Source organism: Runella sp., assembly GCF_965279615.1.
GTDB lineage: Bacteria > Bacteroidota > Bacteroidia > Cytophagales > Spirosomataceae > Runella.
In genome coordinates this window covers 1,845,357-1,903,027 of sequence record NZ_OZ257252.1, presented here as the reverse complement: position 1 = coordinate 1,903,027, position 57,671 = coordinate 1,845,357, and the positions used below count along the sequence as shown (strand labels likewise).

Sequence of the window (57,671 nt, the reverse complement as noted above, 5' to 3'; positions counted from 1 at the left end):
ATCCTTACCGAGGCCGAAGAAACGCCTGATTTTAACTTTGAGAACAGCCCCATTTCGGATGTATTTGCCAAACTGAAAACCGCCTACGGAGTAGATATTGTGTATGATGCCGATGTCATGAAGCATTGCTCGGTCACTGCCCCTTTGGGAAATGAATCATTATTTGTAAAGCTGAATATCATTTGTAAAACGATTGGCGCACGCTATGAGATCGTCGAAACCAAAGTTGTGGTTTCGAGCCGTGGCTGCCAATAATTAGTTCTGAACACTCTAAACCCTACTCTATGTCCCCATAACTACCTATTCTACAAAAAGTCGGCGATGTATTGACCGGTACCGACGCTCAGATCCTCTTCTTATTTATTTACCGAAGCTGCTCGAAAAAAGAGCAATAAGAGGTGATATAAATCAATATACCTAAACCAAAACCAATCAAAAATGATGGAATGTTTATCCAAAAAGCGCAAACTGTTGCTTATAGCTATGCGAATCACTTGTTTACAATTGTTGATCAGCGTTGTGCTCAGCGGTTTAGCCATCGCGCATGAGGGGCTTGCTCAGGAAGCCCTCAACCGAAATGTGAGCATACAGATCGAAAATAAATCGCTCAAAGCGGCGTTAGGAATGCTCGAAAAATCAGCAAATGTGAAGTTTACTTATCTGCCGCAATTGGTGACAAAAAACGATAAAGTAACCCTCACGGCCAACAACCAACCGCTATCGGTGGTGCTTGAAAAATTGCTCAAACCATTGAATATGTCGTATGAGGCTTCGGGGGAGTACATTATCCTGACCAAAGCCGACATTCAAACGCTGGAAAAAATAGGCTTTGTCCCCAATCAAGTAATCGATCAGAATGTGAAAGGACGCGTGACGGATGACAAAGGAGAAGGACTTCCGGGTGTAAGTGTGCTGGTCAAAGGCACGCAACGCGGAGCTACTACTAATACGAACGGTGAATTTTCGTTGATTGTACCGGATGAAAAGGCTGTATTGATTTTCAGTTATGTAGGTTATACACCGCAGGAAGTGATCGTGGGCAGCCAAAGTGTTTTTAATGTGTCATTAAAAGCTGACTTAAAAACACTTAACGAAGTAGTGGTAGTTGGGTACGGTGTACAAAAGAAAGCCAATTTGACGGGTGCGGTTGATATGGTTACCAGCGAGGTATTTGAAAACCGTTCCATTACGAACCTTAACCAAGGACTTCAAGGGGTTTTGCCTAACCTTAACATTAAAATGGGCGATGGTAAACCAAATCAGGCCCCCAGTTTCAACATCAGGGGAACTACTTCCATTGGACAGGGCGGGAGCGCGTTGGTCTTGATCGACAACGTAGAAGGTGATCCAAGTTTGTTGAATCCGAACGATATCGCCACCATTACTTTATTGAAAGATGCAGCTTCTGCTTCGATCTACGGTGCGCGCGGGGTATTTGGCGTGGTGCTTATCACTACAAAAAACCCAACGGCCGGCAAAACGACGGTGACGTATTCGACCAATTATTCGTTCAAAAAGCCCATTGCAAAGCCTGAATTGGTTACTGATGGATACACTTGGGCGTCGATGTTTGCGGAGTCATTTGTCAATTTTGGCGGAACCTTTCCCCAAAATGCCAACAAAACACTCAAATTCTCACAGGCTTATTTGAACGAAATTAAAAGAAGATCGGAAGTGGGAGGATTGCCGGAGGTTGAAGTTGATCCCGTGACCGGTGAATATGTTTATTACGGAAATACCGCGTATTATGATCTGTTGTATAAAGATCATAACACTTCCAACGAACACAATATTAACATTTCCGGGAGCAGCGATAAAGCCAGCTATCTGATCACCGGGCGTTACTTCGGGCAGGAGGGTTTATTTCGCTATAATTCAGACGATTATCGGGTATTTAACTTTACCGCGAAAGGTTCGATCCAATTGTTTCCCTGGCTGAAAGTCAATAACATGTCGCAATATTCTGACATGAAATACCACAATCCATCCAACGTAGGTGAAGGCGGAGGCGTTTGGCGGAATATTGCCGATGAAGGTCACCCGTTGTCTCCTTTGTTGAATCCGGACGGAACGCTTTCTGCCTCGGCGGCCTATACCGTTGGTGACTTTTATTACGGTAAAAACGGAATAGACAACAACAAAAAGGTTTTCAGAAATACCTCAGGATTTGTAGCACAGTTTTTCAAGGATAAGTTGAGAGTCAAAGGTGACTTTACAATTCAAAACACCGACAACAACGACCGAGCCAAAGCTGTTCCGGTGCCTTACAGCATTAAACCCGGCGTGATCGCGTACGTTGGAACGACGACCAATTACATCAATGATGTGTATCGGGAAACCGCTTACATGACGACCAACTTTTATACGGAGTATGAAAATACGTTTAAAGAGAATCATTACCTGAAATTGTTGGTGGGGTATAACTACGAGCAGTCTAACTATAAGCGACTTTCGGCACAGCGCAACGGTCTTATCTTTGAAGATGCAAACGATATCAACTTAGCACTGGGACAAGCCATTACTACTTCGGGCGGCTGGGAAAGATGGAAAATACAGGGCGGTTTTACAAGACTTAACTACTCGTACAAAGACCGTTATTTGTTTGAGATCAATGGCCGTTATGATGGTTCTTCAAAATTCCCTTCCAATCAGCGTTTTGGATTCTTCCCGTCTTATTCAATCGGTTGGAGACTTTCAAAAGAGCCTTTCTGGAAAGTGCCTGAGCAGGTGATCTCCGATTTGAAATTCAGAGCCTCCTACGGTTCCTTAGGAAACGGAAATATTGGCTCTTATGCTTATCTGGAGCAATTCGGTATTTCTCAATCATCGCTCATTCTGAATGGCCAGAAGCCGCAGCAAACAAGCAGACCGACGGTGTTGCCCGAAGGACTTACCTGGGAAACAGCCACAACCAAAAACGTTGGTATTGACCTGTCAATGCTTTCAAATCGATTGACGTTTGTGGCAGATGCGTATATCCGTACAACAACCGATATGTTTACCGTGGGTTTAACGCTTCCTGCCGTTTTCGGAGCCACCGCCCCGAAAGGAAACTATGCTGACTTGGAAACCAAAGGTTGGGAAACAATGCTTTCGTACCGCGATAAATTTTCGTTGGGGTCAAAACCGTTCAATTTTGACATACGTTTGACGCTTTCTGATTACAAAGCGGTCATTACAAAATACAATAACCCTCAAAAACAATTGAGCGATTATTATGAAGGACAGGTACTGGGCGAAATTTGGGGCTACCAAACCGATGGTTTCTTTAAATCGGCCGATGATGTGAAAAACAGCGCAAGCCAGAATTTGTTCAGAACGGCTTCCAGCGGATTGTGGTTTCCCGGAGATATCAAGTTTAAAGATGCAAACGGTGACGGGGCCATCACACCCGGTAACGGCAGAGTCGGTGATTCAGGCGACCGTGGTATTATCGGAAATTCAACGCCTCGCTATACCTATGGCGTGATGTTGGGCGCGGATTGGCACAATTTCTTCTTCTCGGCGTTTTTTCAAGGTGTGGGCAAGCAACAATGGTATCCAAGCGGCGAAGCAAGCCTTTTCTGGGGGCAATACAATCGTCCTTATGGCGGGATTCCTAAAAGCCAATTGGGCAATATCTGGACCGAACAAAACCCCGATGCCTATTTCCCAAGATATGTATCACGTTTAGCAAGTAATGCCAACGGTACATTGATCGCGGCACAAACAAGATACCTTCAAAATGTAGCCTATTTGCGATTGAAGAATATTCAGTTGGGCTATAATTTACCACGTAAAATTGCTTCGAAGATCGGCTCATCAGCGGCCAGAGTGTACCTGTCGGCAGAGAATATTTGGTCTTTATCGCCTCTGTACAAACACACGCGTGATTTTGACGTAGAGAATGCCGTTGCTTCTGATCAGGTATTTAACCCCAATGGGAATTCCGGCGATGCCTACAATTATCCACTGATGAAAAGTGTAACCGCCGGTTTGTCTATCACATTCTAATCACTCAAAAAGTACGATTATGAAACTGAAATATATTTGCATTTTATTAACCGCCATCTTTTTGGTTGGTTGTAATTTGGAGGAGCTTCCCGAAGCTACCACCTCAAAAGGCCCCATATTTGGCAGCGAAAGTGGCTTACAGCTCTATACCAATTCGTTTTACAATATGTTTAACGGAAAGAATCTCCACAGAGCGGATGCCATGTCGGATTATTTGGCGCGCAAAGATACGCCTGCCTTTATCACCGAAGGAAACTATAGCGCTCAGGTAAGTACCGGTTGGAGTTGGACCGATCTCCGGAATATCAATTATTTTCTGGTGAACTGTAACGACCCCAAAGTGCCGGTGGCTGTTCGAAAAAACTACATCGGTATTGCCAAATTTTTCAGAGCCTGGTTTTATTTCGATAAAGTAAAACGCTTCGGCGATGTACCTTGGATCGGAAAACCATTGGATGTAACCGACACCGAATTATTGTACAAAGCCCGTGAACCCCGTACCATGATCATGGACTCGGTGTTGGCAGATTTGGATTATGCCTGTCAAAACATAATTACCACAAGTGAAGCTTCACGCAGCTTGGTGACCAAATACGTAGCGTACGCCTTCAAAGCAAGAGTAGCATTACACGAAGGTACATTCCGTAAATATCATACCAATCTCGGACTACAGGCTTCGGCGGATGGCTTATTGAATCAAGCTGCGGTAGCGGCTAAAAAAGTGATCGATGAAGCAGGTTATAAACTGTATGACGGCGCGGGAGTAGATAAATCGTATCGTCAGGTATTCATAAACCCTTTACCGATTGCGACCGAAGTAATGCTTTCGGCAGTATGCGATCTGGCATTGAATAACCTAAACGATGCCAACTGGTATTGGACCAGCGGTACGTACGGCGATAAAGCAAGTTTTATCCGGACTTTTATAAATACCTACCTGAATATTGACGGCACTCCGTATACCAACGACCCCGCCTACAAAACGATGTTATTTAAAGATGAGGTAAAAAATCGCGATAAAAGACTTGCACAAACCGTTCGCGCCGGAGATTATAAGCGAATAAATGCGGGTGTTTTAGTGCCTTCACCGCCGCTTTTTTCGTACACTTTTACGGGTTACCAACCCATCAAATGGGCATTGGATGATATGTATTACGATACTCGGGATTTGAACATCAATTCAGTTACCATCTTCCGTTATGCAGAAGTTCTGTTAGCTTATGCCGAAGCAAAGGCCGAATTGGGAACACTCACGGACGCCGATTGGGCATTGACCGTTGGAGCATTGCGGAAACGTGCCGGAATCACGGGTGGCCTGACTGCCAAGCCAACGGTGGTTGATACCTATCTGCAATCAAAATATTTCCCGGCCATTACCAGTCCCGTCATTCTGGAAGTTCGTCGTGAAAGGGGCATCGAATTGTGTTTGGAAGGCTTCCGCTTTGATGACATCGTTCGTTGGAAAAGAGGTGAGTTGATGCAAATGGAGTGGAACGGAATGTACGTTCCGGAATTGAATAAACCATTGGATCTGAACGAAGATGGCGTGCCGGATGTGGCTTTCTACAAAGTATTGCCGACCAAAGTTGCCGGAGTTACGTACGTGGAGGTTTCTCCTTCCATTGCCGGAAAGCCAAATTCACAACTCATCTCCGGTGAAAATTCCGGTGAGTTGACATGGTTGAATAATATTCCAAGAAAATGGGCCGAAAGAAATTATTACTATCCTATTCCGACGGGAGATATCATTACCAATCCTAAATTGGTACAAAACCCCGGTTGGTAGTTTACTTTAACCATTTCCAACAATCTATAAAGCAGTTCGGCCGGTGGCCGGGCTGCTTTGTGTTTTAGGGCCGGAACAACAGTAATAAAATTCTCTTTTTTACTTTACTTATTTGTCAAAAAGCTTGCAGCGATTTGCTTAATTGCGGGCATAAATACCAAATTATAGTCTTTTACTTATTCAAATCAATGAAAACCATCAAAGGACCTGCCATATTTTTGGCGCAATTCATGGGCGACGAAGCCCCGTTTAATTCGTTGGACACCATCGCCGCTTATATGGCGGATCTGGGCTATAAAGGCATTCAGATCCCGACGTGGGACCCGCGCTGCATTGACCTTAAAACAGCGGCTGAGTCTAAAACCTACTGCGACGAATACAAAGGAAAACTGGCAGACATCGGCGTAGAGGTTACCGAACTTTCTTCGCACCTGCAAGGGCAACTCGTAGCCGTACACCCTGCTTATGACCCTATGTTTGACGGTTTTGCCGTACCCGAAGTACGCAACAATCCTGCCGCACGTACCGAATGGGCGGTGCAGCAATTGCTGTGGGCAGCTAAGGCTTCACAAAACTTAGGGCTGAAATCACACGTAACTTTCTCCGGTGCGCTGTTGTGGCCATTTTTATATCCTTGGCCTCAACGTCCTGCCGGCTTGGTTGAAACAGGTTTTAAAGAACTTGGCAAACGCTGGACGCCGATCTTGAATGCTTTCGACGAAGCGGGCGTCAATGTAGGTTATGAACTTCACCCCGGCGAAGATCTTCACGACGGAATTACGTTTGAAATGTTTTTGGAAGCGGTGGGCAACCACCCTCGCGCAGGGATCAACTACGATCCAAGCCACTTTGTATTGCAGCAGTTGGATTACCTCCAATTCATTGATTTTTACCACGAGCGCATTTTTGCGTACCACGTCAAAGACGCTGAGTTTAACCCAACGGGTAAGCAAGGTGTGTACAGCGGCTTCCAAGGTTGGGCCGACCGCGCCGGTCGCTTCCGTTCATTGGGCGATGGACAGGTAGATTTTAGCGGTATTTTCTCTAAATTGTCGCAATTCAACTATGATGGTTGGGCAGTATTGGAATGGGAATGTTGCATTAAATCGCCCGTACAGGGTGCTGCCGAAGGAGCGCCGTTCATTGCAGATCATATCATTCAGGTAACGGAAAAAGCATTTGACGATTTTGCAGGAACGGGTGCTGATGAAGCATTCAACCGTAAAGTGCTTGGTTTGTAAGTTAGCGTTTTCGTGGTTTTGAGAAACCACGTCTTTCGGTTTTAAGAAACCGAAAGCACACTACCGAAAGCACCCAAACGTGAAGTCAGGTTCTCAAACCTGACGGTGAGGTTTCTCAAAACCGAACGTATCAATAAGTATAATACGCAATAAAAAAAGCGTCGGACGGTTCCAAACCGTTCGACGCTTTTTTGTACCTATACTAAACAATTAATTTCTTGGAGGACCGCCGGGAGCTCCGGGGCCACCCGGACGGGCGCCGTTTGGCCGACCGGGATGTGATTCGCCGCGGTGGCAGGTAGTGCAACCGATGCGCGGCTTACGTTCTTTGGTCGAATACGAAGGCATTGTTGCGATCAGGTCATCGTTGATCTTTCCAACCATGGCCACCATATCACGGGCAATAGCGTGGTCATTTTTTGATTCTGATGCCCAATCTTTCACGTCGTGGCAGTGATTACAGCTTACGCCCAATGCTTTGCTCCAACCATTCTCCATGATTCCGATCACCTGCTCGGCAGGGCGCCCTTTGAAGATCTTAATGTTTTTGAATACATCTTCTGCGTTTGCCTTTTCTTTTCCGGCAATGGCTTCTTTTACCATTTTAGCGTACTTGGCGCGATCAGCGGCAAGGCTGTCTTCCCGTGGGTCGGCAGACTTGGTTGAGACGGGCGAAGGGGTAAGTGCTACTAACGACACTACAGCCGTTATTGCAAAAAGCGCAGTAATCCATTTTTTCATGCTACAAAGGGAGGTTAAATAGTTATAAAAGCAAACTTAGGAAAAAAGTAAAAAGGTGCAAGATATTAACCGAAAATAACCTTTAAAAAAGCCCTGCTAGCGCTTCTTAGCGGGCTTACCGGTGCCGAGCCAAAACAAACCATCAATGACCAGTTGATTTTGTGTATCGCTTTCGAACGTGAAAGAAAGTTCTTTGTCGGTTTTGTTGGCGTAATCAATGTCATTGTGGCCCATGTTGATGTATAACATTTTATACTTTTTATTGGTCCAAACGACGGGGTAATAACCGTTGTGCCATATCTCATGCAGTTTGGGACCTGTACCAAGCGGAAAACTGGTGGAATCAATGGACGCCAGAATTTTAATATCGGGATTGAGACGTAGGTCTTTTTCCCAACGATACCACTCGTTGGGCGTTGTTTTGAAGGTTTGCGGTAAATGCTTCGTGGAAGGATGCTTACGGTCTTCTACCCGCAAAATTGCCGAAGTGGGTCGCCAAGTATTGCTTTTATATTGCCCGGCGCCAATGAATTGATTGTGATACCAATCCCAATTTTGAGGATATTGAGAAGGCGTGAGCGCAAAGGCCGCAAAATGAAATCCCATCCAGGCACCGCCGTTTTCCATGTATTTTTGGAAAGCTTCGCGTTGTTCGGGGGCTTCGGGGCGCGTGTCCAGAAAGATAACGACCTGATACTTTGAAAGAAAATCGGCGTTGAGGTTGCTCCAATTGTTGGTGGAATCGTACACAAAATGATATTGCTGAGCCGTTTTAGCAAACCAACCATTGGCTTCATGAACGTAACTGACGTGCGCTTTGTCGTTCTTGCCCGTATAAAATGCAATGGCTTTGAAGGCAGGTTTCGACTGCGCAAAACTTTCAGGAGAAAAACAGAGAACAAAAAGAAAACAGAGCGCTATTCGGCTCATTTTGAGGAAGGTATTCATGTGAAGGACAGCGTTTAGGCTCCAAATATACTAAATCCCCCTTCATACAAAAAGCTCCGCTGAGACGGAGCTTTTTGGAATTGAAAATTCATGAATTTAGATGTCTACTCTTCCCATCACCGGGTCGCTGAACGATGTTTTGCCCGTTTCCACTCTTCCCGCAAAACGTTGCTCGAAGGTATCAAATCCTTCGATTTTGACGCTGAAATCGTACCAACCAAAGCTGGCTTTGAGGTCAAGTATGACCGATAAAAGACTGCCTTTGTGCGTAGCAATGTCCAATATTTTGGTCTGACTACCGCTTTTATAAGCATTATCGATGATCTCTACTTTCAGTTTTTGCTTCGGATCAAGATTGCGCAATTTCAATTCCACATTTCCTGTCAATTGTTTTCCCTGCGGCGAGGAGCGTTGGTATTCGCATTGCGCAAGAAATTGCGGATCATTGGTATTGCCGATGTATTCGCGGAAAAAGCCGTTGGGTCCATACACACGAAGATGATATTGGTCGTTTTCAAAGTTTTGCAGTGGCCACGTATCGGTCAGGGTATCGCCTGCTGTCACGGCATACGACCATGCTTTCAGGTTTTCAAAGGCACCTTCTTTAGTACGGTATTTGTTCGGTGCGTAGATATTGAAAGGAGAGCCTGCCGCTTTTTTGCCAAAGACTTCATTCTTTGCGCTTAACTGAATTTGAAACGTTTTCCTGTCAGCACTCAATTTTCCTTCGGTATATAATTGATAAGGCAATGCCGAAGAAGGGCGAATCCCTTTTTCCTGCTGCGGCATGAGCGGAGAGGCGGCGGGATTTTTATTGATTTGCTCAATGTCGGTTGCGCTGAGTTGCTTGAAATTGGACGGCGCTTTTTTGAATTTTGCCTTATGAACACTTTGGATAAAACTGTCTTTAACCACCGGCGTAGGAAGCTTTATTTCTTCGCCGTTGTAAGGACGGAAGGTTGATGTCAGGTCACCGCAAACGGTACGCCGCCAAGCGCTGATGTTGGTTTCTTCGATTTTTTTGTTGGTTTTATGGCTCAAAAAGTGTTCCATAAATTGTAACACCGATGTATGGTCAAAAACCTGAGAATTGACATAACCACCTCGACTCCAAGGAGAAGCGATCAGTAAAGGCACTCGAAAGCCTAACCCGATAGAACCGGCGCGACCTTTGTTCTGTGGACTTGCCTCTTTACGTTTGTTTTCCTGCTCCATAGTAACATGCTCCACGCTCGGGTCGATGCCTTTGGAAACCAGACCTGTATCGGTACGATCGGGATGAGGAGCTACAAAAGGAGGAACGTGATCAAAATACCCATCGTTTTCATCATACGTAACCATAAAAATGGTTTTCTTCCAGACGTCAGGATTCTGGGTCAGGATGTCCATGATTTCCGAAATATACCATGCGCCGTACCAAGGTGCGCCCGGGTGATCGGAGAAATTTTCGGGAGCCACCACCCACGAAACAGTAGGTAATTTTCCTGTTTTTACATCTTCTCTGAATTGGTACAATACATCTCCTTTAGGAACGGAAACCTGCCGCTCAATATCGCCGTCTTTGTACGTATGTGTGGTGATCTCGTGGTAATGAGGGTCGTTGATATTGGTCGTGAATGCTTTTTGGTGCAGGTTTTTTTCGCGTTGTGAAAGTTTCTCAAAGTTTTCACGAGTTCCTCTCTCACTCTCTCTTTTTGCGAGTAATAACCCGTCCTGCTTTTGCTTCAGGGATTTTTGGGCAGCTTCGGTTTCTTTGCCCGTTGTAGGCATTGATTTGATCTTTTGTTCCAACTCCGCAATTTCGCCCGGCAAGGTCTTGAGTTGCGTGGCCAGAAATCGCTGAAATCCGGTAGAAAATCCTACGTTGTATTGGACAAACCATTCGATAGGGTTATCTGTAAAATTAGCAAGCCAAGCCTCTTCTTCTCCCGAAAAACCCATCGGCAAACTCAATTCATTCTGATAGATTCGCCACGAAATATTATTGTCCTCCAATCGCTCCGGAAACGTGATCCACTTGGCCGGGTCATCGTAATCCACATCTGAATTCCGAACGTTTGCTTTTGATTCAATGCTTGGTTTTTCGCGGATGGTTCCCGTCCAGAGATAAAGCCGATTGGGAGTGGTTCCGGTCAGCGAAGAACAAAAATGTTGATCGCAAACGGTGAAGGCATCGGCCAATGCATAATAAAAAGGAACATCTTCACGGTTATAATAGCCCATGGTGAGCGGCATGGGCGCGTATTCTTTATTGCCCGAGCGTTTTACGTCGAGCCAGCGGTCATACCGTCCGTCGTTGCGCGCATCCACCTGATTTTCCCACGAGTGCGGAAGGGCGCTCATCCAGGTAGCTTTGGTATCTTTTATGTCAAGCCGAAAAGGGGCGTAGGTTTCTCCTGCGGCATTTTTTTGGAGCCAAACCAAGTTTTTATTGGGTAACGTAATGGCGCGCGGATCGTTGTAACCACGCACTCCGCGAAGCGTTCCGAGGCAGTGATCAAAAGAGCGGTTTTCCTGCATCAATACTACGATGTGTTCGGCATCTAAATAGGTACTGCCTTGCACAGGGTTGATCTCCAGGGCTTTTTGAATGGAATCGGGCAACATGCCCCAAATACTGGCTCCACCGGAAAGGAGTGCTGCTTTTTTAAGAAAATCTCTTCTGTTGTCCATAGTCAATGAGAAAAGGCAGGTTGATAAGAATTTAGGTAAATATACTGCACAAAAGTATAAATATACTACACGTCGCGGGCTGAATCAGGCTATCAACCCCGTACAATTTAGAAGAAAAGAGGTAACTTCTTTAAAGACAATTAATTGCCGAAGAATTATGAAATTGTTATCGTTGAATATGTGTAGGGATGGGGTTTGCCTCCACCCAATTTGCGAAACCGGGCAATGGAAAAGGGCAGACGTAAAGCCTGCCCCTACAGATTTTATCCATTTATAATGAGATTTTAGAACCTATGCAGGGATGGGGTTTACCTCCACCCAATTTGCATTCCCCCTCCGTTTTAATCTTCTTCTTTGAGCAGGTTCCTGTATTGGAAATAATACAGCACCGAACTGGCGCTGAAACAAACCACCATCAAAATACGTGGCAGGTTCCAACTTTGGGTAAAACCGGCTATCAAAGTAATTAAAGCGGCTAATGCCATGCCGACAGTAGCTATTTTGGCCCAACGTCGACGCTTTTCTAAGTCCATTTATTGAACGCTGATTGTTAAGATTCTTAGGATAAATTAGGCAGGAAGTTCACAGTTTAATACTGCTTAACAATTGTCGGGTTAGTGATCAGGAAGCTGATGGCTAATTTATTGAACACTTTAGGTTTGTCAAGGTTTGACAAATGACCCGCTCCTTTGATAATCACTTTGCGAACATTCGGGATTTTTTCGGCCAATAGGGTTGCCATTCGATGAAAACTTTCTTCGTCTTTTTCGCCAACCAAAACGAGCGTTGGCGCGGTAATGGTTGATAGAAGGTCAATCGTACGTGGTGTACCAAACGTAGGGTCTATGCGAGGATTGATAAAATGATCACCGTGGTAATCGGCGATCATTTCACTAAGGTTAATGATCGTTTTGTCATCGGCGGCATAAAGGCGCATGAGTGGCGAACGCAGCCACACATTCTGCTGCTCGTCGTGCCAGCCCTGATGAGAAGCAAGGTCAATGATATTTTCAACAGCGGCACTTAATTGACGCGTGTAGTCTTTAAACCCGTCCAAATTGGTATCGGCAGTCACGATTTTCAGGACACGCTCCGGGTATTTTTCGGCAAAACTGAGTGCCACATTTCCCCCCAATGAAAGTCCTATCAGGTTTACTTTTTGGATGTTAAGATAGTCCAACAAGGCTTTCAGGTCTTCACAGGGATTATGCGGGTCACGGGCGCGTGCCGACTGTCCAAAACCCCGAATGTCGTAGCGGATTACTTTAAAACGGCGGGCAAATGCTTTCCATTGCGCATTCCACAAGCGAGTATCAAGGGCCATTTCGTGAATAAACACGACAGGCTCTCCTTTACCTTCCACTTCATAATACAGCTTTGTGTTCGCAACGGCTGCCAAGCCGGTCAATGTTTTTTGTGCCGAAACTTTCCCCGCCAACATTCCCCACAAACTCAAAAAAACGATAATCCGCATGAGACGAAAAAAATAGTTTAGGAATAGGTGTGATGATTGACTTTATCAATAGTCATCAAAATCATCACTGCCTCCGGTGCCGTAATAATCATCATCTTCAGTGCGGGTCTTTTTGCCGAGACCTTTGTAAAGTAATGCTTTTTTTAAGATAGAAATTTGGCCTGAATGGTATAGGTCGTGTTGCAGAATGCCGTGAAGCATGGTGTAATAATCGTACTCGCGCCCCGGAACGATCTCTTCCATGAACTCATCATCTTCGCGTTTTTCGAGCTCGGCAATCAATTCTTCCTGACTGAGACTCAACTCCATTTGGAGTGCTTCCCATTCAAATTCGTCAAAAACTAAAAAGGATTTCCAATCGCGGGCTTTGGTTACTTCGTATTCGCCGTCACCTTGCAGGCGTTTTACCACGAATATCCGCCAGGTAGTCATGTGATACACCAATTCCGCAATACTATGGGTATTGGGCATGATTTTCTGGGAGGCCATTTCCCACGAAACATCACTGAGTACCTCTACTACCGAAGGACCATGCCATGCTTCTTCGCTTTCGTATATGAGATTAAATTGATCAATAATTCGGAGTAATTCTTCTTTTTTGTCCATTGGGATATTTAAGCGAAGTTTTTTTGGTTGTTAGCAGCTTTTTAGTGAAATTATAAGAAATGCAAAGTTACTTAATACTCAGTACTAACAACTCATTGTCTTTCTTAAATTCTTGTATAATTATCGGTTTTTTCAACGTTCTATAATTGAACAAACAAGGTAAGCAGGATTGGAATAGAATGTAATGTGCTTTTAGTTAACGGTTTACCGGCCTTTTTTTGTCCTTATTAAAGCAGAATACAAAGCGAAACTTCCGGCAATTGCACTAAAAACCAAACCTAACGTGTACTTTTGCAGCGTTTTCAGCCGGCGGACAATAGGCGTAAGGCGATGCGTCCTATGGAGTCCGTTTCCAAAAATTGAACGTCAAACATCTTCATTTCATGTCGCGTAATTTAAAAATAGGAATATTCATTACGGTATCTGTAGTGTTCACTACATTTACTTTTTACTTTTGGCAAATGGCTCAAACGCCTAATTTTCAAGTAGATAAAGATAAGGATTTTGCATTGCTGATTCCTACGGGCGGCACTTATCAGTCAATACTTGATACGCTGAAAAAACACGAGGTTGTCAATGATGATATCTCCTTTCGGTTTTTGGCTAAACTTCTGAAACTGCCTGAACGTGTCAAGCCGGGGCGCTACGTGTTGCGCCGCGACATGGGAAATCTGGAAGCCATTAAAAAACTCAGAAACGGTACACAGGACGCTGTACGACTGACGTTTAACAACATTCGTCTTAAATCAGACCTGATCCAACGTATCGGTGGCAAGTTTGAATTTGGGGCGGATTCTCTCGGAAAACTGCTGAACGACCCGGAAGAGTGTCGCAAGTTCGGGTTTGATACCACCAACGTCGTCAGCATGTTTTTGCCCAATACCTACGAGATCTATTGGACCACCAAAGTGGATAAGTTTTTAGGGAGAATGCACGATGAGTACCAAAAATTTTGGACGCCCGCACGCATTGAAAAAGCCAAAGCGTTGGGCTACAGTAAAGCCGAAGTCTCAGTACTGGCGTCTATTGTAGATGCCGAAACCAATCGCAACGAAGAAATGCCGCGCATTGCAGGGGTGTACCTCAACCGGATCAATCAAAGCATGCCGCTGCAAGCCGACCCGACAGTGATCTTTGCATGGCGGGATTTTTCCATCAAACGCGTTACAAGTCGCTTGTCGGCGTTGAATTCTCCGTATAATACGTACCGAAATTTAGGTCTGCCTCCGGGACCTATCAACATACCGAGCACGGTGGCGATCGACGCCGTATTGAATGCTGAAAAACACAATTATGTTTATTTCTGCGTAAAAATTGATCCCGAAGGAAAGTTACTGGGGTATCATGATTTTGCCGTTACCTACGACGAACACCTCCTCAATGCCCGTATGTACCAAGAGGCATTGAATAAAATGAATATTAAATAAAGAAATCAGAAGCCGGAAGTGAGGAGCGAGGATTGTAGTTTTTTTGCTTCTCACTTCCGGCTCCTGACTTCTCACTCCTTCGAAAACATGTTTACCTACGAGCACAAAGGAATTCGGGTGCGTTACGCTGATACCGACCAAATGGGGTATGTTTATTACGGGAATTATGGGCGTTTTTATGAGATCGGTCGGGTAGAAGCACTACGCAGTATTGGGTTTTCATATAGAGATATGGAAGAATCGGGAACGATGATGCCCGTGTACGAAAATTACTCCCGCTACTTACAACCGGCGCGCTATGACGATGAATTGACCATCAAAGTAACCATTCCTGATCTGCCTACGGCAAGGGTGGTGTTTCGGTATGAAATTCGTAATCAGGAAGGTACAGTACTGAATACGGGTGAAACAACCCTTGTGTTTCTTAATCGGGAAACTAATCGCCCCACGCGCGCTCCGGGGTTTTTACTGGAAAAACTGAAACCGTATTTTAAATAACTACCCCTAAGCATTTATTTTAACTGCACGCAAAGCCGCAGAGTGGCAAAGAGGTTTTTACATCTCTGCCACTCTGCGGCTTTGCGTAAATAATTTTGCCGTACCGGTTAAGTCCCTATTATATCCCCGGAAAAGCCATCACTCTCGGAGGATATATCATTTTATGGGGTTCTTCTTTTCCCATTCCAAGTTTTTTTTCGGCTTCTTATTATTTAATCTCTTCTCTAAATCTATTTTCATTCGTGGCACGTATGTACTTGTGTATGAATAAAAGATAGTTAATTATTCGATTTGTACAAACAAAACCAAGAAAGCATGATAGAAAAGATTACTTCAGCGGCCCTCTTTATTCGGGCTTTGCATTCGGGTTAAGTTCTTAATTCGTCTTTTACAGGCACTCTTCCACACCCCTGTTTAAGCCTCATCTTATTTACTGTTAAAGTGCCATTCTCAGAAGCTGAGTGTTTTTCCACTTGCCCTTCTAAGGTATGGTTGTCTGACTATTGCCCTAACAAAAGGTTTTTGCCCCCAATTTTTCACATTTTAACTTTTTTACATCATGCGAATGTTTCCATTACATAGTGTCCAACGCAGGTTTGGATTGCTTTGTTGCGCTTTGCTGCTATCTGTTGGCAGCTACGCTTCCAGTCACCGGGAAGCCCCGCTTATTTCTCAGGACCCGTTGGCCGATAACACCGACGTGTATGCCTTCAAGAGTCCGGATGATCCTAACATGATCACCATCATTGCCAATTACATCCCGTTTGAATCGCCGGAAGGAGGTCCAAACTATTACAATTTTGGCGCGAACGTACGTTATGAGATTCACATCAAAAACAAAGCGACCACCGCAGGAGACGATATTACGTATCGTTTTACATTTTCCAACACCAACCAAGATGCTTCTACTTTTTTTAACATTCGCTTAGGCCAACAAAACCTAAAGACGACTTACAAATGTGAAAAAAGTATGGACGGTGGAAAAACGTTCGTAACCATTATTGCCAACGGTATGGTGCCGCCTGCCAACATTGGGCCGCGCTCTATCGAAGACAAGACCGTTGGTTTGGGAACGACCTACGACGCCTTGGTACAACAATCGATCATGTCGGCAAGCAGTGGCGAAAAAGTATTCTGCGGACCCGTGGATGACCCTTTCTTTGTGGATCTGGCCGGTGCGTTTGACGTAGGAAATTTCCGCCCTCAGGGAAATTCAACCAACCCGACCATTGATGGACTGAACCGTTTTAACGTACACACGATTGCCATCAAAGTTCCGGTAAATCTGTTGCAAAAAGACGGCAAAAGCGTGATGCAGGCCGCCAATATCCTTGATCCTGATTATGTGATCGGCGTATGGGCATCGGCAAGTCGTCAAATGATCCAGACATTGTATGGCGGTTCTGACGTAGGCTACGATGGAAAATACGTACAGGTTTCGCGTTTGGGAATGCCTTTGACCAACGAAGCCGTGATTCCCATTGGCATGAAAGACAAATGGAATGCTGCCTCACCTTACAATGGTGAAGACCTGCAATTTGCCAAGTATTTTACCAATCCTGAATTGGCGCTGTACATGGACGATGACCAATTTGGAAAAGCCGTTCCTTCACTAAATGCGTTGCGTATTCAGAAAGCCTCTTTAGGTTCGTTCGATTTCCGTAATGGCAAACCCGGTTTGTACGGTTTGAAAGGTAACGCTGCTCTTAACGGAACCGCTTTGTCGGAAGCCGCTTTCGGAAGCATTCTGTTGCCGGACGATAAAAGCCCTCGTGCGGTTGACTTGCTGCCTATTTTCTACACCGGCGTACCCAATTTAGCGCCTTATCAATTGGCTACAGGCAAAGCCGGCGGAAGCCCGTTGGCAGCGGGTAAGCCTTTCATTCATAACTTCTTACCTACTTTGGGTGATATGTTGCGTTTGAACATGGCGGTTCCTGCCACGCCTCGTAACCACCCTAAATTCAGTTCATTGGGATTGGTACAGGCGGCCGTTTTAGGATTGACTGACACGGAATACAATGGCTCAACAGCGTTACAATTCATTCCCAATATGGATGGTTTCCCTAACGGCCGTCGTCTGGAAGATGATGTAACTACCATTGAACTTCAGGCAGTGAGCGGGGTAGTGTTAGCGGCTGTCGGTTTGTGGTACGATGACTATAAACCCGGCGTAACGGCCAGCCCGGTAACGCCCAGACTCGGCAGTGTATTGGGCTTTACTTCAGGGCCAACCAAAAACGACATAGAATTGAAACCTATGTTCCCTTACGTTCAGAATCCTTGGAGAGGATTTGATTATCCTACAAAAGCACGATTCTAACATTCACCAATCACAACATTGAAAAAGATGAAAAAGATAAAAAATCTCATAGCTCCGGTGGTGGTGATGGCCTTGATTTGCCTGCAAACCTCCCAACTGTTTGCTTCTTCGCACCGGGAAGCACCTCTTATTTCCAACGATCCGTTGGCGGATAATACCGACTTATACGCTTTCAAAAGCCCGGTCAATGCCGAAAATATCGTGCTCATTGCCAATTATATTCCTTTTGAGCACCCCGCCGGCGGACCTAACTGGTATTCGTTTGGCGAGCGTATTCGCTACGAGATCCACGTAGATAACAACGCTTCCACTCCCGGTTCTGATATTATCTATCGTTTTACGTTTAGCCGCGTCAATCAAGATCCAACAACGTTCTTTTTGGTTCGTTTGGGCAAGGAAAACCTAAAAACGACCTACACCTGCGAACGCAGCATGGACGGCGGCAAATCGTTTGCGACGATTGTCATGAACGGAATTGTGCCGCCACCTAACATTGGGCCACGTTCTATTGAAAACAAAACCGTAGGCCTCGGCGCGGCTTCGTACGATGAGTTGGTAGAAAAAGCGATTTCAACCGCTACTACCGGCGAAAAAATATTCTGTGGACCTGTAGATGATCCTTTCTTTGTGGACTTGGGAGGCATTTTTGACGTGGGTAACGTTCGTCCAAGCAGCGGCAAAGACGGCGTGGCTAAATTCAACTGTCATTCTATCGTCATTGAAGTGCCCGTTGCAACATTGCAGAAAAGCAAAAAATCGGTGGCAATGGCCGCCAATATTCTTGATCCTGATTATGTAATTGGTGTATATGCTTCGGCGAGCCGTCAAATGATCAAAACGCTTTATTCGGGCGCCGATGTAGGTTATGATGGAAATTACGTACAGGTTTCGCGTTTGGGAATGCCTTTGACCAACGAAGCCGTGATTCCCATTGGCATGAAAGACAAATGGAATGCCACCAAGCCAAGCGATGACCTGCAATTTGCCAAGTATTTTACCAATCCTGAGTTGGCGCTTTACATGGACGATGACCAATTTGGAAAAGCCGTTCCCGGTTTGGCTGCATTGCGTATCCAAAAAGCTTCTTTGGGGTCGTTCGATTTCCGTAATGGCAAACCCGGTCTTTATGGTTTGAAAGGCAACGCGGCCCTTAACGGAACCGCTTTGTCGGAAGCCGCTTTCGGAAGTATTCTGTTGCCGGACGATAAAAGCCCCCGTGCGGTTGATCTGCTGCCTATTTTCTACACAGGTGTACCTAATTTGCCTCCGTATCAATTGGCAACGGGCAAAGCCGGAAACCCGCTGGCGGCCGGTAAGCCTTTCATTCATAACTTTTTACCAACATTAGGTGATTGGTTGAGATTGAACATGGCCGTACCTGCCACGCCTCGCAACGATCCTAAATTCAGTTCTTTAGGATTGGTTCAGGCAGCTGCTTTGGGCTTAACTGATCCAATGTACAATGGCTCAACAGCGTTACAATTCATTCCCAACATGGACGGTTTCCCTAACGGTCGTCGTCTGGAAGATGACGTAACTACCATTGAGCTTCAGGCTGTGGGTGGTGTCGTGTTGGCCGCTGTTGGTTTGTGGTACGATGATTTCAAGCCCGGTGTAACGGCCAGTCCGGTAACGCCTAACTTGGTAAGTGTATTATCGTTCAATGCGGGGGTAACTAAAAATGATACAACCTTCAAAATGATGTTCCCTTACGAACAAAATCCGTGGAGAGGTTTCCGTGGCAACAGCTACTCCGGACCGGCGCTTTCTGCGGCCCGTATAGCTTCTGCTCCGGTAGAAACCAAAATAGAAGGCCTAACCGTTCGCGTACTTGGAAATCCGGTATTGTCGGATGATGTATCGGTTGAGATCACCGGTGTTGACGGACAGGCTTTGCGTCTTGGTTTGACCAATAGCCAAGGACAGGTAGTTGGACAACAAAACGTCGGCAAAGCCGGTCGAATTGAGCGTCAAACGCTGCGTTTAGGTCGTCAGCCGGGCATCTATTTCCTTCAGGTATCGGCGGAAAATGAGCACCAAACGGTTAAGATCATTCGTAATTAAATCACAGACTTGGAAAGTTTGATTACCATAGAATTCAAACTTTCCAAGTCTAAAAAAACACCGGCAGGAGATGGAAGCGGTGGAAAGAAGAAGTGAACTGGCCATCTCTGCTTATTTTATACATTACTAATTATTCCCCCTCTTTAAAAATGAAAAAGATAACATTTATTCCAAAACGATCCTTACTGTTTTCCCTTGCCGTTTTGATGATTTTGACGCTTCAGATCGGTTGCACTGACAAAGGAAAAACAAGCAGTGAAACTACCGCTTCTGCTACGCCAACGATGGAAATTCCTTCTTTGTATGAACGGCGCGGTGAGTTGGCCAAAGCTGAAGAATGGCCTCGCACCAAAGAAAAAGTAGAAGAGTTGAAGAAACAGATCAAAAAAGACCCCAGCGATATCAAATCGCGTTTGCAGGTGGCTATGATCTATCTTTCTGAGGCACGCATCACCGGCGAACACCCTTATTATTACCCGGCCATTTTGACCATATTGGACGGTGTGTTGGCAATGGATTACAAAAACTTTGAGGCAACGACGTTCAAATCTTCGGTGAAAATGTCGCAACACCAATTTGCCGAAGCCAGAGAATTGGCTGAAAAAGCGCGTCAACTCAATCCAAACAATGCATACGTATACGGAGTATTGGTAGATGCCAACGTAGAACTCGGCAACTACGAAGAAGCCGTGGCAATGTCGGATAAAATGCAGCAACTCAAACCTTCTTTGGAGGCGTATTCACGGGCATCGTACCTGCGCGAGATTTATGGTCAATACCCAAGCTCCATTGAAGCCATGAAACTGGCGGTTGATGCAGGCTTGCCGGGTTCGGAGCCGCAGTGTTGGAGCAAAAATACGCTCGGGCAATTGTACGAAACAACCGGTAAATTGAAAGAAGCCGAACAACAATACAACGAAATTCTGGCGATGCGTCCCAGTTATGCGTTTGCGTTGAGAGGATTGGCCCGCGTACACAAAGCCCGTAAAGAATACGACAAAGCATTGGCCGTTTTAGACAAGGCCGCTAAGATCATGCCTGAGTTTTCGTTTCACGAAGAAATGGCCGAAATTTATGACCTTCAAGGGGATAAAGCAAAAGCAAAGGCCAAATACGCCGAAGTGGTGACCATGTTGGACGAAGATGCCAAGTCGGGTCATGCCGTGGATCTGGAGCTTTGCAAATTGTACACGCAAATGGGCGAGTTTGATTCGGCGCTGAAATATGGCATGAAAGAATACAAAAAACGCCCTAAAAACATTGACGTTAATCACGCATTGGCATGGGTGTATTTTAAACAAAATGATATTCAGAAAGCGCAGCAACACGTACAGATCGCCTTGCGTACGGGTAGCAAAGACCCTGAATTATTGCAAAAAGCAGGAGCCATTGAGATCGCTCTTGGAAATGCCGGTTCCGGAAATAAACTGATCGCCGAGGCCAAAAGAACCAATCCAAAGTTCACGCTTTAATATCCTGCCCGATGTCTCTTCGCTCGTTTGTTGCATTTTTATTGCTGGCCAATTACCTGCTGATCGCGGGGATAGGCGGCATCATGCAACCGTATGAGCGTCAATCTCTTTTTATAGTGCAAACCACCTACGAAGGGCAATCGTATCAGGAATGTCGGTATTTGCGCATGGATGGATTGGAGAATTTTCTGATCGAATCGCTCAGCGTTCGTGAGCAAAAAGACCAACGTCCCCTTGGTCATTCTATTCTTATTGAAATAAACGGGGTGGATATTCATTGTTTATTTTATACTGTTGCTCAGGCATCAACGCCTGATTTGCAATTCCATTCTTCTGCTAAGATTCATTATTTCCCTTCTTCTGTTTCGGAAGGAGTGGACAGAACTTTCAGTCCACCGCCTTGGGTAGCTTAGATCGTATATTATTTTTGCATTGAAGTTTTAGTACAGTTCCCGGTTTTTAAGCGTATGCTTAAACGGGATTGAACTCACTCATGAGTGAGACGGTTTCTATTTCTTTGCCACACAATACAATTTTCAGCTACCTCTTTTTGCGATGAAACGCCTCATTTACTATAGTATATTTATTATCTCCGGCTTACTTAGCTTTTCGGCGTATGCACACCTTGGAAGTATTTCGGGAATGGTGTATGAACAATCCACCAATTTGCCTTTGCGCGGCGTGAATGTTCAACTTACCGGACTCGGCAAAGCGACGACAACCAATGAATTGGGCCAGTACCGCTTCGATGACTTGGTTGCCGCTCCTTATAAAATAGAATTGTCTTATGTGGGTTTTAAAACATTGGTTATTGAGGCAATTGTGCAGGACGACCAAACTACGTCGATCAAAACGCTCATGGCCAATACAACCCTCGAACTGAAGGAAGTAGTGGTGTCGGCACAGCGAGCGCACGACCAGCAACTCATTAGCAGTCTGGATATTAAAATACGTCCTATCGTCAATTCGCAGGAAATTTTGCGGATGGTGCCGGGATTGTTTATAGGTCAACACGCGGGTGGTGGGAAGGCAGAGCAGATATTTTTGCGCGGTTTTGACATTGACCACGGCACGGATATTCAATTGACGGTCGATGGGATGCCCGTTAACATGGTCTCTCACGCTCACGGCCAAGGCTACGCCGATCTGCATTTTGTGATTCCCGAACTGATTCAGGGCGCTGATTTTAAAAAGGGGCCATATCATGCCGAAAAGGGTAATTTTACAACGGCAGGTTGGGTGAATTTCCGAACCCGCGATGCGCTGGATCGCTCTTTTGTGAAATTGGAAGCCGGTCAATTTGATACTTATCGGGCGGTAGCAGGATTGGATTTGTTAGGCCAAAAAGGGCGTGATAAAAACCGATCGGCGTATTTGGCTTCCGAGTATTCCTTTACCAATTCCTATTTTGACAATCCGCAGAATTTTAAGCGGTTAAATGTGATGGGGAAATACCACGGACATCTTTCCCCGAATACCAATTTGACATTGACGGCCTCCACATTTTGGAGTAAATGGAATCACTCCGGGCAAATTCCCGACCGCGCCCTTGAATCGGGCCTGATAGGATTTTTCGGCTCCATTGACCCCACAGAAGGTGGAGAAACGAGCCGGACGAACGTAAATGTTCAGTTAGTAACCGTAACGCCGCGCAATCATACGATCAGGAATCAGCTTTTTTACAGTAATTATAATTTTGAACTGTATTCCAACTTTACCTTTTTTCTGGAAGATTCTATCAACGGCGACCAAATTCGTCAGAAAGAAAAACGCAATTTGTTTGGCTACAACGGCAGTTTCTCTGCCCAAAACAACGTAGGCAATACACAATGGACCACAACGTTCGGCGTTCAATACCGACAGGATCTGACAAAAAATACCGAGCTTTCGCACACTAAAAATCGTACGGAAACCCTCAATAACATTCAATTGGGCAACATCAACGAACTCAACGCGGCAGTCTATGCCGATGAGTTGATTCAGGTTTCCAATCATTTTTCGATCAATGCAGGACTTCGACTGGATTATTTTCGTAACCAATACGAAGATTTGCTCGCTACGCCTGTTACCACAAAACATGCTTCGGCGGCCATTTTATCGCCCAAGCTGAATTTTTATTACACATTCAACAATCGTTTTCAATTGTATCTGAACACGGGTCGTGGATTTCACTCCAACGATACGCGTGTAGTGGTTCCGCAGGGCGGACGGCAGATATTGCCGGCTGCTTATGGCTCTGATTTGGGCGTAATTTTTAAGCCTTTTCCTAAACTGCTCATCAATGCCGCAGCTTGGTATCTGTGGCTGCAACAGGAGTTTGTGTATGTGGGTGATGCAGGTGTCGTTGAGCCGGGCGGGAAAACACGTCGGCAGGGAATTGATGTGTCTGTACGGTATCAATTGACCAAACATCTTTATGCCGACGTAGACATAAATACGACCAAACCACGCGCCATTGGCATTATGGAAGGCCAAAATTACCTGCCGCTGGCGCCCATTTTTACCACAACGGGCGGCTTGTCGGTACAGAGCAATTCGGGTTTCAGCGGTTCGCTGCGGTATCGTTATATTGGTAATCGACCGGCCAATGAAGATAATTCCATCGTCGCCAAAGGATATTTTGTGACGGATATGCAGGCTAACTACAGCCGCAAGAATTACACGCTCGGATTGTCGGTGCAAAACCTGTTCAATACGCGTTGGAAAGAAACCCAATTTGCCACTGAAAGTCGTTTACAGGGCGAGGCGCAGTCGGTTGAAGAAATTCACTTTACACCGGGAACTCCCTTTTTCGCTCGTTTGAGTTTAACGGTTTTCTTTTAGAGCAAACCTATAAGGTCTGATTAACGAGGCCTTATAGGTTTATTAAGCAGTTAAAAGCCGGCCTTGTATTTACTAATATGCCTTATAGGGTTCAACACCATTGACGATATAGTGGAATTTGTGGAATTATTAGGGCTAAGTTTACTAATTTCGGGTTCTAACTACTTCGAAACTTATTAATGCTTCAAAATTGGTCCAATTCAAAACACAGGCCGTTTCGTAAAAGCTATGCCTTACTGCACCGAAAGCGGTTCTTTGGGAAAAGTGTATCGTTGGCCGATATTGGCACGCTATTGATCGAAAAAATATTTTTCTATGATATAGACCAACGCGCGGCGGCCGTAGCTTACAACTTTACGTTGGCCGTTTTTCCCACCATTCTGTTTTTATTTACCCTAATTCCTTATTTTCCGATTCCCAACATGGAGTCTCAGATCATGAACTTCATGCGCGACGCCATGCCCGGGTCGCTGTACGAATTTGCGGCAGCAACCATCTATGACATCATCAGTCGAAAGCAGGGGGGGATTTTGTCGTTTGGTTTTGTGTTGGCGTTACTCACCGCTACCAACGGCATGGGAGCACTCATGACTGCCTTCAACATGGTGGATCACGCCTCAGAAAACAGAGGCTTTTTTAAAGCCAAAGGAATTGCTTTATTGCTGACGGTTTTATTATCAACTGTACTTTTTCTGGCAGTCTTGGTAATTATTGTGGGCGCTTTTTTGGTCGATTGGCTGCATCAAACCATATTATTGGGAGATCATTTTACCGTCTTTTTGTTGGATGCACTTCGGTACCTGGTCATGTTTTTTGCGTTTACGCTGGCAGTAGCCATCATTTATCGTTTTGCACCCAAAGTGGACCACGGGTGGCGTTTCTTCAATCTTGGTGCGATCATTGCGTCGCTTTTGATCATTCTGGCTACGTATGGTTTCTCCTTTTATCTTTCTCAATTCAGTAGTTACAACAAACTCTACGGTTCTATCGGTACCATCATTGCCATGATCATCTGGTTTTACCTCGTTGCGCTGCTTTTGATCTTTGGTTTTGAACTGAATACCAGCATTTGGCGGGCTAAGCACCAAAAATCTGATGCTGGGAAAAAAGAATAAATGCCACTCACAATCCGGAATGGCATTTACGTACTACCCTAACCCATAAATAATGAAAGATGTATTACTACATCAAATCATTATAAAATAGCAGAGAAAACCGTGCCAAAATGTTAGGGGATGATAATTTACACTATTGCCTTTTATGGTATAATTTATAAATTATTGATTTGTAGATGTTTAATTGAAAAATAAATTTATAATATACCGAAAAATGAAAAACAGCTTGGTTTTTGTATGTCGAATAAAGGCCTGTTTCTTACCGTTTACTAAATAATCTCCGGCATTTGGCTGATAATAAAACCTAATATTTTACATTTACCTTATCAAAACACGCCGGTTTATACTTTTCGGCGTATCGCATATACTGACTTTATGAATCCAATCGTAACCGTTATCTGCACCTGTTACAATCATGAACCTTTTGTTCGGGAAAGCCTTTTATCGGTCATACACCAAACGTATTCATCCATTCAGCTGATCGTGATCGACAATGCGAGTACTGATGAATCAAGAAGAGTAATTCAGCGATTCACGGATGAATACCCGGAGGTTATTTTTCTTCGAAATACCCACAACATAGGTTTGTGTAAGGCCTTTAACCAAGGCCTTGGCGAAGCAACGGGCAAGTATGTCATAGATTTGGCCGCTGATGACGTAATGCCCCCTGATCGCATCGAAAAGCAGGTTCAGGCCTTCGAAAGCCTGCCTAAAGATTATGCAGTTGTATTTTCAAATGCAGCTTATATTGATTCTTCCGACAAAAAATTAGGCTATCATTACTCATTAGGTCCCGACGGGCATGCGGAAGGGCGAGTTCCTTCGGGCGATATTTACAAGGAGATCCTGCGGCGTTATTTTATTTGTACGCCTACCATCATGATACGCAAATCGGTATTGATGAAACTTGGCGGTTACGACGAAAACCTAAGCTACGAAGACTTTGATTTTTTCATTCGTTCAGCTCACGACTACAAATACCATTATATAGACGAAGTATTGATGTACAAACGGGTATTGTCCGGTTCTATGGCAACCCAATTTTACCAAGTCGGCAATTCAATGTTGCGCTCGAGTTGGGAGGTTTGTAACAAGGCCTACGATCTGAGCCGTTCGCAGGAAGAGTACGATATATTGGCGAGTAGAATACGGGAGTTTATCAAAAAATGCTTCGTAGCGGAAGACGCCGAACAGGCTCTCGCTTTTCGAAAATTACTCAACTACATCGAAGATCCCGGCTGGAAGACCGAATTTTTGGTATTGCTGTGCCGTTTGCATTTGCCTGTCAACTGGTTATATCAACCCTATGCAAAGTGGCGCAGCCACCGCAATCTTACGTTGATGCAACAGGGAGTACCTTTTGTGCAACTGAAGCGGTAATATCATAAAGTTCTCCGTTGTGCGTTATCAGTTATCCAAATAAAATCATAGGTTTGTAACGATTACATTTTGTAAGAACGAAACCTATTTTGGCGAATTTGTCATTGATCAACAGATAACGGATCGTAAAAATGCCTGCCGAATTTATTCATATTCATCCCCAAACACCCGAGCCGCGCAAGATTCAGCAGGTGGTCAATAGCCTGCGGGATGGGGGTATCGTGATCTATCCTACTGATACCGTTTATGCCCTTGGGTGTGATATACATAATGCCCGGGCGGTAGAACGAATTGCGCGTATCAAAGGAATCAAGCCTCAAAAAAACGACTTTTCGTTTATCTGCCACGACCTGAGCCATATTTCAGATTATGCGCGTGTAAGCAATGCGGCGTTTAAAATCATGAAACGACTGCTGCCGGGACCTTTTACCTTTATTTTGGAAGCCAATAATAAGGTCCCCAAAGTATTGGCCAACCGTAAGACCGTCGGTATCAGGGTGCCGGACCATCCCATTACGCGTATGATCGTTTTTGAACTGGATCACCCCATCATCACTACTTCCATTAAAGACGATGATGACGAGATCATGGAATATCCCACCGACCCCGAGATCATCTTTGAACGCTTTCAACATTTGGTGGATATTGTGATCGACGGCGGTTTCGGCGGACTGGTTCCGTCTACGGTCATTGATGCCACCGACGACAATTTTGACATCATTCGCGAAGGGGCAGGAGAGTTTACGTTATAGCGTTTAATCGTTTTTGAGGCAGTATAATTAACCCTTATCATCTTGAAATACCTTCGGCAACTCTATATTTCCACCCTGTTTTGGGAAGTTTTTATTGGATTGACGGCTACTTTTTTGTTGGCATTTGCCTTCCCTTTTTTGTTTGGCATTGCCAAGATCGTAAGTGCGGTAGCCGCGTTGTTGGTGTTGGTGGATCTGGTTTTGCTTTTTAGAACTAAGGCCGGACTATTTGCCCGTCGCGACGTAACCGACCGCCTTTCCAACGGTGATCCTAATCCCATCACGATCTATTTGGAAAACCGTTACGGATTCAAAGCGCGGTTAGAGATCATTGATGAAATCCCGTTTCAATTTCAAAAACGTGATGTACTGTTTGAGGCCGAGTTGGTCCCCAACGAAACGCAGTTGTTGCGCTACGAACTCCGTCCGACCAAGCGTGGCGAATATAGCTTCGGAGCGGTTAATGTGTTGGTAAGAAGTCCGTTGGGACTCATGAAACGGCGGTTTCAATTTTCGCAGAATAAGATGGTAGCTGTTTATCCGTCGTATCTGCAAATGCGCCAATACGAACTGATGGCTATTTCAAATCGCCTGACCGAGCTGGGCATCAAGCGCATTCGGCGACTGGGGCAGAGCATGGAATTTGAGCAAATCCGCCCTTATGTTCAGGGTGATGATATTCGAACGGTGAACTGGAAAGCCACGGCGCGCCGTAATGGTTTGATGGTCAACGCTTTTCAGGATGAACGCTCGCAGGCGGTGTATTGTCTTATCGACAAAGGCCGCGTGATGAAATCTCCCTTTGAAGGGTTGACGCTGTTGGATTACGCTATCAATGCTACATTAGTATTGAGTAATATCGCTTTATTAAAACAGGACAAAGCCGGTATCGTCACATTTTCGGAAGTGATTGGTCAAATTGTGCCCGCCGAGCGCAAAACGGGACAAATGCAGAAAATTCTGGAAACGCTTTACAAACAAAAAACGCGCTACCTGGAAAGCGATTACGAAACGCTATACGCGCACGTCAGAATGCACATTCGGCAACGGAGTTTGCTGTTGTTATTTACAAATTTCGAGACGCTCAACGCCATGCATCGGCAATTGCCTTTTCTGCGGCGATTGGCCAAAACCCATTTATTGATCGTCGTATTCTTCGAAAATACCGAGACTTCTTTAGTACTGAAAACACCCGCCGAAAATACCGAAGATATTTACCTTAAAACCATTGCCGAACGTTTTTTCTACGAAAAGCGCCGCATCGTCAAAGAATTGGAGCAATACGGCATTCAATCCATCCTCACCGCACCCAAAGACCTGAATGCCAATACGGTGAATAAGTACCTGGAATTGAAGGCACGAGGGATGATGTAGGAGAACAGATTCTTCAGGAATACCGGTGTAAAAGCAGGTTAGCATTACTAATGCAAGCCAAACTGGTTTATACTGCACTATTACCATATTGAAATATTAAGTGTTAATTTTATGTTGTTGATAGTTGAAATCAGTCCCGACTATCTCACGTAATTGCTTAAACCATGACACAGGTAACACTCACAATCAAAGAGAATAAACAGGCTGAAGCGTTGCTTCGCTATTTGGAATCGTTGGATTTTGTGAAAGTAGAGCGCAAAATTACCCCTCGTTCTCCAAAACCAAAAGCTGCGAAAGCAGCCCAAAGTATGAGGGATTTTCTGGGTGGACTCCCCAACCGCTCAGCTAAACAATCTGAAATTAATAAAGCCGTAAAAGAGATACGGGAAGGTAATTTTGTCTGATTGGTATGCTTCGTATTATCATTGTCCCTAATTTGATAGCCAGCGTATTAATTGGAGGAATTACCCGCGATAGATTTAGTGAATTGGTCGGAAGGTTGGATATTCTGGAATTTATCTATTGCGATCAACTCATTGACGAAATAGGAGCGTTTCCTCAAAAAGCTTATTTTCAGAAGAAAGGGATTGATGAATCTTCAGTTAAAGCTTTTATCACTTTTTATCAGGCATTTGCCCTTAAAGTACTGGTTACCTCTCTGGTAAAGGTTGGGCGGGATCGTAATGACCATTATCTTCTAAGCCTGAGTCGTGATGCCCGGGCTGATTCTCTAATTACAGGCGATCCCGATTTGCTATTACTTCGAAAATATTCCAATACCCAAATTGTAACCATGAAGGCAATTATAGAATTGCTGTAAGTGGCACCCATCCTCACCGCTCCTAAAGGCCTGAACGCCAATACAGTGAATAAGTATTTGGAATTGAAAGCGCGAGGGATGATGTGACCAATACCGGTTTACGTTGTCAAAGAGAGTATAAAAAATCATTTAATATGCTCTTAAATCCCAACTTCGTTGCTGAAATACGAAAAATCATTGCCAATGCCCGCGAAAATGCCGTAAGAGCCATTGACCACCAACGAGTGTTGATGTATTGGCATATTGGTCAACGAATTTTCGAGGAAGAGCAACAAGGGAAAGACCGCGCTGAATACGGAAAATACCTGATACGTAATTTGGCGCAAGCGCTTGAACCTGAATTCGGGAGTGGTTTTTCATTTAGAAATCTCAACTGGTATAGGCAGTTTTACCGAGTTTTCCCAATTGTGAACGCACTGCGTTCACAATTTAGTTGGACGCACTACAGATTGCTTTTACCCATAACGGATGAAGACAAAAGAGCATTTTATGTTGCAGAAGCTTCCAAAAATCTCTGGACATCCCGTCAATTGGAACGTCAGATAAACAGCCTCCTATATGAACGCCTCTTACTGAGCAATGACAAAGAGGCTGTTTTAGCCGTTGCTCGTGGTGAACAATTACCTGTTACACCCCAAGATATTATCAAAGACCCTATGGTGTTGGAGTTTTTGGGATTGAAACGCGAAGCGGCCTACTATGAAAAGGACCTTGAGCAAGCTGTGATTACACACCTACAGGAATTTTTGTTGGAGTTAGGAAATGGCTTCTCGTTTGTGGCACGTCAAAAACGTATTCACTTGGAAGGCGATGATTTTTTCATTGACTTAGTATTCTATAATCGCCTCTTGCAATGTTTTGTGTTATTTGAACTTAAAACCCATAAACTCACACATGAAGACCTTGGGCAGTTGCAGATGTATGTCAACTATTATGATCGAATCGAAAAACTTGAACGGGAAAATCTAACCATCGGAATTTTACTTTGCACCGATAAAAACAATGCCGTGGTAAAATACACTTTACCCCAAAACAATCAGAGTATTTTAGCAAGCCAATATCACCTCTACTTGCCGAAAGAAGAAGAACTGACAAAATTGCTTAGGGAAGACATGGAACGATTTGCAATGTTGAAAAATCCTTAATCCACAACGGGTACTATTTCTTTCACATTTCCGCTGATGGGCATGGTAATTACCCTTTTTTGACCTTCCACCAAATAGAAAATATAAGCGCTGTTTTGGCCGAGAATTCTCACCCGTTTGGTAACATTATCATTGAACAGGATCGTGTGACTTGCCTTATGATTACCTTTTTCGATGCTCTGTTTGGTTTTATGGCCATTTCCGACGCGCAACCCCAGGAAAACGCAGGCAATAAATACCAACATAAAGGGGATTTTTTTGTTCTCCTGAAAGTCTCGGTACTTTTCATCTACCTTCTCCACATCTTTCACCATCTTTTTGTACCAAGCCTTCTCGCGACTGCTGTGATGAAAGTGAGGAAAGGCTTTAAAATAGAGAAGATACGTAATCCAAACTGCAATCAGGACCAGAACCAACACCCGAACATCATAAAGCAGCGTATTGACGGGCGACATCAGTACGTCGGAAATCGCGGAATAGTTTAAGATATTAATCCCTAAAAACTTATAGTAAATCACATCGTCGACAATTCCTAAAATGATCAGATAGATATAGCCCAGTGATAGGTATTCCTGTAATCCGTAACTGTGAAGCTTGTTGGTAATTTCTTTTTCCATAATGAGTTGTCTGTAAAAGTGTTTAGGTGTTAACGGCAAATGTATTAAAAATGCCTTCCTGAATCTGCGTTGCGAATTTATGGAAAGGAAAACACTCATAAAAAAATATGTTATTTGAGTAATGACGATTTGGGAAATACCTATGGATTCATAGAACCGTAAATTCGGGGAACATTTATAAAGGGCATGTAGGGGCAGGCCTTGCGTCTGCCCGGGAGGAGAGGATGATTTGCATTCATATCAATTCAATAAATAGTAAGAAAATGGTTAATTTTGGCACAAAAGGGAAATAGTATGTACGTAAAAAAGGTAACCATCAACAATATTCGGTCTATTTCTGATTTTGAAATGACATTTCATGAGCCCGCAGGTTGGCATGTGATCATTGGAGATAATGGCGCCGGGAAATCGACGGTTGTAAAATCTATTGCTCTTGCTATGCTTGATATCCAGGATATTAATGCTGCTAGACAAAACTGGAGTGAGTGGCTCAAGAATAATAAAGATTTAGGCTTCATAGAAGCAATTATTTCACCTGATATAACATTTGACCATTCAACTAAAGAAACATATAATAAAATCTCCTTTGAGCGTGAATCGAATAAAAATAAAGCATCATTATTAGAAGTATACTTCAGGGGAGAGAGGACAATGAAAAAAAAATCTGGAGATTCTCTAACTACAAGTAGTAGTGTGCCATATCCACCGCCAACCCCGACGCCGACGCCGATACCGGTATATCAAGAAGAGAAACATTTTTTAGGTTGGTTTTCAGTAGGTTATGGACCTTTTAGAAGATTTTCGGGAGGCGAATCTGGGACAGATGTAATTTATCAATCAAATCCTCATTTAGGAGCGCACTTTTCTATATTTGGAGAAGGTATTGCCTTGTCAGAGGCAGTACGTTTTTTAAGAGACTTGTATATTGAAGAATCAGTTTCGATACGTAAAAATCAAGATTATAAGCCTACTTTAAAAAATATAATGCAATTTATAAATGAGACAAAGTTGCTGCCTCATGGTGCTATGATAGCAGATGTTGACCTTGATGGTGTTTGTTTTAAGGATGGTTATGGTAATATTATTGCCTCAATGCAAATGAGTGATGGATACCGCTCAATTCTTTGTCTGATGTTTGAATTAATTCGCCAACTTATTAGAAGTTATGGTGAAGAAAAGGTTTTTGAGAACGTAAACAATGGTCAAAACATCATTGATTTACCGGGCGTGGTGTTAATAGACGAGATTGATGCCCATCTTCATCCTACATGGCAAACACGTATCGGGGAGTGGTTTACAATGTATTTCCCTAAAATTCAATTTATTGTAACGACGCATAGTCCTCTGGTATGTAGGGCCTGTGAAAAGGGAAGTATATGGCGATTGGCGGCTCCGGGTAGTGATATAGAGTCCGGAGAAGTGACGGGAATAGAAAGAGAACGCTTGATATATGGTAACATACTGGATGCTTATGGCACGGAATTGTTTGGACAGTCTCCCGTACGTTCGGGAAAATCAGAAGAAAAACTTGAAAGATTGGGGCACTTAAATATGCTTTCTGCCTTTGGGAAAATAACCGAAGAAGAAGACAAAGAAAGACTGGAATTACAAAAAATACTAAGTACAGATGATCCAACTGGCTTCTAATGATTTAGATAAAGATGTACAACAAGAGTTGGACAATTTGCAGTTTAAAGTAGATAACGAACTGACTTTTGCAAAGAAAGTGGAAAAAGCCCAAAGCCTTTGGAACTCAAAAGGAGGGGTTAAAGGGAAGCAGGCTTTCGAAAAAATAACAACCCGGTTATATGGCTTGTGCGTTTCTGAAGGTATTTGCAATTACTGCGAACAAAGTGAGGCTAATGATGTAGAACATATTTATCCCAAGTCATTTTTCCCTGATAAGGCATTTCAGTGGGAGAACTATCTTTTGGCATGCAAACAGTGCAATTCCGGTTATAAGTTAGATAAATGTCATGTGTTAGATGCTGATAATGAATTAATAGTCGTAAATAGAGGTACTGAGCCTTTGTCGAAAATTGGGGCATTCATTAATCCGCGAACCGAAAATCCAAATGAGTTTATGATTTTGAATCTAATGACATTTAAGTTTGACACTATACCGGGATTGTCGAAGAGAGATATCAACAAAGTAAAATCAACACTTGAAATCCTTGAATTGAATAAGAGAGATCCGCTTTTAGTAACTCGAAAAAGTGCAGCAAGATATTATTATGAAATGCTGGAAAGATTGGTGAGAATACTTGAGGTTTTAACAATAGAAGAATTACAAAACCTATTGACTCCCTGTGATGACCGTTTTGACTTGACCCAACCTCTGGAAAGTATAAAAGATGAAATCAAAATAAGTTACAAAAAATCTATTGGAAACCATCAGCATCCCTCTGTATGGTACAGTATCAAAATGATAGAAAGCAAAGTCAATACAAAGTGGAAAAAGCTATTTGATAAAATTCCTGAAGCTCTAACATGGTGAAATATAGGTAATAAGCAAAAATGATGATTATTCGTATCGGTACTTCTAAAATTCCCTCTTCCCGTCATAAATACGCCCCCTTCATTTGACATCCTGAAAAGCTATCCGTATTTTTAAGAATAAATCAACAAACCTGACTGAAATCTCTATGAAACCACTTCGCCTTCTGCTGTTTTTCTGTGCATCACTCCTTGCTGTTTTTGAGAGTAATGCGCAGGCATTCAATAACTTACCGGTTACTACCCAAAAACCGCCGCTGCACGGAAAGCACTGGATGGCCATTACGGGCAAGCCGTTGGCCGCTACGGCAGGTGCCATGACCTTTACCAAAGGCGGCAATGCCATTGATGCCGCTTGCGCCATGTTGGCCGCTACCTGTACCATGTGGGATGTGTTGAGCTGGGGAGGGGAGACGCAGGCGCTCATTTACAACCCCAAAACCAAAAAGGTCATCGCCATCAACGCCCACGGTGTAGCGCCGACGGGGGCCACGCCTGAGTTTTACAAAGGAAAAGGCATGAAATACCCGCCGCAATACGGTCCGTTGGCGGCCGTCACGCCCGGTACGCCCGGCGGATTGATGACGATGTTGGCCGAGTACGGAACCATGTCGTTGAAAGATGTTTTGGCGCCCGCTATGGAAATGGCGGCCGGTTACCCCATCGAAGCCCAGACCGCCAATTCGATCGAAAAAGGCAAAGACCTTATCAAGCAATGGCCTTATTCTAAAAAAGTATTTTTGCCGCACTTGGGTGCGAACCGCGAAGCACCCGATGCCGGTGAGGTATTTGTCCAAAAAGATTTACTCGAAACATTGAAAAAATTGGTGAGTGCGGAGCAACAGGCCTTGGCCAAAGGTAAATCACGGAAGGATGCCATTTATGCCGCTTATGACGTGTTTTATAAAGGTGAGATTGCCAAAGAATTTTCGAGAGGTTGCCGCGAACAGGGTGGATTGATCACCGAACAGGATCTGGCCAACTGGAAAGTGAAGATCGAAGAGCCGATGGTAACCAACTACAAAGGCATTGACGTTTATAAGTTGCAACAGTGGACCCAAGGCCCGGCCATGCTCCAAACCCTGAATATTTTGGAAAATTTTGACCTCAAAAGCATGGGGTACAACTCTACGCGCTACATTCACACGCTGTATCAGGCCATGAATTTGGCGTTTGCCGACCGTGATTTTTATTACGGTGACCCTGCTTTCGGTCCCGAAGAACCGATGAAAGGGCTGCTTTCCAAAGAGTACGCCAAAGAGCGCAGCAAGCTCATCAATCCTGAAATGAATGACCCTAAAGCAGGTCCCGGCGATCCGTATCCGTTTGAAGGTAAGGCCAATCCGTATCAGGATATGTTGAAAAAATGGGGCAGCGCAAGCCTGTTTGACCCTAAAAACAATGCAACATTAGACAAAAAATTTGAGGCTGATTTTACCGCCGGTACTACCTCCATCGAAACCACGGACGAAGAAGGATGGGTCGTTTCCGTCACGCCCAGCGGCGGGTGGGTGCCGGCATGCATTGCGGGCAATACGGGTATCGGTATGAGCCAACGGATGCAGGCCTTTGTGTTGGATCCCAAAGAAAATCCATTCAACGTCGTAGAGCCGGGCAAACGTCCGCGTGTAACGTTGACCCCGAGTTTGGCATTGAAAGACGGTAAGCCGTTTTTGTCTTTTGCCAAGCAGGCGGGAGATGAACAGGATCAGTTGTTACTGCAATTTTTCCTTAACGTCGTAGAGTTCAACATGACCGTACAGGAAGCCTGCGAAGCGCCGAGTTTCAAAACCTTGCAGATGTATTCGAGCTTCGGCGACCACGAACGAATTAACGGAGGACTCACGCTCAACGAAGCGATGCCGGCGTGGACAAGAAAGGATTTAGGCCGAATGGGCTACAAAATAAATTATCAGGAACGTACCAGTGGCCCTATCAATGCCATTTATTTTGATTGGGTGCATAACACTTTTTGGGGTGGCTCCTCCAACCACGGCGAAGATTACGGCATCGGCTGGTAATCGCTCTTTTGTCACCCTGTAAGGGTCTCATCTCAAAAGCGTCCATTGTTCAATGGGCGCTTTTGTTTTAGCATTCGGCTGATTTGCTTACGTGTATTTGAGCTTTTCTTCTTCCAGGTCTATCCCGTACAAAAACTTTCGGATGATTTCTTCATCAATCTTATTGTCGGTTTTGTTTTGGTTTCGTAGCCACACCCTTTGTTGTTCTAAAATATCCAAATAGATTTTTTTGGTTTCTTCCGAAATGTATTCATCGGGTTCCGGGTTGCTTTTCTGTTCCCAAAAGGCTACCTTTTGCCGCAGGATGCTATTACTTACAAGATGACGCTTGTAGTTGGTGTTGAAGTACTGTAAGGTATGCTCATGCATTCCCTTTTTGAGCAAACGTTCTGTTTCTTCTTCGGGAAGATAATCGTGGAAATCGGGCAGATCTACCTTTTTAATTAACCAGGGAAGGGTAAGCCCCTGTAAAAGTAAAGTGACTAAAATCACGACAAAAGTGATGAACAAAATCAGGTTTCGGTGCGGAAACGGAACTCCGGCGCTCATTTCTATCGGTATGGACAAGGCCGCCGCCAAGGATACCACGCCGCGCATACCGGACCAACTTAATAGGAGGGGAGCTTTCCAGCCCGGATTTCTGTCGGCTACCTCAATAAATCGACCTGCTATTTGGGTGACAACCACGGCTCCGTAGGAGGCCAAAGTCCGTACGATGATCAACACAAATGTGATCAATAACCCGTATCCGATGGCTACGGAGAGTGCGGTCCCTTCCTTTTTTAGACCTTCGTTGATTTCGGGCAAATCGAGTCCAATCAATAAAAACACCCAGCCATTCAGCAGAAACACAAGGCTTTGCCACACATTGACTCCTCGTAACCGAGACGAACTGCTCAGAAAATAATGTCTTCTGCTTGACATCAGCAAACCTCCACTCACCACTGCCAATACCCCCGAGCTGTGTACTTCTTCCGCGGCTATGTACATCACATAAGGCGTGACCAAGGTCAGGGCAATGTCCATATTGGCATCGGTGGGTAGGTATTTATGGGCTTTCATAAACAGCCAACCGACCAATACGCCGATGGCGGCGCCCCCGATGACCATCCACCCGAAACTAAGGGCCGCTTCCTGCCACACAAAGCGCCCGGTGGTGGCGGCAATCAGGGCGAAGCGAAAAATGATCAGTGAAGAAGCATCGTTCAGCAAGCTTTCTCCCTCCAAAATGGACGACATTCGACGCGGTACTTTGACAAATTTCAGAATAGCGCTCGCGCTTATGGCATCAGGAGGTGACACAATACCGCCCAGCAAAAATCCCAATGCCAACGAGAACCCGGGAATGAACCAATCCGCCACAAACGCCACCGACAAAGCCGTAAAGAAAACGACGATAAACGCAAAACTCGTGACAATGCGCCGCCACCGCCACAGTTCTTTCCACGACATGGCAAAGGCCGCATCGTATAACAGCGGAGGCAGAAAAATGATAAAAATCAACTCCGGCTCAATGTGTATTTTAGGAAGTCCGGGCAGTAAACTTATCAGCAATCCGGTGACTACCAGCAGCACCGGATAGGCCACTTTCAGTTTGTCTGCCAACATGATGAGCAGTACAATAACGACGATCAATGAAAGGTAAAAGGGGAAATGTTCAATCATATAGGGTTGGTGGGTGGTATTTGTCAGTGTACTTTATTAGCTTTCTTTTAATATGGTTTGTATGAAAAATAGGTTATCCATTCTAAAAGTTCTTTTACGAGTATATGAATCCTGGTGCTTGGATTGGCTTCAATTGCTGTTTTGCCATGTTGTTTCTGTAGTAATATTTCTGCTCTATTAATAGCGTTGGTTTGGTTTCCTATTTCATCTATGATTTGTAATATCGAAGCATTTCCGTGTTCGTATTCAAATGTTTTATGTGCTTCATCGTCTCTTATATTCTCTTGCAATAATGCATATATTTCTGCTCTTGGTAATGCTGTATTGGCATCAACCTCAGTTAAATGCAGCAAAAGCCATAATTCAAAAGCTTCATTGCTGTATGCTGTTTCAATATTATTGCTTTTTGCTATTTTAAATGCATCTTCAAATCGTTTAATTTTGGCTGCGTTTTCATCAGCATCATCTTTGTCAAAGACAGCCCATACTACATCCACCTCTTTTTTTGCTTCAAACGAAAGTTTTTCCCTTTCTACTATCGCTTGTTCTACAACACCTTTCGCATCTCTACCTGTTCCTACCGGTCTAAGAAAAATAGTTTCTTTAGGAATTTGGTTTTTGAAACGCTCAAAATAGGCAGGCTCTGTATTTTCATCTTCACATACTATTAGAAACAAATATTGATACCGCTTAAATCTAACGGGTCGTTCCTCTAATTCCTTTTCTTGAAACTTTTTTAGCTTACCTTTTTTTGCCATTATTTTTCGATTTTAATGGTTTAAAAGGACTTAAAAACGGTACAGCTCCATACCTTCCTTCAAAATATCTTTTCTCTTTATCTGTGTCAGGTCTTTCCTTTGCAGCTTTAGAAGATTTTAGGTCTCCCAGATAAACGAAGTCAGATAAAGAGAATATTTCTGTAGATTCCCATTGGTTTTTTTCGGTGAAATAAATTTGGTCTCTTCTAAGATCTGAATATGAAAGTAAGTTTGTGTCGTGAGTGGCAAAAATTATTTGGGCATTGTTAGGATTAGTTTCTTTATTTAAAAACATATTTATAGTATCCAACGTCAATAAGGGGTGCATTTTTGCCTCTATTTCGTCAATAATTAGGACACCTCCATTTTTTAACGCCCATAAAATAGGACCGCTTAGATGTAATGCTTTATTTGTACCTTTTGACTCTCTTTCATCAAACGGCCAAGGCTTACTTTTTCCTGTTTCTTTACCATCTAATGAATACGTTTTATGTAATGCCTGAATTGAGTAACCTTGTGAACCCGACAAGTCTTTAACTAACAAATTTCTGGTGGTTTCATTGATGCTTTTGGGTAAGTCTGATTCTTCAAAATCCTTTTTAAAAATATCTACGCCTATAAAACCAAGATTCAATCTCAATAAATAGTGAGTTATATCTTCTCTGTCGGTTTCATTATCCCACATAGTTACCGTCCTTATTTCTTCATCTTCGGTGTCAATACCGTCTATGTTGTTAAAGTGCTTGAACCATTGAAAGATTAGTTTAGCTTCTTCAACATTAAACATATCACAAGTAGAAAGAAACAACGCATTAGGTTTCGTTGCTTCAATTGCTAAGTCAATTATTTTGGCATTCCCTTTAAATCCAGATGAAGGGTCTATAATATCTCCTTGTCTTAAAAACAATACAACTTCTCTACCTTGACCCTTTCTGTATAACCATTCACTTTCTATAGATTCTTTGTAAAATTCAACACCATACCTGTACTTTTCTTCGTCTATAATAAAAGTAATTTCAAATTTTGTGGGCTTTTTATCCCAACCCTCGCGAAGTAAAAATGGGTCAAAAGGTAATTTAGTTGTGGAGGATGACCGTGCAGAAAGATGAATAAGTTTGTCAAGTAACCCCATTGCAAGCAAAAGATTGCTTTTTCCACTTCCGTTGGCTCCATAAATAGCTAAAGCATTTAAGGAGTGGTGTTTCCCTTTGGAAATGATATTGTCTGAATATTCCTTTTGCTTTGGAGCAGGAATTAGACTCAAAATTTGCTCCTCACCTATTGAACGATAGTTGGAGACTCTAAACTCTATCAACATGGCTTATTTTGAATGATTTCTGCAAAAATAGAGTAGTTCATCTTTAATTACAAGTGATTGTCTCGGAAAATGGTAAGTTAGTCCATATGAGAATTGGGAGCCGTAACGCAATTACAATGCTGATTATCATAGTGGATAGATTGAGCGCTACACGCTTGCCACCAACAGCTGCATTGCCGCAACTCATTGCCCATTTATTTATCAGACGGTTTCTTGACCTGCGCAATCTCTATCTGAGATGTACATAATTGGATTGGGCTGCTTCCGTCGGCGCATATCCGAATTGTTTTTTGAAGGCAAACGAAAAATGGGAAAGGTTTTCAAAGCCCGTTTCGTAGCAAGCCTCAATCGGTTTTACTTTCCGTTCGGCAATCTGATAGTGGGCCAGTTCCAATCGTTTTTGGGTAAGCCATTTTTGGGGCGTGGTGTTAAAGGCTCTTTTGAAGTCACGCTTGAAAGTGGTTAAACTTCGGCCCGTCAGGTAGCCAAATTTTTCGATGGGCATATTGAACATGTAGTTTTTCTCCATGTAGCTGATTAAATCCACTTTGTACGGGTCGTCAAAATTGGCCAATACGCTGTCCACTTCGGGGTCGATGGCTCTTAAAATACTGATTGCTTCGGTGATTTTCAACGAGGCCAAATTTTCGGGAAAGGAGCCTTGCAATTCAAAATAGGGAATCAAAGAAGTAAGGCAACTCTCCAGTAAAGGGTGGTTGCTGAAACTGCGAATTTTGGGAACTGCTGCCATTTTGGTTTTTATCTCAATGGTACTGTAAAAATCCCTCAGAATTTTGGTCGTCAACAGCATCACTACGGTTTTGTGGGGTAAACCGTCTTTGGGATAATTGATGATGGTGGCGGGCTTGTTTCTCGGAATCAGAAAAATATCACCCGTTTTAAAGCGGTGGGTGGCTTCTGCCTGCACGATTTTTGTTTCGCCGGAAATGAACCACACGAGCATGTGCTGGTCAAACACAATTTCAGATTTGAAAAAGTGATCCTCGTAGCAGGAAAGTTTTATTTCAGGGGTTAAATAGTTCGATACGTGTTCCATATTTCAATGCTGTTTCTAATCAGGGTTAAATCAATATTACGCTCTTACCAGTTCAAAGATAGTTATTTCGGGAGGCATACCCACGCGTCCGGGAAATCCTAAATACCCAAATCCACGGTTGACGTATAACTGCTGATCGCCTTTTTGGTACAATCCCGCCCATTGTTTGTATTGCCATTGGGCCGGTGAGTAGGTTTTGCCGCCCACGTTAATGCCTAATTGCAACCCGTGGGTATGCCCGCTGAACATCACATCAATGTCGGTATAGCGGCTGTTTACTTCCATGTCCCAATGTGTGGGGTCGTGGCTCAGTAAGAGTTTGACCGAAGCTTCACTTGTGCCCACCATTGCCCGTTGTAAGTTACCATTATTGGGAAAAATAGACTCGTTCGCTGAGATGTTTTCGACACCAATGATGGCCAATTTTTCACCCCCCAGCTTGATAATTCGATGGTCGTCTGTCAGCAAGTCGTAACCCAGTACTTTATGTGCCTGCTTTACGTTTTCCAGGTTCTGTTTTTTGGCTTGAGGGCTTGGCCAGCCTGCATAAGCACCGTAGTCATGGTTGCCAAGGGTGCTGTAAACACCCAACGGCGCTTTTATTTTAGCAAACAGGTCAACGTAATCGTTTACTTCATTGGCTCGGTCGTTTACCAGATCGCCCGTAAAAAATACCATATCGGGTTTTTGTTTCAAGAGCAGCTCTACGCCTCCTTTCACGGCGGTTTTGTTAAAGAAAGAACCCGAATGAATGTCTGAGATTTGCCCGATGGTCATGCCTTCAAACGGCCGGGGAAGATTTTTTAGGGCCAGTCTCACACGACGAATGCGGTAATCATGCGCCCCCGACAAAAGGCCCCACGTTAAGGCGGTTGCCGGAAGGGATGCCGCGACTAACGCTGTTTTCATCAAAAATTCCGATCGCGTGAGGGTAGGGCTGCTTTCGATGAGGGTGTTTGCTGTTTCATGGCCGGAAAATAATTTCCCTTTTGTCCAAGTGAAAAAACGGATCACATCATCAAGAAAAATGAACAGGATTGAAAACAGCTTTGAGCCGTAAACAGTGAACACACTGAATAGAAGGGCCGTTCGCAGCTTACGCCCTAAGGTGTCAGGGTCAGCAAAATTGTATATCCATAAACCCGAGATAGTCATTGCTGTGATGCCCCAAAAAATCCATTTGACAATCTGCTGAGTTTGCGCGGTATTGTTTTGAAAAACCACTTTTACCGCCTGCCATACATACCAATCCATGAGCAGTAACAGGCAGGTGAGAAGGGGAATGACGATGTATTTGCTTGCTGTCATTGTTGAAAACGATGTTTGATAAAGGAAGAGCAGTTATTTCTTTCTGCTCTTCCTGAGGGATACGAATCAATTTTTTGAATAAATGTACTTGTCGACATGGTCGCTGTAAGAAGTCAACAGAAATGCCCAAGCTTCTTTGCTTATTTCCAACGTAGGAAACATCACTTCAAAGGCGTGGTAGCAACCTTCAAACAGCTTAAAAGTTACGGGAACGGCTGCCTGTTTGAGATTTTCTACATAGGCAATGGTTTCGTCTCGGAAAGGTTCTAAGTCACCAACAAACGTAATGGCAGGCGGCAACTGAGAATAATCCTTGGCCCTGGCGGGTGCTGCGTAAGCAGGGATTTCTTTTCGATGTACATGCAGGTCTCGTAAGTAGGCAGACCAACCCATTTTATTGGCGTTGGAATTCCACCCGGCAGAGTTATTGTCTCTGGCCGATTCAGTGTCTTGTCTGTCGTCGAGCATGGGATAAATCGGAATCTGAAACGCAAGTTTTACATCCTGCGTGTCGGTGGCTTTTAAGGTAACGGCGGCGGCAATGCCACCGCCGGCGCTATGCCCGGCGACAATCAATTTATCAGGAATAATGCCTAATGAGGCGGTATTTTCGTTCATCCACAACAGCGTATCGTAGCAATCATTAAAAGGGGCAGGATAAGGGGCATCAAAAGCCTTGCGATAATCGGGAGCTATGATGATACAGGGTTTTGCATCAATATAGTTTTTGAAAATGGCAAGGTAATCTTCCGGAGTGCCCATAATCAGCCCTCCGCCGTGAATGTAAAGCATTCCGGGGAGGTTGCCGACGTAGTGGCAGGGCTTGAATATTCTCACCCGTATTTCGGGGCCGCCGTTCCTGCTTGGTATGTATCTTTCTTCGCAGTGCAATCCTTCTATATTTTTTCCTTTCGACCGGGCACTGTTGGCATTCAGCAATCTGACGCCTACGCTGTTCATCAGCAACCGTGATGACAATTTCATTAGTGCATAATTGGGTTGCAGTTCTTTGTGGTGCATTTCTTTCGTTACTCTCATGGCAGTTGTTAGTTAGAAGTGATTAAATCTTTTAAGCCGTTTGGAAAAAATGCTTCCACAAATGGAATGGTATTCAGGAATTCCCGGTGGCAGGTAATTTTCCCCTCTTTTGAGGTTACATGGCCCATGTATAATTGCTTATAGCTTTTTCCATTTGCCAAAACAGCTTCGCTTTCATATTCGGCAATGGCCTCGGTAGGCGTTTCCAAAATGATTTTGATGCTTGTAAAATGAAAGTTGGGGGCATTTTGCAGAAGCCCCTGCATGGTGGCTTCTATGGCTGCTGCGCCCGTGATTTTTGACGGCATCCCCAATGATTCAACGTAAGGAGCATCTATGTAACCGTCTTCGGCAAAAAAGGAAGCAGTTGCTTTTGGATTACCGGCACTTACGCTTTCCAGATACTCTTTCAGCAGGGCGGAGGCAGATTTTGTTTCTTGCCCTGAATTTTCAATGGTTGTGGGATTATTGATTTGAAATGGTATTCCCGTCCATTTTTCGCTTACTTCCCACAGACGTTTCGCGTTGGCTTCGTCCAATGAATAAGATGCTACGCCGCCCGGCAGAGAAGCATCATGAGATAATTCGGCGATATCGGCATCTTCGCAATACACCCCGCCCAGGTCGTTGAGCAGTGGGCTGGTGGCACACCACACGGTGGTGGCCGCTCCCTGCGGAATTGTTTTCAGCGATGCTGCCACTTCGGGCAGGATATTTCCCGCAGCATCGCAAAAGCCCATTTGCTGAAACAACGCTATCGGAGCCTCTCTTCCTAATTCGGTTCCGTTGATAGAGCCAGGGTGCAGCGAAAAGGCTCTTACATTGAATGCTTTGCCGCGATGGTCCAGTTCAAGGGCAAAAAGATTGCTTGCCGTTTTGGATTGTCCATACCCTTGCAAGGTTTCATAGTTGCGGTGATGGAAATTGGGGTCTTCAAAATCGAACGAAGCAAACCGATGGCCGTCGGAGGATACATTAATGACTCTTGCTCCATTCGCCTTTATCAGAGCAGGCCACACTCTTGCCGTAAGTTGAAACTGCGCCAGATAATTGGTTGCCAACTGCGATTCGATGCCCCGGCTGTCTCTGCGCAGCGGAACCCACATAATGCCCGCATTGTGAATAAGTAAATGCAGCGGTCTGCCGGATGCCAAGAATTTTTCGGCAAAGGCATCAATGGAATCTGGATTCATTAGGTCCATTGTTTCCAATTCGACATTGGCGATGCCTGCCAAATTTTTCTTTGCTTTTTCAACATCTCGGGCGGGCACGATGACGGTTGCTCCTGCGGCGGCAAGGGTTTTGGCGGTTTCCAGGCCGATGCCCGTGTTTCCACCCGTTACGATGGCAATTTTCCCTGTGAGGTCAATGCCTTTGATGACATCATTGGTTGTTGATGCGGCGTTAAATCCCGAACCTATCGGTTTCTGTAACGCTCCCTGATCATTGTTCTGTCCCATTTTTTCAGTTGTTTTTTGTTGAGACAAAGGTAGAAGGCGTTTTTCTGACAGACTTTGTTTAAAAGACCGAATTTACTTTGTTGAGAGGGTCATTTTTCAATCGAACTTTAGAGGTAATTTAAGAGTCTTGTGTGGATTTATTTATCAGGCCGCTTCTTGCCACTCATCATAAATCTCTTCCTCACGTGCAGCTAAGTGCTTTAATTTGAAAGTTATAGACACCTCCTGCGTCAGTGTGACGAGTTGAGGAAATGATAGCTTGATTTTGCAAACGTAAACGCGTACCCAATTCCCATGGTGCATTTGTCGGAAGAAACTCGAAATACCATAGATTCCATCAAATACGATGATAATCTGTTGGTTGTCTCTTCGCTGAAAGGATTTTATTATCCCGTAAAATCGCAGGGATTTGCCATTAAATACGTGATGGACGGTGTGGAAAGATACACGTTGAACGGTTGCCAATTTCCGGTCGGAGCGGGGAAGTATTTGCTGTCGAACGGAGTAAGTGAAGGACATGTCGAAATTGAAGAAAATCAATACGTAACAGGTATTTGCGTCAATATTGTCCCGGAATTGTTGGCAGAAGTGGTGGCAAGTCAGTGCCGACCCGATACGGCTTTTATGGATGCTTCATTGGGGCAGTTTTTCAGTACCGGGCTATTTTTGGAACAACAATATGATGCCGCTTCCACGCACCTCGGCGCGATTTTGCGCAGACTGCACAACGCTGTTTTGCGAAATGAAGTAAGTCGGGAAGTCGTCAATAAAGAGTTTTTTTATACCCTTTCCGAGCAGATCATTGTCGACCAAATTCCCGTTTTTAGACAGTTGCAGGCCATTCCGAGCATTAAGCCGATCACTAAGAAAGACCTGTACAAACGGGTTTCAAGAGGGAAGGAATTGATAGATGAACTGTTTTGTCATCCCTTGACCGTTGAGGCCGTTGCCAAGGAAGCGTGTATGTCTGAATACCACTTTTTTCGCCTTTTCAAATCTGTTTTCGGGCAAACACCCAACCAATATATGATTCAGAAGCGCCTACACTATGCCTTCACATTGTTGCAAAAAGATCGGACTTCGGTATCGGAGGCCGCGTTTGCGTCGGGTTTCTCGGATATTTTTGCCTTCAGTAAGTCTTTCAAAAAGCATTTTGGCTATTCTCCTTCCAAAGCTTTCAAACTCGTCTAAACTTTCCAAGTCTTTGAGTTGGATGGTACAGACTGGGAAAGTTTTGTAGGACTCGTCTAAACTTTCCAAGTCTTTGAGTTGGATGGTACAGACATGGAAAGTTTTGTAGGACCCGTTTAAACTTTCCAAGTCTTTGAAACGAATTGTACAGACATGGAAAGTTTTGTAGGACCCGTTTAAACTTTCCAAGTCTTTGAGGTGGATGGTACAGACATGGAAAGTTTTGTAGGACCCGTCTAAACTTTCCAAGTCTTTGAGTTGGATGGTACAGACTTGGAAAGTTTGGAATTAGCAGGATTTAACAAATCGCTTCGTTTTCGGTGCCTTAGTTTTGTATACAGTTTGAAAACACAAAACGATGAAAAAAATTACGCTTCTCTTATTACTTGGGTATCGTGCTGCCGTGGCGCAACAACCTGTTGCTGATGCCCGATTTGCCGGTTTGGATACCGCTTTTGCCCGCGTGCTGAAAGACTGGAAATGTGCCGGTTTTGCCGTGGCCGTGGTCGAAAAAGACAAAGTGGTGTATGCCAAGGGGTTTGGTTACGCCGATGTGGAGAATAAAATTCCCGTGACGGAGCATACCCAATTTGCCGCCGGAAGTTGCACAAAAGCTTTCACCTGTGCGGCCTTAGGGATTTTACGCGGTGAAAACAAGTTGGATTTCAATCACCGCGTACGGGAATACCTGCCGCAATTGACGTTCTACAACGATGAAATGAACAAAAATATCACCTTGCGCGACCTCATGTGCCATCGCACCGGCCTTCCGCGACACGACGATGCCTGGGCGCTTTTTACCACCTCTTCGACCGATACATTGCTCAAAAGAATTCAGTATTTGGAACCCAATTACGGTCTACGTGAAAAATGGCAATACAATAATTTTATGTTCTTGGCTCAAGGCAAGATAGTGGAAAACCTTAGTGGAAAGTCGTACCGGGCTTTTGTAAGGGAGAAAATCTTTCAGCCTTTGGGTATTACAAATGTGAATTTTTCGGTGGATACGATGGCTGTCAATAAGGATAGAGCATTGGGCTATACGGTTACGGACGACGACAAAATACACAAGTTGGATTACTACAATTTGGACGTCATGTCGGCGGTCGGAGGTATCAATACATCGGTGAGTGAAATGGCAAAATGGGTAATGCTTTGGGTAAATAACGGCGTCTATAAAGGACAACGAATCTTGCCCGCTGACTATGTGCGCGAAGCGATGAGCTCGCAAATGGTGGTCAGAGAGGCAGTTCCTGCGGCCAATAATCCGACATTGCATTTTGAAAACTACGGCTTGGGATGGTTTCTGTCATCGTATCGGGGGCATTACCGAGTGGAGCACGGCGGCAACATCGCCGGTTTTTCGTCCAATGCCTGTTTCTTCCCAACCGACGGCGTAGGTATCGTGGTTTTCTGCAATCAGGAAGTTTCCCGCGTACCTTCCATAGTCCGAAATCTGCTCGCCGACCGAATGCTGAACGCGCCTTACAAAGATTGGCAGACCTATCTTTATTCATCAGACCAAGCGGGCAAAATGGCGGCCAAAAATGCCCAAGCTCAATTGACGGTTCAAAAACCGGCGTCGGCAAAATCGGCGCATGAATTGGACGAATACGAAGGATTCTATACGCACGGTGGCTATGGTACCTTTGAAATCACATTCCAAAATGATTCGTTATTTGCGGTGTTTCCTCAGACAAAATGGTTGTTAAAGCCTTACAATCACGACGTTTTTGATGCATTTGGCTATGATACAAAGACGAAAACAGCCGCTGATGTCAGTAGCAAACGGGTTGTTTTTAATCAAAATGCCAATGCTGAGATCGCAAGTGTGTCCATTGCTTTTGAAGCGGAATTGTTTCTGCCTATCGAATTCAGATGGAATTATAAACCTAAAAAATTGCCAAAGGCTGTGTTACAAACCTATATTGGCGAATACAATTTGAGCGGGACGAACTTGAATGTCGCTTTAAAAAATAACGATAAACTGGTTCTCACTATCCCCAATCAACCGCCTTGGGAATTGGAATCCGTTGGTAAAGGCAAATTTCGTCTGAAAGGAATAGTGGGTTATTCAGTGGCTTTTAGCCAAGATGCCTCGGAGTTATTGTTGACCCAGCCCAACGGAACATTTAGAGCACTCAGAAAAAAATCCTAAGTTTCCTATCAATCTAAAAAATATGGCAAATCAATCGCTTTTCAAATCCAATCTTTTCAAGGTATTTATGATACTGTTCATTGCCGCGTGTCTCTTTAAAATCTTCGGCAGCGGATATGATTTTGGGCAGTGGCTGCATCGAGTCACGCATTAAAAATTTCAACCGAATTCAATGATTCTCGATTAAACAATAGAACGCAGATTGTCATGATTATTAAGATAAATTCTGATAAAAAAACATACCCAATCATGAAAATTATAAAAATCTGCGTTCTATTGTTTACGTATTAATTTGTATCCAAATTCAACTCCATCTCATATTGTTTTATAAAGATTTTCAATCCGATATGGGTTAAAAAGGAGATAGTAGAAGCAGAAGATGAATCTATATTGATGAGCGAACAATCGCTTTGCAATATCTTAGAAACAGCGGAAAACAACAGACGACCTATGCCCTGATTACGGTGATTTTTGTGAACGCCAAATTGATGAATACGTTTGGAAGTGGGATTGAAAACAGCATACGCCCATAATTCATCTTGGGCAAAAAGTCCAATGGTTTGGATGTTGTCTTTGTTGTTTTCTATGGCCGGCATTGCATTTTGCCAAGTGGGTTGCCAATCCCAAAATGTGTCTAAAATAGCCCAATGTTTATTTGATAAAGCTTTGAATTTAAAAGGATTAGATATGTTTGACGGAGCAATATTTCCTTTAAAGCACGTTAGTTCGCGCACTTTTTTGAACCCAATTGCCTCATAACTTTTATAAGCTTTGGTATTTTCACTAATGACTTCGAGTTGAATTTTTGCAAATTGTTCCTGTCGCAATAGCGGTAAAATGAAAGCATACATTTGTTGGGTCAGTCGTTGCCCTCTCATTTCGGGAATGACGCCCGTCCCTGCATTGTAGGCAACTTTTGGGGAAGGATGAATTCCGTGAAGAATAAATCCGACGAGTTTGTCACTTTCAAAAGCTCCGGCAGAATACTTTAGGTGAATATTTTCAACCTGCATTTTGGTTGCCAATTGCTCTTTGGTGAGCTTGAACGGAACCAAATAATCAGCAAAAGACCGATTGAATACGTCAGTGATTTCGTCAATGGAAGTATGTTCCAGCGTTTGAAGGGTCATTGAAAAGAAGTTGTGTACATATAGACGGTTGCGGTGTCGAAAATAGTGATAAAGTTCAAAAACCAGTGAATATAAAGGTAGAAACACTTCTTACCTTATTTCTACCTTTGTACCCTATCTCGTTCAACGCTTATCACTATTTACAATGCTTACGAAAGAAGAAATTGAACTTTTAGATACCAACGGTTATCTCAACTTAGGTCAATTGTTGACATCCGAGCAAGTGGAACAGATCAATGACCGCTTGGCTGAATTAATGGACTCGGAAGGAGAGAATGCCGGGGCAGAATTGGCGGAATCAAAATACATCCGTCACCCGAAAGAAGAAGGAGCCGACCGTCTGGCCGATTTAGTCAATAAAGGCCCTGTTTTTGATGTCTTTTACACGCATCCGCGCGTTTTGGCGGGAATCGAAGCTGTTTTAGGACAGGAATACAAATTGTCATCTCTCAACTATAGAGCCGCTAAACCTGGGAAAGGACATCAAAAACTGCATGTTGATTGGAAAAATACGGCGGTGAACGGTACCTATAAAGTCTGCAACAGTATTTGGCTTTTGGACGATTTTACCGAGCATAACGGTTCAACCCGAATCGTTCCCAAAACGCATAAAATAAGCCTGTTGCCCGATGAAGCAATGACTGACCCGAATGAAAAACATCCCGACGAAATTCGTATTATTGCCCCCGCCGGGTCGGTATTTATTTTTAACTCGCATGTATGGCACGGCGGTACCACCAATCAAACCGACCACGACCGACGCAGCATTCACAGTTATTTTTGTACAAGGGAACAACCGCAGCAAATTGACCAAAAGAAGTATATCACCCAAGAAACGCTACAACGGATCGGCGAAAAAGGGAAGCGTATTTTGGATGTGTAAGAGAAGAATCAATAATTGATCTTTTAGGTTCTTGCTTCGGATTAATCTGAACAATAGATTTAATTTGGTGAGCTCTTACTTTTCTTGCTTGCCCAAGAAAAGTAACGCAACGGCGAACCGTCAAAAGAAGGGCAGCCTGTCCAAAGCTTCTCACGCACAACCTTCGCGCACCACGTTGGACAGGCACACCTCGCGCGCAAGGAATTGTTAGTCAGTGATTTGTAATGTTTAAGAAAGTTCTAAATAGAAATATATGCCGAGTCCCCGACCCCTCACTATTTCTGCGGAAAAAATGCAGAAAACGTTGAAAAATATCCTTTTAAAACTCCGATTTCCGAAGAAAAGAGCCGAAGAATGTGCCGCCATTTTTACGCAGAACAGCATTGACGGTATTTATACCCATGGTATCAATCGCTTTCCGCGTTTTGTGCAATACATTCAAAAAGGCTATGTAATTCCCGATGCCAAGCCTACCCGTACACACCGTTTTGCAGGGGTTGAACAATGGAATGGCAATTTGGGAGCAGGGCCTTCAAATGCCATTTTTGCTACCGAACGAGCGATGAAATTGGCTGAAAAATATGGTATTGGCTGTGTTGCCTTAGCACATACTAACCACTGGATGCGGGGCGGTGCGTACGGTTGGCAAGCGGCCAAAGCGGGTTTTACGTTCATCGGTTGGACAAATACCACCGCGAATATGCCTGCCTGGGGAGCAACCAATCCGAAATTGGGGAATAATCCCCTCGTTTTTGCCGCCCCCTACGGCAACGAAGCCATTGTGTTGGATATGGCCATGTCGCAGTATTCCTTTGGAGCGATGGAATTGGCCGTTTTGAAAAATGAAAAACTATCCGTGGTCGGGGGCTATGACAAAGAAGGAAATTTGACCAACGAACCCGATTTGATATTGGAGTCGTGGCGGTCGTTGCCGGTAGGCTTTTGGAAGGGTGCAGGGCTTTCTTTTTTATTGGATGTTTTAGCAGCCATTTTATCCAATGGATTAGCCACGCACGAAATCAGTCAAAAACCCGCAGAAATGGCTTGCTCGCAGGTGTTTATTGCGATAGATATGTCAAAATTGGCCAATGCTTCGAGTATTTCGAGCACGATTGACGCTATCATTGAGGATTATAAAACGTCGATTCCCATCAAAGAGCAGGGTAAAATAAGTTACCCAAGCGAGCGGGTTTTAGCGACGAGGCATAAGAATAGCCAAGAAGGAATTCCTGTATTGGAAAGCGTTTGGCAGGAGGTTTCAAGCTTTTTAGAATGATTTTGGTTTTGTGGACACAGAGTTACACGGAGTACTGCACAGAGTATCACAGAGGTTATTTGAAAAAGAATTTCTTGGCTCTGTGGAACTCTGTGCAGTACTCCGTGTAACTCTGTGTTAAAATTTTTGTCACACTCTACCCATTTATTGTATACTCAACTCAAGATTCACCTTAGCACGTATTTCCTGCGCTTCATCCATTAATAAAGGTCATTAAAACCTCAGTTTGTTTTTTTAGGCGATGCTTGCGGGTACCTTTGCAAACTTTTTCAACCAATCCATTACAGCCCATGATTCAACGCTACACTTCTGCTTTTGCAGCTTTTCTATTGTTTATTCTATCTCAATCTCTTTTCGCTCAAACCTTTAAAATCACGGGGATTATTCATGACTCCGGGCAAAAACCGCTTGATGGAACCGTAGTGTCACTGCTCAAAGCCAAAGATTCCTCCTTTGTCAAAGCGGCTGTTTCGGAATCCAACGGCCAATTTGAGTTGTTGAATATCAAACCGGAAACGTATCGGTTGATGGTGAGCAATATAGGGTTTCAAAAATACATCAGTATTCCTTTTACCGTTTTTCAAACTGATGTGGCGCTGCCGACAATAAACTTACAGGAAGAAAACAAGACCTTGGCCGAAGTAAAAGTAACGGGCAAAAAGCCGTTTGTCGAAACCAAAATTGACCGAACAGTTGTGAATGTGGATGCCTTGATCGGTAATGCCGGTTCCAATGCGCTGGAAGTTTTGGAAAAATCGCCCGGTATCGCCGTGGATCAAAACGGTGGTATTCGATTGAAAGGGAAGTCGGGCGTGGTGGTGTTTGTGGATGATAAACCTACCTATTTGTCAGCCGATGATTTGGCCAATTACCTGAAATCATTGCCTGCCGGCTCGGTCGAAACCATTGAGATCATGCCCAATCCACCTGCCAAATACGACGCAGCGGGCAATGCCGGCGTGATTAACATTCGTATGAAACGGAATGTGTTGAAAGGCTTCAACGGTGGTATCAATTTAAGCTACGGGCAGGGCGTTTATAAGCGCACCAACAACAGCCTTAATTTCAATTATCGCATCAACAAATTTAACTTCTTTTCCAACGCGAGCGTCAACCAAAACAACATGTATCAGGATCTTACGATTTGGCGACGTTATTATAATGCCACGGGTGCTTATACTTCGGCCTTTACGCAAAACTCTTACATTCAGCGCAATTTTGGAGGCAATAACCTGAAAGTTGGGTTTGATTATTACGCTTCTAAAAAAGCAACGTTTGGGGTAGTTTTGAACGGGTTTTACAATCCGTCGTTGGTCAACGTGACTAACAAAGCCAAGGTATTGAACGCCTCCAATGAAGTAACAAGTTTGGTGGAAGCCATCAGCCCCACCAACAAAACGTGGACAAACGGCAGTATCAACTTCAACTATGCCTACAAATTTGACAGCACGGGAAAAGAGCTAACGACAAACGTAGATTACATTCACTATCAATCGAAAAGTAACCAAACACTGACCAACACGCTGTTGGACCCGCAGAATAAGTTTGTCAGTCAATCAGTTTTGCTTTCTTCATTTCCCACCACCATCGACATCAGTACGGCTAAAATTGATTACGTTAATCCGTTGAGCAGCGGCGGAAAATTTGAAACAGGCTTGAAAACAAGCTTTATTGGTACGGGAAACGTTGCCGACTTTTTTGATGTACTCGACGGAAAGCCCTCGCCCAATTATGAGTTTACCAACAATTTCAACTACAACGAAAACATCAACGCCGGATATTTGAATTATTCAAGAGACTTCAAGCGACTGTCGGTACAGGCGGGGCTTCGGTTTGAAAATACCAATATCAAAGGCCATCAATTGGGAAACAAACAAACCAAAGACTCCACGTTTACCCGAAAATACAACAACCTGTTTCCGACGGTTTACCTGCAATACCGCATGGATACGACCGGTACGCATCAATTGGGTTTCTCGTTCGGCCGTCGGATCGACCGACCTAATTATCAGGACATGAACCCGTTCTCGTATCCGCTCGACCGCTTCACGTACTACGGTGGCAATCCGTTTTTACAGCCGACGTTTTCGTACAATTTAGAGCTGTCGCACACCTTTAAAAACAAGATCACGACCACGTTACAATACAGCATTGCTAAAAATGTGATTTCGGAAACCAACGAGCAGCGAGGCACGATTTACTACAGCCGCCCGGGCAATTTCGGCCAACGGATTTCGTACGGAATTTCGGTCAATGGCAGTTTTCAACCTGCCAAGTGGTGGACCATCAATGTCTATACCGAGTACATCAGCAATGGTTTCAAAGCTACATTATACGGTCAAAAGTTAGACGAGTCGCGGTTTTATTGGGCGTTCATTCCTACCAATCAATTTCAGATCAATAGCTCGTGGTCGGCCGAATTGGCAGGTTCGTACCAAACTAAATTTTTACTGGGACAATTGCTGATCTATCCGATTGGCTCGGTGCGGGCAGGTTTAGCCAAGAAAATGTGGAAGAATCAGGGGACGATCAAGCTTAACGTCAGCGATGTATTTTATACCAATCAAATCAAGGGAGACATTCGCAATATCGCCAATGCGTCGGCCAATTGGTTCAGTTATTTAGATTCGCGCGTGGTGACATTGTCACTTTCATATCGTTTCAACAAAGGTAAATCGCTGAATGTAAGGCAGACGGGTGGCTCTGACAGTGAGAAAAGTCGTGTAAAGAGTTAAAAAATGTTAGTAAAATGATAGATTTTTCTGTATTCCGTTGGCAGAATCCACCGCAAAAGTTTGAGGTAGCCAACAATCGCGTCAGCATCAGAACTGAGCCGAAAACCGATTTTTGGCAACGAACCTATTATGGATTTCAAAATGATAATGCTCCGGCGTTTTTGCGGAGCATTGCCGAAGATTTTACGTTTACGATCAAAACAACCTTTGATTCACACACCCAATTTGACCAATGTGGCGTTATCATTTACCAAGACAGCGACAATTGGTTCAAAGCATCCATTGAATATGAAAATGAACACATAGCCCGTTTGGGCAGCGTCGTAACCAATTTAGGGTATTCAGATTGGGCCACAACCGATATTTCTGCCGAAGTGCGTACCATGTGGTATCGACTGTCGCGGCGCGGTTCGGATTTTTTGATTGAAAATTCAGAAGATGGTGAAGGATTCGGGCAAATGCGCATTTTTCATTTGCACCAACCGCTGCCCGAAGTACATTTTGGAGTGTATGCGTGTAGTCCGCTGGAGTCAAGTTTTGAGGCAGTTTTTACCGATTTTCGTTTGACAGAATCGACATGGCAGGCGCATCCGCTGTGAGTTTTGAACTGAAATGGGTATTGCGTGAGAGAGAGCCGGCGGTGCTGAGATCGAAGAGTATTGTGTAAAAGCTAACAAATCAATAGCAAAAAAGAATTTTCGACTTTAGGGGTTTTCAGAGCGCCAACTTGGAAAGCCTTTACGTGATTTTCAACGTTTTGTATCTCAAAAAATAGTCGAGCAGCAAAAGGGTACAGATAGCAAACAACCCCAACGCATACGTAGATGGAATGGAAGTGAGCGCACGCGAAAGTTCGGTTAAATTCTGAACCGGCGTTGGTGATTGGGGAGATTGGGCAATCGTCGGGTTAGGTGTTTTCCAAAAATAAGCTATCAGTCCAATCAGTGAAGTGACTATTGCTGCGGCGTAATACCAAGCTTTTTGGGGAATAATTGGCGCGTACACCGTTTTAGAGGCGGCTGTTTTGGCCATTATTGTTTTTGTAAAATCAATCGAAGGCGTTTCTAACGCATGACGTTGCAACAACGTCTGAAGCTTCGGTTCAAACGCCATAGACTGCGCTGCTTCGGCTTCGATTTGCTGCATGATCTTCTCCGTAAAGCGGAGCGAAGGTGTATCCAACTCGGCTTTACGGATCAGTTTTTTAAAAGATTCTTCGCCTGTATTTTCCATGTTACGTCTGTGTCTAATTCAAATTTACATCAAAAATCGTAACGATTGTTCTAATTTCTTTCGGGCTCGAAACAGCCTTATCTTGATATTTTCGGCCGTTAAACCCGTAATTTCCTGAATTTCTTTGACCGAATTTTCTTCCAAATAATACAACGTTACCAACAGCGCTTCTATTTTGGGCAATCGTTGGATGGCTTCGCGCACGTATTTTTGCTGCTCGGCTGCTTCCATTGTTTCGCTTTGGGGTGTGAGCGAATCGGGCGCATAATTCTCGGCGATTTCATCCGTCATCGAATACGTTTCTAAGGTGTTTTCCTGCTGTTTGGAAATAGCCGTTCGGTACACGATCGTGTACAGCCAAGTCGAAAACTTTGATTTTCCTTCAAAAGTGTGAATTTGGCGGTACGCCTTTATGAAACTTTCCTGCGCTATATCTTCGGCGTCGGCTTCGTTATCCATGATTTTCAGGGCAATCGTGTACGCCATGTACTTGTATTTATCCACCAAAAAAGCAAAGGCCGCGTGGTCGCCTTTTAGAATTCTGTCGATATAGAGTTGGTCATGATGTTTCATTACAAACAATGAGACAGGCTTTTTCGGAAGAGGGTTACAAAAATAATTCAGTTTATTGCTTCTTACCCGGTTTGGCCTACATCATTCCAAGAGTTATTTTTCAAATAATTTTCTGAAAGTTTTGTAACCGATTCTCTTAAATACCTGTCACATGAGCATAAACCAATAAAATAAAAGATCATGGACGAGATATTAAGGGATTGTATTGTTTCGCTTATGGCCATTTTGGCCATTTCAGGGATTCTGTATGTGTTCCTGATGACACGCCACCGGGAGCGTATGGCATTGATGGAGCGGGGGCTGTCGCCGGATGAATTCAGTAATAAGAAAAATATATTCCGTGCAACTTTACGCTATGGATTGTTGGGGGTAGGTATTGCCATCGGTCTTTTGCTGGGCAATTTCGTAGATCGGCATTTTGATGTTCCCAGAAACGCAGCTTTTATTTCTATGATCTTCTTCTTTGGCGGCATTAGTCTCATTGTCAGTTTTTTAATTGACAGAAAATTGAATGATTAAAGCTAAAACGCACTAAGTAGTTCATTAAAAATACTTTGCGTTATTTGTTTGACCCCATCCGGGGTCAGATGTTTGTAGAAAAGAGCATTACTACTACAAATATCTGACCCCGGATGGGGTCAAACAAATACCAAATACATCAAACTATTTTAACCAATGTACTTAAATCATGAAAAAGCTAAAAAGAATTCTCACGGTTATTTCACTGATTGTCTTGCTTGCCATCGGTATTTCAACGATTAATAATCGTATGGGCAACTGCAAAATTGAAGGGAATATTAGAGGTTTGGGAACCTGCCTTGCGTTTGTGTCGGGTGGAACAAATTCTCACAAAAGCAATTTCTTTAAATTGATTTTAGTATGGAACGACCGTTTTTCATTCAATGCCAAAGTAAATGAAGGGAGCGGAGGGCAGATTTTAACCCGAAGTATGTTGTTTATAAAAGCAAATGGAAGGCCACTCGGGATGCGCTCTAAGATGATAAATTTTAATGTAAACCCCGATGAACATATTTCGATTGAAGGAGAAATGAAGGCCTATTCCGTTGATTATAACGTGAAAGGCAATAAGTTGTCACAACAGCTTTCCACATTTCGTAATGCAAACTTGCCATTGCTGGAGCAGGAAGCTAAAACCCTTTTAGCAGTAGAAAAACTGGTCCATGAAGGTGCAGGCAAGGAAATCGTTGATGCTAAGTATAGAGAATTAAGTGAACTGTCGGAAAGTTATAATAACAAACGATTGGAATATGCAAAGGCACATCCGGGGGATGAACCGGCTGCCCTTTTTTTACAAAGCCAAGCTAAAGATACTATTTTGAGGTATTTTCCTTTATTATCGGAAAAAGTAAAGGGGACGGACGAAGGAAAATTGCTGCAAAAACGGATAGAGGCATGGGAGCAGGTTGAAATAGGGAAACCTATTCCTGTATTTTCAAATATTACGCTTGACGGGAAGACATTTCATTTGTCTGAATTAAAGGGGAAATATATAGTTCTTGATTTTTGGGGCTCGTGGTGTGGACCTTGTGTAAGAGGAATACCAAAAATGAAGGAATACTATAAAAAATACAGCAGCAAGCTTGAATTTGTAGGAATTGCCTGCAATGATAAAGAAGCAGATTGGAAAAAGGCAGTGGATAAATACGCACTGCCGTGGCCTCAAATCCTGAATGATGAAAAATCCGCTTTAGCGATTAAATACACCATTGAAGTATTTCCGACAAAGGTTCTGATTGATAAAAATGGAAATCTTATTAATATATTTAAAGGAGAAGGAAGTGAGTTTTATCAAAAATTAGACGACCTACTTGCCGAATAATTTTGTTCAGTTTGATTTCTGGATATTTAAATAAACAGTACGCTAAATTTTTTAAACAACAACAGCCATGAAATGGATCTTATTTGCCCTCGCCTTTGACGTTTTCTCTTCTTTTTTCGCAAACGCTCAGTCTGATTTATTCAAAACGCTTCAGAAACAGGACAGTCTGATGTTTGAGGTTACTTTTAACACCTGTGATCTGCGCCCGCTTGAATACCTCGTTAGTGAGAATTTTGAGTTTTATCACGACAAGGGCGGC

Annotated in this window: 47 protein-coding genes (2 of these 47 cut by a window edge); 30 read left to right on the top strand and 17 right to left on the bottom strand. The window is 43.8% G+C overall.

Going from position 1 to position 57,671, the window contains the following annotated elements:
* From ACQY73_RS08420 to ACQY73_RS08405, 4 genes are all read left to right on the top strand, one after another.
* Nucleotides 1-255, top strand: the end of a protein-coding gene (locus ACQY73_RS08420) for a FecR family protein (RefSeq protein ID WP_428664124.1). It extends 849 nt beyond the left edge of the window; 255 of the gene's 1,104 nt are visible here — the last part of the coding sequence; its start codon lies off the left edge, out of view; the stop codon is at nt 253-255.
* A 183-nt stretch (nt 256-438) separates the two neighbouring features.
* On the top strand, nt 439-3,993 hold the full coding sequence (locus tag ACQY73_RS08415; protein WP_428664121.1) for a TonB-dependent receptor: 3,555 nt from the start codon (nt 439-441) through the stop codon (nt 3,991-3,993).
* Between the two features lie 19 nt (nt 3,994-4,012).
* Nucleotides 4,013-5,779 carry a RagB/SusD family nutrient uptake outer membrane protein gene (locus ACQY73_RS08410; RefSeq protein ID WP_428664119.1) on the top strand — a complete coding sequence of 589 codons (1,767 nt, stop codon included), beginning with the start codon at nt 4,013-4,015 and terminating at the stop codon, nt 5,777-5,779.
* Nucleotides 5,780-5,967: 188 nt separating this feature from the next.
* Complete coding sequence (locus ACQY73_RS08405) at nt 5,968-7,020, top strand: sugar phosphate isomerase/epimerase family protein (RefSeq protein WP_428664116.1); 1,053 nt, start codon at nt 5,968-5,970, stop codon at nt 7,018-7,020.
* 210 nt (nt 7,021-7,230) lie between these two features.
* Here the strand turns inward: ACQY73_RS08405 and ACQY73_RS08400 are convergent, their stop codons facing one another.
* The 6 genes from ACQY73_RS08400 to ACQY73_RS08375 all read right to left on the bottom strand — a co-directional run bounded on the left by ACQY73_RS08400 (nt 7,231) and on the right by ACQY73_RS08375 (nt 13,462).
* A complete protein-coding gene (locus ACQY73_RS08400; protein ID WP_428664113.1) occupies nt 7,231-7,761 on the bottom strand; it encodes a c-type cytochrome in 531 nt (176 codons plus the stop codon).
* A 96-nt stretch (nt 7,762-7,857) separates the two neighbouring features.
* Nucleotides 7,858-8,709 (bottom strand): ThuA domain-containing protein, encoded by an 852-nt coding sequence (locus ACQY73_RS08395; protein WP_428664111.1) that lies wholly within the window; start codon nt 8,707-8,709, stop codon nt 7,858-7,860.
* Nucleotides 8,710-8,805: 96 nt separating this feature from the next.
* Nucleotides 8,806-11,382 carry a phosphocholine-specific phospholipase C gene (locus ACQY73_RS08390; RefSeq protein WP_428664108.1) on the bottom strand — a complete coding sequence of 859 codons (2,577 nt, stop codon included), beginning with the start codon at nt 11,380-11,382 and terminating at the stop codon, nt 8,806-8,808.
* Between the two features lie 341 nt (nt 11,383-11,723).
* The gene (locus ACQY73_RS08385) at nt 11,724-11,915 is read right to left on the bottom strand and encodes a hypothetical protein (protein WP_428664105.1); all 192 of its coding nucleotides are present in this window, start codon (nt 11,913-11,915) and stop codon (nt 11,724-11,726) included.
* 56 nt (nt 11,916-11,971) lie between these two features.
* Nucleotides 11,972-12,856, bottom strand: a complete 885-nt coding sequence (locus ACQY73_RS08380; protein ID WP_428664103.1) for an alpha/beta fold hydrolase — start codon at nt 12,854-12,856, stop codon at nt 11,972-11,974.
* A 45-nt stretch (nt 12,857-12,901) separates the two neighbouring features.
* Nucleotides 12,902-13,462: a DinB family protein gene (locus tag ACQY73_RS08375; protein WP_428664101.1), complete on the bottom strand. Its 561-nt coding sequence runs from the start codon at nt 13,460-13,462 to the stop codon at nt 12,902-12,904.
* A gap of 383 nt (nt 13,463-13,845) precedes the next feature.
* Here ACQY73_RS08375 and mltG point away from each other — a divergent pair, with 383 nt between their 5' ends.
* The 14 genes from mltG to ACQY73_RS08305 all read left to right on the top strand — a co-directional run bounded on the left by mltG (nt 13,846) and on the right by ACQY73_RS08305 (nt 30,655).
* Nucleotides 13,846-14,889: an endolytic transglycosylase MltG gene (gene mltG, locus ACQY73_RS08370; protein ID WP_428664098.1), complete on the top strand. Its 1,044-nt coding sequence runs from the start codon at nt 13,846-13,848 to the stop codon at nt 14,887-14,889.
* Between the two features lie 87 nt (nt 14,890-14,976).
* Nucleotides 14,977-15,387 (top strand): acyl-CoA thioesterase, encoded by a 411-nt coding sequence (locus ACQY73_RS08365; protein ID WP_428664095.1) that lies wholly within the window; start codon nt 14,977-14,979, stop codon nt 15,385-15,387.
* A gap of 565 nt (nt 15,388-15,952) precedes the next feature.
* A complete protein-coding gene (locus tag ACQY73_RS08360) occupies nt 15,953-17,710 on the top strand; it encodes a DUF4331 domain-containing protein (RefSeq protein ID WP_428664093.1) in 1,758 nt (585 codons plus the stop codon).
* Nucleotides 17,711-17,737: 27 nt separating this feature from the next.
* On the top strand, nt 17,738-19,774 hold the full coding sequence (locus ACQY73_RS08355; protein ID WP_428664091.1) for a DUF4331 family protein: 2,037 nt from the start codon (nt 17,738-17,740) through the stop codon (nt 19,772-19,774).
* Between the two features lie 149 nt (nt 19,775-19,923).
* A complete protein-coding gene (locus ACQY73_RS08350; RefSeq protein WP_428664088.1) occupies nt 19,924-21,246 on the top strand; it encodes a tetratricopeptide repeat protein in 1,323 nt (440 codons plus the stop codon).
* A gap of 11 nt (nt 21,247-21,257) precedes the next feature.
* Nucleotides 21,258-21,659, top strand: a complete 402-nt coding sequence (locus tag ACQY73_RS08345) for a hypothetical protein (protein WP_428664085.1) — start codon at nt 21,258-21,260, stop codon at nt 21,657-21,659.
* Nucleotides 21,660-21,801: 142 nt separating this feature from the next.
* Nucleotides 21,802-24,069, top strand: a complete 2,268-nt coding sequence (locus ACQY73_RS08340; protein WP_428664083.1) for a TonB-dependent receptor — start codon at nt 21,802-21,804, stop codon at nt 24,067-24,069.
* 179 nt (nt 24,070-24,248) lie between these two features.
* Nucleotides 24,249-25,184 carry a YihY/virulence factor BrkB family protein gene (locus ACQY73_RS08335; RefSeq protein ID WP_428664081.1) on the top strand — a complete coding sequence of 312 codons (936 nt, stop codon included), beginning with the start codon at nt 24,249-24,251 and terminating at the stop codon, nt 25,182-25,184.
* 375 nt (nt 25,185-25,559) lie between these two features.
* Complete coding sequence (locus ACQY73_RS08330) at nt 25,560-26,564, top strand: glycosyltransferase family 2 protein (RefSeq protein ID WP_428664079.1); 1,005 nt, start codon at nt 25,560-25,562, stop codon at nt 26,562-26,564.
* A gap of 131 nt (nt 26,565-26,695) precedes the next feature.
* Nucleotides 26,696-27,316, top strand: a complete 621-nt coding sequence (locus ACQY73_RS08325; RefSeq protein WP_428664077.1) for an L-threonylcarbamoyladenylate synthase — start codon at nt 26,696-26,698, stop codon at nt 27,314-27,316.
* A gap of 42 nt (nt 27,317-27,358) precedes the next feature.
* A complete protein-coding gene (locus ACQY73_RS08320) occupies nt 27,359-28,690 on the top strand; it encodes a DUF58 domain-containing protein (protein ID WP_428664074.1) in 1,332 nt (443 codons plus the stop codon).
* Between the two features lie 164 nt (nt 28,691-28,854).
* On the top strand, nt 28,855-29,094 hold the full coding sequence (locus ACQY73_RS08315; protein ID WP_428664072.1) for a hypothetical protein: 240 nt from the start codon (nt 28,855-28,857) through the stop codon (nt 29,092-29,094).
* A gap of 5 nt (nt 29,095-29,099) precedes the next feature.
* On the top strand, nt 29,100-29,510 hold the full coding sequence (locus ACQY73_RS08310; protein WP_428664070.1) for a putative toxin-antitoxin system toxin component, PIN family: 411 nt from the start codon (nt 29,100-29,102) through the stop codon (nt 29,508-29,510).
* Nucleotides 29,511-29,644: 134 nt separating this feature from the next.
* Complete coding sequence (locus tag ACQY73_RS08305; RefSeq protein ID WP_428664067.1) at nt 29,645-30,655, top strand: PDDEXK nuclease domain-containing protein; 1,011 nt, start codon at nt 29,645-29,647, stop codon at nt 30,653-30,655.
* Here ACQY73_RS08305 and ACQY73_RS08300 read toward each other — a convergent pair.
* Entirely contained in the window at nt 30,652-31,272 is a 621-nt protein-coding gene (locus ACQY73_RS08300) for a hypothetical protein (RefSeq protein ID WP_428664065.1), read from the bottom strand. The genes ACQY73_RS08305 and ACQY73_RS08300 overlap by 4 nt on opposite strands.
* A gap of 294 nt (nt 31,273-31,566) precedes the next feature.
* Here ACQY73_RS08300 and ACQY73_RS08295 point away from each other — a divergent pair, with 294 nt between their 5' ends.
* From ACQY73_RS08295 to ACQY73_RS08285, 3 genes are all read left to right on the top strand, one after another.
* Nucleotides 31,567-32,919 (top strand): AAA family ATPase, encoded by a 1,353-nt coding sequence (locus ACQY73_RS08295; protein ID WP_428664062.1) that lies wholly within the window; start codon nt 31,567-31,569, stop codon nt 32,917-32,919.
* Nucleotides 32,900-33,769: an HNH endonuclease gene (locus ACQY73_RS08290; protein WP_428664060.1), complete on the top strand. Its 870-nt coding sequence runs from the start codon at nt 32,900-32,902 to the stop codon at nt 33,767-33,769. Before ACQY73_RS08295 ends, ACQY73_RS08290 begins: the two co-directional genes overlap by 20 nt.
* Before the next feature lie 148 nt (nt 33,770-33,917).
* On the top strand, nt 33,918-35,789 hold the full coding sequence (locus ACQY73_RS08285) for a gamma-glutamyltransferase family protein (RefSeq protein WP_428664057.1): 1,872 nt from the start codon (nt 33,918-33,920) through the stop codon (nt 35,787-35,789).
* A gap of 87 nt (nt 35,790-35,876) precedes the next feature.
* On the opposite strand, the gene ACQY73_RS08280 is transcribed toward ACQY73_RS08285, so the two are convergent.
* The 7 genes from ACQY73_RS08280 to ACQY73_RS08250 form a co-directional block, all read right to left on the bottom strand.
* Entirely contained in the window at nt 35,877-37,454 is a 1,578-nt protein-coding gene (locus ACQY73_RS08280) for a Na+/H+ antiporter (protein ID WP_428664055.1), read from the bottom strand.
* Nucleotides 37,455-37,501: 47 nt separating this feature from the next.
* The gene (locus ACQY73_RS08275) at nt 37,502-38,212 is read right to left on the bottom strand and encodes an RloB family protein (RefSeq protein ID WP_428664052.1); all 711 of its coding nucleotides are present in this window, start codon (nt 38,210-38,212) and stop codon (nt 37,502-37,504) included.
* The gene (locus tag ACQY73_RS08270) at nt 38,196-39,530 is read right to left on the bottom strand and encodes an AAA family ATPase (RefSeq protein ID WP_428664050.1); all 1,335 of its coding nucleotides are present in this window, start codon (nt 39,528-39,530) and stop codon (nt 38,196-38,198) included. Before ACQY73_RS08270 ends, ACQY73_RS08275 begins: the two co-directional genes overlap by 17 nt.
* Before the next feature lie 229 nt (nt 39,531-39,759).
* On the bottom strand, nt 39,760-40,587 hold the full coding sequence (locus tag ACQY73_RS08265) for a helix-turn-helix domain-containing protein (protein WP_428664048.1): 828 nt from the start codon (nt 40,585-40,587) through the stop codon (nt 39,760-39,762).
* Nucleotides 40,588-40,623: 36 nt separating this feature from the next.
* Nucleotides 40,624-41,895, bottom strand: coding sequence for a metallophosphoesterase (locus ACQY73_RS08260; RefSeq protein ID WP_428664045.1), 1,272 nt, complete (start codon nt 41,893-41,895; stop codon nt 40,624-40,626).
* A 66-nt stretch (nt 41,896-41,961) separates the two neighbouring features.
* Nucleotides 41,962-42,933, bottom strand: coding sequence for an alpha/beta hydrolase (locus ACQY73_RS08255; RefSeq protein ID WP_428664042.1), 972 nt, complete (start codon nt 42,931-42,933; stop codon nt 41,962-41,964).
* An 8-nt stretch (nt 42,934-42,941) separates the two neighbouring features.
* Entirely contained in the window at nt 42,942-44,393 is a 1,452-nt protein-coding gene (locus tag ACQY73_RS08250) for an SDR family NAD(P)-dependent oxidoreductase (RefSeq protein WP_428664039.1), read from the bottom strand.
* Nucleotides 44,394-44,687: 294 nt separating this feature from the next.
* Between ACQY73_RS08250 and ACQY73_RS08245 the strand changes: the two genes are divergently transcribed.
* Together ACQY73_RS08245 and ACQY73_RS08240 are read left to right on the top strand one after the other, a co-directional pair.
* The gene (locus tag ACQY73_RS08245) at nt 44,688-45,584 is read left to right on the top strand and encodes a helix-turn-helix transcriptional regulator (protein ID WP_428664036.1); all 897 of its coding nucleotides are present in this window, start codon (nt 44,688-44,690) and stop codon (nt 45,582-45,584) included.
* 358 nt (nt 45,585-45,942) lie between these two features.
* Entirely contained in the window at nt 45,943-47,742 is a 1,800-nt protein-coding gene (locus ACQY73_RS08240) for a serine hydrolase (protein ID WP_428664034.1), read from the top strand.
* 287 nt (nt 47,743-48,029) lie between these two features.
* Here the strand turns inward: ACQY73_RS08240 and ACQY73_RS08235 are convergent, their stop codons facing one another.
* Entirely contained in the window at nt 48,030-48,872 is an 843-nt protein-coding gene (locus tag ACQY73_RS08235) for a GNAT family N-acetyltransferase (RefSeq protein ID WP_428664032.1), read from the bottom strand.
* Between the two features lie 145 nt (nt 48,873-49,017).
* Between ACQY73_RS08235 and ACQY73_RS08230 the strand changes: the two genes are divergently transcribed.
* The 4 genes from ACQY73_RS08230 (at nt 49,018) to ACQY73_RS08215 (ending at nt 54,365) form a co-directional block, all read left to right on the top strand.
* Nucleotides 49,018-49,755, top strand: a complete 738-nt coding sequence (locus ACQY73_RS08230; protein WP_428664029.1) for a phytanoyl-CoA dioxygenase family protein — start codon at nt 49,018-49,020, stop codon at nt 49,753-49,755.
* Nucleotides 49,756-50,008: 253 nt separating this feature from the next.
* Nucleotides 50,009-51,031: a 3-dehydro-L-gulonate 2-dehydrogenase gene (yiaK, locus tag ACQY73_RS08225; protein ID WP_428664026.1), complete on the top strand. Its 1,023-nt coding sequence runs from the start codon at nt 50,009-50,011 to the stop codon at nt 51,029-51,031.
* Between the two features lie 290 nt (nt 51,032-51,321).
* Nucleotides 51,322-53,766, top strand: coding sequence for a TonB-dependent receptor domain-containing protein (locus ACQY73_RS08220; RefSeq protein ID WP_428664024.1), 2,445 nt, complete (start codon nt 51,322-51,324; stop codon nt 53,764-53,766).
* Between the two features lie 14 nt (nt 53,767-53,780).
* Nucleotides 53,781-54,365 carry a DUF1349 domain-containing protein gene (locus tag ACQY73_RS08215; protein ID WP_428664021.1) on the top strand — a complete coding sequence of 195 codons (585 nt, stop codon included), beginning with the start codon at nt 53,781-53,783 and terminating at the stop codon, nt 54,363-54,365.
* A gap of 139 nt (nt 54,366-54,504) precedes the next feature.
* On the opposite strand, the gene ACQY73_RS08210 is transcribed toward ACQY73_RS08215, so the two are convergent.
* Entirely contained in the window at nt 54,505-54,999 is a 495-nt protein-coding gene (locus ACQY73_RS08210) for a hypothetical protein (protein ID WP_428664018.1), read from the bottom strand.
* Nucleotides 55,000-55,023: 24 nt separating this feature from the next.
* Nucleotides 55,024-55,572: an RNA polymerase sigma factor gene (locus tag ACQY73_RS08205; RefSeq protein ID WP_428664015.1), complete on the bottom strand. Its 549-nt coding sequence runs from the start codon at nt 55,570-55,572 to the stop codon at nt 55,024-55,026.
* 180 nt (nt 55,573-55,752) lie between these two features.
* Here ACQY73_RS08205 and ACQY73_RS08200 point away from each other — a divergent pair, with 180 nt between their 5' ends.
* The 3 genes from ACQY73_RS08200 to ACQY73_RS08190 form a co-directional block, all read left to right on the top strand.
* On the top strand, nt 55,753-56,091 hold the full coding sequence (locus tag ACQY73_RS08200) for a DUF6249 domain-containing protein (protein ID WP_428664013.1): 339 nt from the start codon (nt 55,753-55,755) through the stop codon (nt 56,089-56,091).
* Nucleotides 56,092-56,260: 169 nt separating this feature from the next.
* Nucleotides 56,261-57,412 carry a TlpA family protein disulfide reductase gene (locus ACQY73_RS08195; RefSeq protein ID WP_428664010.1) on the top strand — a complete coding sequence of 384 codons (1,152 nt, stop codon included), beginning with the start codon at nt 56,261-56,263 and terminating at the stop codon, nt 57,410-57,412.
* Between the two features lie 67 nt (nt 57,413-57,479).
* Nucleotides 57,480-57,671: the start of a serine hydrolase gene (locus ACQY73_RS08190; protein ID WP_428664007.1), read on the top strand. It continues 1,302 nt past the right edge of the window; 192 of the gene's 1,494 nt are visible here — the first part of the coding sequence; its start codon is at nt 57,480-57,482; its stop codon lies off the right edge, out of view.

Coding starts and splice junctions, on each gene's coding strand:
- ACQY73_RS08415 (WP_428664121.1), top strand. CDS start 439: ATGATGGAATGTTTATCCAAAAAGCGCAAACTGTTGCTTATAGCTATG.
- ACQY73_RS08410 (WP_428664119.1), top strand. CDS start 4,013: ATGAAACTGAAATATATTTGCATTTTATTAACCGCCATCTTTTTGGTT.
- ACQY73_RS08405 (WP_428664116.1), top strand. CDS start 5,968: ATGAAAACCATCAAAGGACCTGCCATATTTTTGGCGCAATTCATGGGC.
- ACQY73_RS08400 (WP_428664113.1), bottom strand. CDS start 7,761: ATGAAAAAATGGATTACTGCGCTTTTTGCAATAACGGCTGTAGTGTCG.
- ACQY73_RS08395 (WP_428664111.1), bottom strand. CDS start 8,709: ATGAATACCTTCCTCAAAATGAGCCGAATAGCGCTCTGTTTTCTTTTT.
- ACQY73_RS08390 (WP_428664108.1), bottom strand. CDS start 11,382: ATGGACAACAGAAGAGATTTTCTTAAAAAAGCAGCACTCCTTTCCGGT.
- ACQY73_RS08385 (WP_428664105.1), bottom strand. CDS start 11,915: ATGGACTTAGAAAAGCGTCGACGTTGGGCCAAAATAGCTACTGTCGGC.
- ACQY73_RS08380 (WP_428664103.1), bottom strand. CDS start 12,856: ATGCGGATTATCGTTTTTTTGAGTTTGTGGGGAATGTTGGCGGGGAAA.
- ACQY73_RS08375 (WP_428664101.1), bottom strand. CDS start 13,462: ATGGACAAAAAAGAAGAATTACTCCGAATTATTGATCAATTTAATCTC.
- mltG (WP_428664098.1), top strand. CDS start 13,846: ATGTCGCGTAATTTAAAAATAGGAATATTCATTACGGTATCTGTAGTG.
- ACQY73_RS08365 (WP_428664095.1), top strand. CDS start 14,977: ATGTTTACCTACGAGCACAAAGGAATTCGGGTGCGTTACGCTGATACC.
- ACQY73_RS08360 (WP_428664093.1), top strand. CDS start 15,953: ATGTTTCCATTACATAGTGTCCAACGCAGGTTTGGATTGCTTTGTTGC.
- ACQY73_RS08355 (WP_428664091.1), top strand. CDS start 17,738: ATGAAAAAGATAAAAAATCTCATAGCTCCGGTGGTGGTGATGGCCTTG.
- ACQY73_RS08350 (WP_428664088.1), top strand. CDS start 19,924: ATGAAAAAGATAACATTTATTCCAAAACGATCCTTACTGTTTTCCCTT.
- ACQY73_RS08345 (WP_428664085.1), top strand. CDS start 21,258: ATGTCTCTTCGCTCGTTTGTTGCATTTTTATTGCTGGCCAATTACCTG.
- ACQY73_RS08340 (WP_428664083.1), top strand. CDS start 21,802: ATGAAACGCCTCATTTACTATAGTATATTTATTATCTCCGGCTTACTT.
- ACQY73_RS08335 (WP_428664081.1), top strand. CDS start 24,249: ATGCTTCAAAATTGGTCCAATTCAAAACACAGGCCGTTTCGTAAAAGC.
- ACQY73_RS08330 (WP_428664079.1), top strand. CDS start 25,560: ATGAATCCAATCGTAACCGTTATCTGCACCTGTTACAATCATGAACCT.
- ACQY73_RS08325 (WP_428664077.1), top strand. CDS start 26,696: ATGCCTGCCGAATTTATTCATATTCATCCCCAAACACCCGAGCCGCGC.
- ACQY73_RS08315 (WP_428664072.1), top strand. CDS start 28,855: ATGACACAGGTAACACTCACAATCAAAGAGAATAAACAGGCTGAAGCG.
- ACQY73_RS08310 (WP_428664070.1), top strand. CDS start 29,100: ATGCTTCGTATTATCATTGTCCCTAATTTGATAGCCAGCGTATTAATT.
- ACQY73_RS08305 (WP_428664067.1), top strand. CDS start 29,645: ATGCTCTTAAATCCCAACTTCGTTGCTGAAATACGAAAAATCATTGCC.
- ACQY73_RS08300 (WP_428664065.1), bottom strand. CDS start 31,272: ATGGAAAAAGAAATTACCAACAAGCTTCACAGTTACGGATTACAGGAA.
- ACQY73_RS08295 (WP_428664062.1), top strand. CDS start 31,567: ATGTACGTAAAAAAGGTAACCATCAACAATATTCGGTCTATTTCTGAT.
- ACQY73_RS08290 (WP_428664060.1), top strand. CDS start 32,900: ATGATCCAACTGGCTTCTAATGATTTAGATAAAGATGTACAACAAGAG.
- ACQY73_RS08285 (WP_428664057.1), top strand. CDS start 33,918: ATGAAACCACTTCGCCTTCTGCTGTTTTTCTGTGCATCACTCCTTGCT.
- ACQY73_RS08280 (WP_428664055.1), bottom strand. CDS start 37,454: ATGATTGAACATTTCCCCTTTTACCTTTCATTGATCGTCGTTATTGTA.
- ACQY73_RS08275 (WP_428664052.1), bottom strand. CDS start 38,212: ATGGCAAAAAAAGGTAAGCTAAAAAAGTTTCAAGAAAAGGAATTAGAG.
- ACQY73_RS08270 (WP_428664050.1), bottom strand. CDS start 39,530: ATGTTGATAGAGTTTAGAGTCTCCAACTATCGTTCAATAGGTGAGGAG.
- ACQY73_RS08265 (WP_428664048.1), bottom strand. CDS start 40,587: ATGGAACACGTATCGAACTATTTAACCCCTGAAATAAAACTTTCCTGC.
- ACQY73_RS08260 (WP_428664045.1), bottom strand. CDS start 41,895: ATGACAGCAAGCAAATACATCGTCATTCCCCTTCTCACCTGCCTGTTA.
- ACQY73_RS08255 (WP_428664042.1), bottom strand. CDS start 42,933: ATGAGAGTAACGAAAGAAATGCACCACAAAGAACTGCAACCCAATTAT.
- ACQY73_RS08250 (WP_428664039.1), bottom strand. CDS start 44,393: ATGGGACAGAACAATGATCAGGGAGCGTTACAGAAACCGATAGGTTCG.
- ACQY73_RS08245 (WP_428664036.1), top strand. CDS start 44,688: ATGGTGCATTTGTCGGAAGAAACTCGAAATACCATAGATTCCATCAAA.
- ACQY73_RS08240 (WP_428664034.1), top strand. CDS start 45,943: ATGAAAAAAATTACGCTTCTCTTATTACTTGGGTATCGTGCTGCCGTG.
- ACQY73_RS08235 (WP_428664032.1), bottom strand. CDS start 48,872: ATGACCCTTCAAACGCTGGAACATACTTCCATTGACGAAATCACTGAC.
- ACQY73_RS08230 (WP_428664029.1), top strand. CDS start 49,018: ATGCTTACGAAAGAAGAAATTGAACTTTTAGATACCAACGGTTATCTC.
- yiaK (WP_428664026.1), top strand. CDS start 50,009: ATGCCGAGTCCCCGACCCCTCACTATTTCTGCGGAAAAAATGCAGAAA.
- ACQY73_RS08220 (WP_428664024.1), top strand. CDS start 51,322: ATGATTCAACGCTACACTTCTGCTTTTGCAGCTTTTCTATTGTTTATT.
- ACQY73_RS08215 (WP_428664021.1), top strand. CDS start 53,781: ATGATAGATTTTTCTGTATTCCGTTGGCAGAATCCACCGCAAAAGTTT.
- ACQY73_RS08210 (WP_428664018.1), bottom strand. CDS start 54,999: ATGGAAAATACAGGCGAAGAATCTTTTAAAAAACTGATCCGTAAAGCC.
- ACQY73_RS08205 (WP_428664015.1), bottom strand. CDS start 55,572: ATGAAACATCATGACCAACTCTATATCGACAGAATTCTAAAAGGCGAC.
- ACQY73_RS08200 (WP_428664013.1), top strand. CDS start 55,753: ATGGACGAGATATTAAGGGATTGTATTGTTTCGCTTATGGCCATTTTG.
- ACQY73_RS08195 (WP_428664010.1), top strand. CDS start 56,261: ATGAAAAAGCTAAAAAGAATTCTCACGGTTATTTCACTGATTGTCTTG.